This window comes from Paenibacillus oenotherae, from assembly GCF_019443105.1.
Classification (GTDB): domain Bacteria; phylum Bacillota; class Bacilli; order Paenibacillales; family Paenibacillaceae; genus Paenibacillus_Z; species Paenibacillus_Z oenotherae.
On sequence record NZ_JAHZIJ010000016.1, the window covers coordinates 57,672 to 114,758 of the forward strand.

The following is a 57,087-nucleotide window of genomic DNA, read 5'->3' on the forward strand; positions in this document are numbered from 1 at the left end:
TATTTCATGAGACATTGCCGAGCGGGATGAAAGGGCGGCATGAGTGGCAGCAAGGAGGCGGGCAGCCTCGCAAGCTGTACCACGTATGTGCAGGCAAGCATATCGGCATGCTTGCCCTCAGCAAGCAGCGCGGCTGGCCGCTTGACAGCTACTGGCAGCCGGATCATCCTCTTCAGCGCGAAGTGCTGCGCATAGTGAGCATCTTCGCAGGTCTGCCGCCAGAAGCCATCCGCCTTGCAATTGATGGCTGCGGCTTACCTGTGTTCGCGATGCCGCTATGGCGCATCGCGCTCGCCTATGCACGGCTGGCCGCCCAGCCAGAGGCATGGGCGGACACCGCCGTCAGAGCCGCGGCTGCGCGCATTGCCGCGGCCATGAACAGCCACCCCGCCCTCGTCGAGGGCTCCGGGCGGCTGGCCACAACGATGCTTGGCGACGGGAACGTCGTCGCCAAAAGCGGTGCGCAGGGCATCTTCGTCTTCGCCTTGCGCCAAGAGCAACTGGCCGTCGCCATCAAGATGGACGACGGCACTGAATCCGCTTGGCCGCAAGCTGCCTGCGCTGTGCTGGAGCAGCTGCGCATCGGCGGCGAGCTCGCCGAGCGCATCCGCAGCGGGTTCCCGCCGTCGATTATTAACGACGCGGGTCAAACGGTCGGGCGCCGCGAGCCATGCCTGCGGCTGCGCCTCCTGTAGCATCCGTGCAGCTTGCTTGTAGCATGGAGCGCCTCTTCCTGTATCTGGCATATCGTCCTGGCAAAGAACCTCCTGCCCCACATAGCTCATAGCTAGTGGGCGCAGAGGTTCTTTCTTCATATTTTGGCATGGCCTGAGCTGGACCCGCGCATATCCTAGACACATTATCCGCAACACGGGTTTTGTCCTACAGCGAGTAAGCCTGGGCCCGCTTCTGGCTGCCCTGCGCTTTCCTTCGCAGCGTTTCAGTCTTGCTGCCATTGGTGTATATGCAACATAGAACGATGCAAGACGAGTCCAAGTCCACTAAGAAAGGGTGAGCGTCTATGTTAGGATGGGCAGTACTATTTTTCATTGTTGCAATTGTCGCTGGAGTGATGGGATTTTTCACGCTGGCATCAGCGGCGGCGGGCATAGCCAAAATCTTGTTCTTCGTATTTCTGATCTTGTTCGTCGTCTCACTTATTTTCGGAAGAAGACGAGTCTGACCTAAGCTTCACAAGCATGGCAGAGATTCGAGCTTACAACAGACACAAAGCGGGTACGAAACCCGCACATTAAGAGGAGGAATTAAAAATGGCGATTACGACTAGAGTGACAAGTGTACATGCGGTGAGTACGATTCATGAGGCGAGAGAGCAGTTGGACAGCTATATCCGGCAGGGCTATACGAGAGACCAGCTGTTCGTTCTGACACATGAGAAGGATCGTACAGAGCGAATTGCCGAGCAGACCAATGCCGAGCAGATCGGCATAAGCGAAGAGGGAATCGGAACTTCGATTGCGAACATTTTCCGCTCTCGCGGTGCTGAACTGCGGGCCAAAATGAGATCGGTGGGCATTAGCGAGTCAGAAGCCCAGCGGCTGGAAGAAGAGATGGACCGTGACAAAATCGTAGTCATTGCCTGGGGCGGCAAGCCTTATGAGGATGATGAATACGATCCGGACATCATGTACTATCCGCCGATTATATAGCCATCAGCCACACATCACACATCATGCTGCTGCAGCAAGCGAGTAGACCGTTCATCTGTGAACGGTCTACTTTTTGTAGACAGGAAGAGGAGGGGGAGCCTTTGCCGCAAAGCCGGTTGTTTCGCACATGCATGACAATAACCGTGATGCTGCTCATTATTTTTTTGTTATCCAAAGTCAGCTTCTTGTTCCAGCCGATCAAGGCGATGTTCCACCTGCTAATTGTTCCTTTTATGCTGGCTGGCTTCTTCTATTATTTGATGCGCCCGATTGTCCAGTATCTCGTTCATCGCAAAGTGAACCGGATAGCGGCGATACTGCTTATTTATTTGGCGATGGCTGCTGTTGTAACCCTTTTTGCTATTGTCGTATGGCCTGCTTTAATGAAACAAATCCATACATTCGCAGAGGGGGCTCCTGCATTTATTGAGAGCTTCAGAGAGCAGATAGAGAGGCTGCAGCACAATCGTCTTGTCGCCATGTTCAGTCCCGATCAGTCTGATCTGTCAACCAAGCTGTCGGAGTATCTGGATCAGGCCATTACAGCAGCATCGGATTATGTGTCGAATTTCATTGCCGCCGTGACGAACTTCTTCATTGTAGTTGCCACAGCGCCGATTATTCTGTACTACATGCTCAAGGAAGGTGAATCGATACCGAGATCGGTGCTCCATCTCATTCCGCGGCGATACAACAAGGATGGGCAAGAGGTGCTGGAAGAGATTGACGGGGCATTAAGCGGCTTCATTATAGGCAGAGTTATCATTACATTTTTACTGGGCGTCATGATGTATGCGGGATTTATGCTGATCGGCCTGCCGTATGCGCTGCTGGTCACCGTGATTGCCACCGTACTGAACATTATCCCCTACATTGGGCCGATTCTGGGTGCTATTCCGTGTATTATCGTCGCTTTCATCGATTCGCCGGCGATGGTGATCTGGGTAATCATTGTCACCATTGTGACCCAGCAGATCGAAGGGAACCTGCTGTCGCCGCATATTTATGGCAAGCGGCTCGATATCCACCCGCTCACAACGATCCTATTGATGCTGATTGCAGGCGAGCTGTGGGGAATTGTTGGCGTTATCCTGGCGATACCGATCTACATGGTGCTCAAAATCATTATCGTACGCCTGTACACGCTGTTTCTCGCGGAGAAGGTGGAGGAGCTCGTCGAGTAGCGCCATAGAGGCGCCATTCAACAAAGCCGCCCGATCTACAGCTGTCTCATCGCCTCCCGATAGGCGCTTGGCGGCTGGCCATAGAACCTTCGGAATTGCTTGGAGAAATAGAGCGGGTCTTGAAAGCCGGCAGAAGAAGCGATCTGTTCAATCGTCAGCTCCGTTCTTTCCCGCAGCAGCAGACGTGCCTTGTCCAGCCGCAGCTTAAGCAGAAAGGTGACCGGTGTCATGCCGGTCTGCTGCTTGAACAGTCTGGATAAATAAGCGCGGTTGTAGCCGAGCGTATCCGCCATACTCTCCATTGACACCGGCTCGGCATACTGCGAGGAGAAGTAGCGGATGACTTGCCGGGACAACGCCTCTTCATCCTCGACCGCCGTCATTAAGCGATCCCCGTTGTCAGCCGCCAATGCAGCATATTCAGCGAACAGCAGCTGCAAATAGCCCGTGGAGCGCAGCAGCACAGAGGAGGGGGCCCCTCTCTTCCTGAATGTTCGCTCCATATTGCGGAAGAGAACAGCGATCCTCCGGTTGGTGCCGGTATCGACTATGGGCTGTGCCGCTGTCAGTCCCACTGATGCGGCAAGCTCCCCTGCATCTCGCCCCTCGAAGGCGATCCAGCGATAATGCCAAGGATTATCCCCATGGGATTCATAGCTGATGAGCTGCTCCGGCGGTATGAGAAAGGATTGCCCCGCACGCAGCTCATAGACTTCATCCCCGCATGTGAAGGTGCCCGAACCCGACAAAATATGATGCAGCAGGTAGAAACTATATACTTTTGGACCTATCCGGTGGTTCGGTCTCGTCTGGCTCTCACCTGTGAATAATACATATAAATTACCATGCAGCGCAGCTGCAGGATTCGATACGACGGTATATCCCGGCGGTCGCTCCATTCCCTGAATCCTCCTCATTATAAGCTGACAACAAATGCTGCTGTTATCCTATCATACGCCTTATCTGCATTTGATAAAAGTAACATTTGTCCATGTGCACCTACACATCGCACCATTTTCGTTATGGAGGGAATTAAGCTATACTATGGCTAGAAAATGAAACTACCCAAGGAGAGCGGGTATTACTATGGCGAACATCCAAGAGCTGACTGAACGATTTGAACAGCTGTATGGCAAGTCAACGGAAGAGATTAGCGTCTTTCACGCACCAGGCAGAGTCAATTTGATCGGAGAACATACAGATTACAATGGAGGCTACGTTTTTCCGGCTGCGCTTACCTTCGGAACGACATTGCTGATCCGCAAGCGGATGGACAGCTTGCTTGGACTTGCATCAACGAACTTCGCCGAGCACAAGCTGCTGCCGATTTCTCCTATTCGATATGAAGAAGGGGATCAGTGGATGAACTATCCCAAGGGGGTCGTCAGCGAGCTGCAGCAGAGCGGCTGCACCTTCGAGACCGGATTTGATCTGCTGTATCATGGCGAAATTCCCAATGGCGCAGGGTTGTCATCATCAGCATCGATTGAAGTTGTAACCGCCTATGCGCTGCTGACTCTGTGCGGATTGAAACCGGACAGGATAGAGATAGCGAAGCTTTGCCAGAAGGCGGAGAATGAATTCAACGGGGTCCAATGCGGCATTATGGATCAATTCGCAGTGGCGAACGGCAAGAAGGATCATGCCATCATGCTCCTGTGCGATACGCTGGAATACGAGCTGATTCCTTTCAATACCGGGGATTATCAGCTTGTTATCGGCAATACGAATAAACGCCGCGGTCTTCTGGACTCCAAGTACAACGAGCGGCGGAGCCAGTGCGAGCAGGCGGTAAAGGAGCTGCAAGCGGTCTTTCCGGATTTGGCGCTGCTTGGCCAGCTTTCGCTTGCGGAGTTCAGGAAGTATGAGCATCTCATCCGCGATCATACGGTTCGCAATCGCGCCAGACATGTGATGGAGGAGATCGACCGGGTCATCCAGTCCATTGAAGTGCTTGGGGCTGATGATCTTGCAGCTTTCGGCCGACTGATGAACGAGTCGCATGATTCATTGCGTGATCTGTACGAGGTAACAGGAACGGAGCTGGACGCTATGGTCAATGCGGCACGCCGCGTTCCTGGTGTATTAGGGTCGCGAATGACCGGAGCAGGCTTCGGCGGCTGCACCGTATCGCTTGTCCGCAAGGATCAGGTTGAAGCGTTCAAGCAAGCCGTATCAGATGAATATAGCGCAGCAACGGGCCTCCAAGCTGATTTCTACGTATGCACGATTGGCAACGGGGTGGAGCAGCTGCTGTAAATGATATAGAAGTGAATGCGGTGATGGATTCCTGTCACTAGCTGTTCCAGTAGAGGAGAGGTGCAAGATGGCGGTTCTAGTTACAGGAGGAGCGGGCTACATCGGCTCGCATACGGTTGCTGCGCTGCTCGAGCGCGGGGAAGAAATTGTTGTTGTGGACAATCTTCAGCAGGGGCATAAGGAAGCGGTGCTGGGTGGCAAATTGTATATAGGCGACCTGCGCGACAGTGAGCTGCTGGATACGGTTTTTCAAGAGAATGAGATTGAAGCGGTCATTCATTTTGCGGCCAGCTCGCTGGTCGGCGAGAGTATGGGGAATCCGGCCAAATATTATCATAACAACGTATACGGCACGCTCTGTCTGCTGGAGAAAATGAGCCAGTACAAGGTGGGCACAATCGTATTCTCCTCAACCGCCGCCACTTACGGCGAGCCTGTTCATTTGCCGCTCGACGAGCATGACCGCACACTTCCGACGAATACTTACGGCGAGACGAAGCTTGCAATGGAGCGGATGATGCATTGGTTCGACATTGCTCACGGCATCAAGTATGTGTCGTTGCGCTATTTCAACGCTGCAGGCGCCCATGACAGCGGCGCAATCGGCGAGGACCATGCGCCAGAGACGCATCTTATTCCGCTCGTGCTGCAGACAGCGCTCGGCAAGCGCCCGCATATCGCCATCTACGGCGAGGATTACCCGACAGAGGATGGCACATGCGTCCGTGATTATATCCATGTCAGCGATCTGGCTGATGCCCATCTGCTGGCTGTTGATCGGCTGAGGAAGGGCGGCGACAGCGCCGTGTACAATCTGGGCAATGGCCAAGGCTTCTCCGTCAAGCAGGTGATTGACATTGCGCGGCAAGTGACCGGTTGTGAGATTGCGGCTTCTGCTGAGCCCAGACGGGCAGGCGACCCGGCCGTGCTGATCGCTTCTTCCAGGCGCGCGCACGAGGAGCTTGGCTGGAACCCGACCCGCAGCAGCCTGGAGAACATCATCAGCAGCGCCTGGGCGTGGCATACTGCCAAGCCCGATGGCTACAGCAAGCGGTAGCTCGCCTTTGGCAGGTACGGATTGCCTGGGCAGCCAGGATTGCCTCACATCCCAAGATTCACGGACAATGTTCCAGCAGTGGAACCCGCACATTATGACAGCCTGATCCCGGGAGGAATAGTAGCATGACAGTACAGCAAAGGAATTACAGCAACAATGAGGCTCTTATTCTGATCGAGCGGCTTCTCCAGTTCGCCCTTCAACGGGGAATGATACAGCCATTGGACATCTATTCCTCGCGCAATGGGCTGCTGGATGTGTTCGGTTTTACCGAAAGGTATGAGGGAGAGGCAGCAGGCGAACAGCCAGAGAGTGTGACAGAGCTGCTTGAACCGCTGCTGGATTATGGGGCGGCGATTGGGCTGATCCCTGCGAATACGGCGACTTACCGCGACCTTCTTGACGCCCGGATAATGGGTCATCTTATCCCGCGTCCGTCTGAAGCTGCCGCGGGCTTCCTCCGTACGGCGGAGAGGGAAGGCATAGCCAGAGCGACAGATGAGTTCTATCAGCTCAGCATCGATTCCAATTATATCCGGATGGATCGCATCCGGAAGAACCTGTATTGGGAGCAGCCCACCGATTATGGCAATCTGGAGATTACAGTCAACCTGTCAAAGCCTGAGAAGGATCCGAAAGAGATCGCATTATTGCGAAATACAGCGCCCAGCAACTATCCCCAATGCCTGCTTTGTGCGGACAACATCGGGTATGCAGGACGCGCCGATCATCCCGCCCGCCAGAATCTGCGCGTCGTGCCGCTAGAGCTGCTTGACGAATTGTGGTATTTTCAATACTCGCCGTATGTCTACTATAACGAGCACAGCATCATATTCCGCAGTGAGCATACACCGATGCGTATTTCTGCCGACACCTTCGCGCGGCTGCTCCATTTTGTGGATCAGTTCCCCCACTACTTTATCGGCTCCAATGCGGACCTGCCGATTGTGGGCGGCTCGATACTTGGACATGATCATTTCCAGGCAGGACGGCATGTATTCCCGATGGAGAAAGCAGCTGTCGAGGCGGTCTATACCGATCCTTCTGAACCGGGGGTTAGCTTCGGTATCGTGGCCTGGCCCATGTCGGTGCTCCGCGTAAGCGGCGTGAGCAAATCTGCTGTGCTGAGAGCGGCAGGCCGCATATTGGAGGGCTGGAAGGAGTACAGTGATCCTCAGGCGGAGATCGTGGCTTATACTGAGCAAGGCGGAGAGCGGATTCCGCACAATACCATCACGCCCATTGCAAGACTGCGGGCAGATGGCCATTATGAACTGGATCTTGTTCTAAGGAATAATCGAACGAGCCGGGAGCATCCCGATGGCATCTTCCATCCACATGAGCATCTGCATCACATTAAGAAGGAAAATATCGGCTTGATCGAAGTCATGGGCCTTGCTGTACTTCCGGGGCGGCTTCAAGCTGAGCTTGAGGCGATTGCAGCGTTTCTTGCCGGCGAAGCCTCTGCGGAGAGATCGGAGCTGTTGAACGGCCCGCTTCACAAGCACGCAGACTGGATTGAGGCGATGGTTGGCACCCATGGGACGAATCTGACAACTGCCGAGGCCGTTGAAGTGCTGCGGGATGAAGTCGGGAAGAAATTTCTTGAGGTGCTGAAGGATTCCGGTGTTTACAAAAGAACATCAGCAGGCAGCCAGGCATTCGGGAGGCTGCTGCGGTCGCTTGGCTTGGAGGCAGGCAAAGCTGGGTAACATTATCGTTGCAAGATCGTCAAGAAAGTGGGAATACCCGCTCTCCTTGGCGTTTTTTTGTTGGTTTATACTATGGTATATCTCGCTATACCTCGCGTCAGGAGCAGTGCACGATCCGCAAGCCTGCAAAAGCGCAGTTATTTCAATGGAAAACTTTCAAAAAGACTGAAAAGCCTGCAACCGCGCATGTTTTTTAGCCATTTTCTCCTGAAACAGTGGCTCAGCCCTCAAAAAGATGCAGCATTGCAGGAATGTTGCTCTCAGAGCAACGAAACAGCTAAAAGGATGTATAATCGCAGGAATAGTAGTAGTCGGAGGAACAGCAGCAATCGGAGGAATCGCAGTAGTCGGAGGAATCGCAGCAATAATATAGGTGAAGGTACTCACAGCAATCGCAACAACAGTAGAAGTGGCGGTACTCACAGCAACCGCAGCAACAGTAGAGGTGGCGGTACTCACAGCAATCGCAGCAACAGTAGAGGTGGCGGCAGCAGTCCCAGTAACATTAGTGTAAGTAAAGCAGCAATCACAGCAATCGCAACAACAGTAGAAGTAGCGGCGCACTCACATTATTCACAGCAATCGCGGTACTTAGAGCAATTTGCGGCATTATCAGCAGTCGCGCCCACTTGCCCAGTCAAAAATAAAAACAGTAGTCCAAATAGCATGATTATTCATTGATATGCAGGACTATTTGATTAAGAATGCTACAAAATATCCGATAATTCAACAATATATTTGACTGGCTGCCCTGTTATTGTGCCTGGAATGTAGATTATTATCGATATTGCTGATTTGCGTATAATGATTGATTATGGTATTTTTTTATAAAAAGAAAGATTTATTTATTATGAATGGGGTAATTAACATTGGTATAGTAGTAAGAATTTTTAGGAGGAAAGAGCATGCCGTTAGCAATAACACCGCTTGACGAATTTTTGAAGCTTACAACTGATGAACAGGTAGAGAAATTGAAGCAGTGGAAGATGGATTACACTTTGAAGGATATTCGTGACGCTTGGGGATTCAAGCACTCCGCGCAGTATTATATGCTGCTGAAGAAGCTGCGTATCTATGAGCGTGTCGTCAATAAATCGGACAAGTTTTTCCCGGAACAACTGCTCTCTGCACGCAATGGCGCCGAAGCATATGGCATCCACAATTATGCCATGATTGAACGCAAGGCTCCGGCGGATCAATTCGGCTATGAGCTGAATGTTACGCTGAACGGTCCGGAATTAGCGGATAAGCTGGAAAGGCTCGCCCATTTCCTCAAGGGCGAGAACAAAAGTGTCACAATTAAGATGTCCATAACTGCAGCAGCGCCGAACTTGGAGCACTCCTCCAAGAGCGAGGATGAAATCGTCTAAGTGCAGCTTCCTATCCGGGCATCGCAGAAATAAGAAACCGGAGCATGCTGACATGCTCCGGTTTCTTATTAACAATGATTGTCGATAATTGTAACAACATGTAAGGAACTGTATTTAAATTTCATTTATTTCTCAACTTGCCGAGCTCGGATACGAGGGCCTCAACTTCGCTTATGCTAAACTTGTCTTTGCTTGATACAACCTCGTAGAGATCCTTGATGTCCTCATACTGATCCATATTAAAGTGAGTGGCCTGCATAGCTGCACCTGTAGCCATCCTCAGCTTGTTCTTGATTGCTTCTATCATAAATTCGACATTCTCCTGCGTCGCTTCATTCAAGTTTTTCATCCGTTATTCCTCCCTTTTCGCCTGAGCGCTGTTCGTATTGTATCATGACAGGCATACTGCCCGCTACCGCTCACCTGCCGATAAGCATTGATTGTGGCGGAGTCTTAATTTCGGTACAATTAGAGCTAGCTTCCGGCTAATGAACCGGAGCTTCAATCTGGATGAATGACAGAAGAAGCGGAAGGGAGCGTTTCTTAAAAGATGGGCAGCGGATCAAGAACGCGCAAATTCCCTGCTGATGAGCAAGGGGCCAATCGAAGATGGATCGACAGCGGAGGGCTTCACCGCTTTTTTGCAGATATTGCTGCTGCAGTGCCCCGAATAGAGGAGCTTGCTTTCGTCTGTATTGGCACGGACTGTTCTACAGGCGATTCATTCGGCCCCTGGATTGGCACACTGCTTCGCGAACGGGGGGTGCCTCATGTCATTGGCACGCTTCATAGTCCCTGTGATGCGGATCGTTATGAAGAAGCGATAGCAAGCATTCCTGATACTTTGACAATAGTCGCAATCGATGCCAGCTTAGGGCATCGTGATCGGTGTGGATTGTATCTCATAGATGAAGGCCCGTTATATCCGGCAAGAGCAACCGGACGGCGTTTGCCGCCAATTGGACATTATAGTGTGGCTGGTGTGGTCGGCCCGCTGAATGTGAAGCCCTACTGGAGCTTGCAGCGGGCATCGATATACAAGGTAGTGGGCATGGCCCGCGCAGTTGCTGATGCTGCATGCGCCGCTTGGGGCATTCCGGTTACAGATTCAGTAACGCTGCGCCTGGGTGAATAGTTGAATACAAACAATCAGGGAAGGGTGAAGGATTATGACTGTTCATTCATTAGCCAATCACAATTTAACGCTCTCTAGCGGACTGCAATTAGCGTACTATGATTCTGGTGAAGGCAGCGGTGTGCTTGCAGAGAATTCGGCCATTGTACTGCTGCACGGCTTCTGCGGCAGCTCCAGCTATTGGGAGAGCATCATTCCTCGAATCCAAGGGCTTGGGCGCATACTGATCCCGGATCTTCGTGGTCATGGGCGCAGCTCGGCTCCGGATGATGCCGTCTATGCGATGGAAGCTTTTGCTGATGACCTGCTGCAATTGGTTGATGCGCTGCATGTGCGGCATGTCTATTTGTTTGGCCATTCGTTAGGAGGCTATGTATCGCTCGCTTTCGCCGACAAGTACCCTGAGAAGGTGAGCTCGTTAAGCCTCGTTCATTCCACTGCGATGGCGGATACCGCCGAAGCAAAGCTTAACCGGGATAAGGCTGCGCAGGCGATTGCAACGGAAGGCATCGAGAAATTCGTCGAGGGACTTGTGCCCAAGCTGTTCGCTCCTGCCCACCTTGTGAAGATGGCTGATAAGGTACAGGAAGTCATTGCGATTGGATATGGAACATCGGCTGCGGGTGCTGCGGCGACAGCGCTCGGCATGAAGATCCGCGCGGATCGCAGAGATGTGCTTGATGAGCTGAATGTGCCAAGACTGCTCATTGCAGGCTCTGAGGATGGAGTTATTCCGGCGGAGAAAACTTTTACTGCAGAGGGTTCGAATGTGTCCCAGGTTGTATTGAACGATACGGGCCATATGGGCATGGTGGAGTCCCCGGCAGCTTTGGGAGAACGAATCGCTGCATTTATTCGTTTTTTATCGACGCTCAGGGAGTAGGGGAGATATGTTTCAAAGGGATTATTTCATGCGGATGATTCATCAAATGACGGAAATGGTCGCACAGGTTATGGCTTTGAAGCAGGAGAAGAAGAAGGAAGAAGCGCTGCAGGTGATTGATGAGATGCTGGATCGGCAGTTCAGGCTTAACGGCAAGCTGATTCGCTCCTTGTCGGATACGGACATCATCAGCATGATGACGGTTAGAGGCGTTGTAGAGACGGCCAACCTGCACGCGATCGCCCTGCTCATGAAGGAAGAGGCAGATCTGCTCGATGAGATGGATCAAGCTGAGCAGAGCTACTCCATCAGAGTGAAGGCGCTGCATTTATTCATCAGACTGGCGCTGCTGGAAGCCGAGCCTTTACTGCGCTCTCCCTCAGAGGAAGCGGCAGAACTGGCAGCGAAGCTGCGCGAATACGAATTGCCGAGGGCGACAAAGGAGCTGCTTCTGGAATGGCATGAAGCAGAGGGTCGCTTTGATCAGGCAGAGAATGTGCTGGACGAGCTGCTTACAGACGGATTGATGGGACAGGAGGCTGCGGATGCATTCTATCGCAGGCTTCTCCTCATGCCTGACGAGAGGCTGCTGGCCGGCGGACTGCCCCGAGATGAAGTTATTGATGGTCAGAGAAGATTATACGAAACTCCGGTCATAGAAAAAGCAGGAGGCGGAAGCGGTTCATGACGGCCGGTTCTGCCGATTGCTGCTGTCCTGTGGCTGGATAAAGTAAGTTACTAGGAGCTGAATGGATCAACATGGAGCAATGGCAAGCGGATTTACAGCAATGGGTGGAGAGCGGAGTGCTGCGGCAGGCGACATTCAGCCAGCTTCGCCGCAAGGATGAAGGGAGTCCGCTCAAGACGGCTATACGGGCAATTGAGCTGCGCGGCAGCCTCCATTACCAGTTCGAGTATCACAGCAAGACCAAAGTGACTCATGATAATGTTCCGCAGGCAGAAGCGGCGCAGCGAATGGCAGAGTGGCTGGAGCAGCATTATAGACAAGCGCTGTTCAAGACGGATGACGCGGATGTGCAGGTGCTGTTCAACAAGAAGGGCAAGGCGACAATGCTTCGCAAGCCGCCGACATCCAAAGCGGTTCAGGAGCCGCAGCAGCATAACCGGCAGAAGCAGCGGATCGTTCAAGAGGGTGAGGCTGCGCCGTTCATGGTGGAGCTTGGCATTATGACAAAGGATGGCGCGGTCATCGCCAAGAAACAGGATAAATTCAGACAGATTAACCGGTTCCTTGAGATGGTTGCGGATGTGCTGCCGAGTCTGCCGACCCATCGTGAGATCCGGATTGTGGATTTTGGCTGCGGCAAATCTTATTTGACATTTGCGCTCTATCATTTGCTCGCAATCAAGCAGAACATGAATATCACGATTGTGGGGCTTGATCTGAAGGAGGATGTTATCGCCTTCTGCTCTGAGCTTGCGCACAAGCTCGGTTACGACCGGCTGAGCTTTCAGGTTGGTGATATTGCCCATTACAAGGAGCAATCGGCTGTCGATATGGTCGTGACGCTGCATGCTTGCGATACAGCAACAGATGCCGCGCTGGTCAAGGCGGTGGATTGGGGAGCTTCCGTTATTCTGTCTGTACCATGCTGCCAGCATGAGTTTTTTCGGCAGATCGCCAATGAGAATTTGAAGCCGCTTTTGTCGCATGGCTTGCTGAAGGAGCGGTTCTCGGCTCTTGCTACGGATGCGGTGCGTGCCCAGCTGTTGGAGGTTATTGGCTATAAAGTGCAAATGCTTGAGTTTATAGATCCTGATCATACGCCCAAAAATATGCTCATTCGCGCTACGATTGGCCCGGCAAACGAAAGTGAGCGTAAATGGAAGGAATATGAAGCCTTTCGCGATAGCTTGCAATTAACGCCCTATTTGGAAGGCGCATTGGCCGACCAGTTGGCCGCTGCGAGGGCGCAAGGGCTTGTCAAATAAGATGACACTAGTCGTTGTCGAATAAATACGTGCTGTGATAGAATGGGAGTGTGGTAAGTCCCATGAAGTGTAGCACATGAATATGGTTGATTGGGTGGGTAGTTTTGGGACTGTTGACATGGCTTGATCCCAGTATCTTTTTCGTTCTTTTGGCTTTGTTTATGTATGTTTTTGTTTATAACACAGTCACAATGCTGCACAGGATCTATTTGATCTTCCACTTCCTGATTATGATCTGGCCGCTCGGCCAATTCGCAGTCAATATGACAGACAATCCCCACTTCCAGTTGATTTACAACAATGTTTCGTTTGTCGTTTTATCTGTTGTCGGATTTGGATGGCAACTGGTATTGAGATTTCTGATAAATCCGGCTTATGTGCTTAGTGCGAGAGCGGTTATGAGGATGTTTCTTCCCGCTCTTGTTATTGTGATCGGGATTGCTGTCAATCCCGGAGGTGTTTATTTAACCGAGAATGATGGTGGCCCCTACCATTCGTACGGTCCGCTCTTCTGGATTCTCGCTCTTACTTTAATGGCGTATTTCATATATTCGGCTGTCCTTCTTATCCGGGCTTACCGTTCGGGCAGCAATCCTCATTACCGGCCGCAGATTGCTTACGCCTTGACGGGTGTTACAGTGCTGGTTCTGTTCGGATTGGCGGAATTGATCTTGAATATATTGCTGTCGAACGTGCTGCCAGCTGTTCCCGGCATATTTACGATTGGGATCGCCGTTGCGTCGATCTGCTTTGTAGCGGCACTTCACAAGCAGCGTTCTTTCGATATTGTGAGAATTGCCCAGCAGGATGTTATTGATACGATTGCGGCTGGGATTATCGTATTGGACAGGCATGAGCAAGTTGTCGAGATGAACCGGATGTCAAGCCCCCGGCTTGGCATTCACATTGGAAGCCGGCTCGATATGGAGCGGCTTATCCATTCCGCTAAGGGCGTGAAAGCAGCGGAACCATTCCTTCGAGCCTATCGAAGCAATCCTCCCGCGCGCGCCGAGATGGAGATCTCGATCAAGCAGGATGGACGCATTATTCATCTTTCTATGAGTGCAGCGCCCATTATGGGTGATCACAATCGCGTACTCGGGCGCGTAATCACCTTCCAGGACATAACCGAGCTTAGGCGGCTGATCGACGATTCGAATAAGCAGAATGAGGTGCAGCAAGAGCGCAACCGCGAGCTTCTCAGGATGCAGGATGAGCTGTTTCAAGCCAACGGAAAGCTGGAGATGATGGCCATTACGGACAGCTTGACCGGCTGCTACAATAGGCGTTATCTGATGCAGCAGCTAGAGCATGAAGTGAAGAAAAACGTGAGATATCGGGTACCGTTCGCGATTATTCTGTTTGACATCGATCTGTTCAAATCTGTTAATGATACCTATGGCCACCTGGTAGGAGATGATGTCATTCGCCTGACAGCTGAGGTCGTGCGGAGATCGCTCAGACAGACCGATATACTGGCCAGATATGGCGGGGAGGAATTTACCGTCTATTTGCCCCATACGAACGGGGAGCAAGCCGCAATGCTGGCGAAGCGGATATGCGAAGCAGTCGAAGCTAATGCTGTGCCTGTCGGAAGGGATGACGAAACGGTATCGGTCACGATTAGTGTTGGTGTGCTGTCCGTATCCGGCCCAGTTGTTGAAAGCGGCAACGATGCCAAATCATATTTGCGTGAGTTGTTTGCCAGAGCTGATGCGGCGCTGTATGAGGCTAAGGAAGGCGGACGCAACCGGATCATTCATTACCAGGAGTAAATGGAGGATGGCATCATGACTTTCACAGGACGTATTGCAGCCGGGGCGATTGCGGCTGGCTCCATATCCTTTACGACAGCGTTCGGATTCTGGGCAGGCGGCAGCAATGGATGGCTGACAGCGTTAACCGGCATGGCAGCCAGCTCGCTTCTGTCCCTTCCTCTGGCCTGGATTCTGGGCGGCAAATATGATCGGCTCAAGGCGGATTCTACACGGGACTGCTTGACGGGCGTTCATAATCGCGGCTTTATAGAATCGAGCTTTCCCAAGCTGCTTCAGCAAGCACAGCGCAAACAGAAGAAAATCTCGATCCTTATGATAGATGTGAATGATTTCAAGGATGTCAATGACCGGTTCGGCCATGAGCAAGGAGACCGGGCGTTGAAGCTCATTGCACAATCACTGGCAGCATGTTCACTGAAAGGCGAAATCGTTGCGCGATGGGGCGGCGATGAGTTCGTCATCGTCTGCCCCTACGGGGATGATAAGGGGATAGATGCATGGATCAGGGAGCAGCATCAGCATCTTCTCAGGCTTACCCAACGAATGGGCTTCAATCTGTCTGTATCAGTCGGCAGTGCTTGTTATCCTGAACATGGGAGCGATCTATTCCAGTTGGTTCGTTCTGCGGACAAGAAGATGTATGCGAACAAAAACCTGCGCCGGATACATAACGGTCCTCATGAGGCGTTGCAAGCATAACCAATTAGCAAATAGTTATGAAGGCGGGATCAGACAGAATGAGAAAAGTAAATATTCTCTCGGTAAAGCCGGGAGAGAAATTGGCTCGCCCTATACTTCAAGAGAACGGCAACATTCTGTTAGGTGCCGGAGTGGAGCTTAGTGAAAGGTTTATCGATCGGCTGAAGAATCTGGGCATAGATATGGTGTTTATCGATGATCCGCTGACAGAGGGCCTCGAGCCCACCACACCGATTAGAGATGCTACGCAGAAGAAGGCGACAGATACAATCTTCAAGACGATGAACACGCTAATGGATCAACCGAATATTAAAGGCCGTGCCATTGCGCCTGAGATGGGACGGGAGTTCCGCAAAGTGTTCGGTGAGATTATGCAGGATCTGATCGTTCGTGAAGAGGTCATGGTGAATCTCACCAGCATACAAGTGGCGGACGCTTATTTGTTCCAGCACTCGCTTAATGTTGCTATTCTCGCAGGCATCATGGGCTTGGCGAAGGGATATAACCGGAACCAGCTGGAGGAGCTGGGGATGGGGGCGCTGCTGTTCGATGTCGGAATGTCCAGGCTGCCTAAGGAGTTGCTGAATAAAGCAACACCGCTCACCGTTGAGGAACGGCTTGTCATGGAGAAGCATACGGAGGAAGGCTTCAACATTATCCGCGCCCAGCATGATATATCGCTGCTCTCCGCACATTGTGCGTTTCAGCATCATGAGCGATACGACGGGTCCGGCTATCCGCGAAGATTGCGCGGGAATGAGATTCATGAGTATGCTCAGATCGTTGCTCTTGCAGATGTGTATGATGCGCTGACCTCGCCGCGGCCGCATCGCAGAAGGTATACCCCTACGGAAGCGATCGAATATTTATTCGCAGCGGGAAATACCGTCTTTGATCTGGATCTGATCAAAACCTTCTGCAAGCATATCTCGATTTATCCGGTATCGACTACTGTACTTCTAAGCTCTGGCCAGATCGGCGTGGTTGCTGAGAACAATCCGCTTGCTGTACATAGGCCGACAGTTCGGATCATACGCGAGGCGGATGGCTCTGCGCCGGCCATGGCTTATCAGATCGATCTGAAGAATGAGCATAATGTAATGATTATCAAAGAGATGTAACGATCAACCTCATTATGACAACAGCATAATCATCGAAATGGCAAACTTGCCGAAAGGCAAGGACGCAAAGCTAAAGGGTCTAATGTTCATTGTTGCAATGAACGAAATGACAGCCTGGCTGCCGACGTGACATCCAATCTTGGGTGGTAGGAGCGGCTTTGTGGCATGGGAAGCGGCTTTTTCTTATTTTGACACCTGGGAGTGGATGCTGTAATGGTTGATAATAGAAGTTCGAACAAGGATGCCTATGGAGCAGACAAGGGGATGACCTCCACTAAAGTGCTGGTTCATAGCCGTACCGTTGTTGAGAAAGAAGGATATGTGTCTACAGGCGTTCTGTCCCATGTAGAGGGAGAGATGATTGAGATCGAGATGTCCGAATATAAGTCATTCGATCTTGGCGATCCGGTCAGCTTGACCATTTATTCTCCTGTTGGCATACATAGAATGCAATCGACAATTATCGGCAAAGCGGAGGGCTCTCTTGCCGTTATTTTTCCGCCAAGATCGTTGATCGGCCTGGAGGAGAAGCGGGAGATGCCGCGAATTGAAGTCTATCATGACGGGCTGTTCAGGCCTGTGACGGGCGATAGGAGCGGGGCTGAGGCCCAAGGGGAAGCTGCGGATGAAGAGGAGCTGGTTGAATCGGCACTGGATTTCGAGCTGACAGTTCGTAATATCAGCTTCTCTGGCATTGGTTTTCAAGTATTCGGGCAATCGGCGCTGGAGCCGGATGATAGAGTGAAGGCGACAATCAAGATTGGTTTTGAGCTATCCTGCACACTGGAAATCGTCCGCAAAGAATATGATGGCGAACAGTCCTTCTATGGCGCAAGGTTCCAAAATCTTGATGAGCTGCAACAGCGAGCATTAAGAGCCTTCCTGCTTCGTGAGCAGGTTGCAACTTACTATAAGAAGAAGCAAGAGAAGTCTGCCAAGCCGCGCTCATTCTAGCGGCATGTGAAGAGAGGGCTGTCCGAAAAGCCCCTTTTGGAAATCTCAGCTCCCACTCGATCATCAGACTATTGACGTACTCCTCGCCAGAGAACGATCCGTGATTCTAACGCCGCAATAAGCGAGAGCTACGAGATGCGAGATGCGAGCTAGGCGAAACATGCGAGATGTGAGATGCACGGTGCAAGGTGCGAGCTAGGTGAAACATGCAAGATGCGAGCTAGGTGAAACTTGCGAGTTACGAGATGCGAGATGCGAGCTAGGTGTAACATGCAAGATGCGTGCTAGCGAAACAAGCGAGATGTAAGGCGTAAGATGCAAGATGCAATGTGCAAGCTAGGCGAAAAACATGCAAGATGCAGGTGCACGATGTAAGATGCGAGGTGCAAGGGTGCAATGTGCAAGCTAGGCGAAAAACATGCGAAACGGCATGTATTTTTTCGTTTCTGGCCTGATAAAGGTGAAATGCCTGCCAGAGGGCAGGTATTTCACCTTCATTTCCCCTTAATGGCCGATTTTTGCTCAAATTCATGCATGATCGCAGGAATTTTACAATTAGGGCCTCTTGTAACCGAAATTCATGCACATTCGCAGGCTTCTTACTCTTACTCTTACTCTTACTCTTACTCTTACTCTTACTCCGCCACTCTGCCTTCGAACCAAACTTGGAGTGGGAGAGGCAACGCCGGGGATTCTCCCCCAGCCGATGCAAGTTATGGCGGCGGCGAAAACCAAGGATGGGCTGTTAAGCCCCCTGTATATAATGAAAAAGATGCCTCGAATCCCGCTTTCTAGCGGTTTTGGAGGCATCTTTTGACTTCATTGGGACTGGCTCATTGAATATTGGCTTTTTCGGACAGCCCCTGGTCGTGGTTAAATATCGCGGCGCAATGCACGGAGCACATCTATGCGTGTTGCTCTGGCTGCTGGCCGCATGCCGGACAGGACGGCTACTCCCAGGCTTATGCCTGCACTGACTAGTGTCAGTGTAATCGGAATGGAGGAGAACATGAAGTCATCCGGCGGATTGCCATCCAGTACAGACGACAGAATTGGCGGTACGGCAGCGTTGATCAGCGCGCTTAAGGCATAGGATACGATTGTGCCAATGAGCACGCCAAGCAATCCAATGCCGAAGCTCTCAAGCAGGAATATGCTGCGGATCGTGCGCGGATTGGCGCCGATGGCCTTCATGATGCCGATATCTTGAGCGCGCTCGGTAACGGCCATCGTCATTGTATTATAGATGCCGATGGAGGCGATCAGAACCGCGATCGTACCGACGAACAGGAGACCGATCTTCATGACAAGGAAGACAAGGTCCATCTCTTTGATACTGTCGGCAACGGAGTAGACCGAGTAATTATTGCTCCGCAGCTCGCTAGACACATCAGTAACATTTTCCGCATGATCAACAATCAGTTTAACACTAGGCGGAGGCAGAGAGTCGCCGGGGAACAGTATTTCGTTATAGCGGTCTGACAGATAGATGGTCGAATTCTCTGTCCACTCCCGATCAGGCTTCTCCAATATGCCGACAATTGTAAGGCTGAATTCACCGAGTGATACTTCTGCATTCGTTTCCGGATCGAATCCCTTTGCCTTGAAAGTAATGGTTGCGCCCAGTACATTTCCGTTGTAAATCTCGTTCTCAAGGATTTCATTGTTAGCATCACGTTTGGCCAGATTTTTGGCGAAATGATAGCCGACAACCGTTTCTTGATCATTGGCGGGAGCACGGCCCTCTGACAACTCAAGTCCAGCCTTCATTTCCTGCTCGAAATTGGAGACGACAGCGCGGGTTCCGTTCATGCTGACATAATCCCCTATGCTGGTCTCGCCTTGCGCTATTCGCTGAACACTCATTGCTTTCACATGCTCTACGTTCTTTAAGGCATCAAGATCACTCTGCTGCAAGTTCTCATACGATTCGCCCTTCTTCAAAGCGTGTACCTGAATTTCGGTAATAGAGCGATCCTGCAGCAGATCGTTGATAAGGCTCTGCTGCAGTCCGAATGCTACGGAAGCGATCATGATGAGAAAGGAGCAGCCCATTGCGGTAGCAAGGACGGTCATGAAGATCCGCGACTTGTTTTTGTTCATATTTTGCTTTACGAATTTAAGCTTGTCATTGAATTTCATTGCTTGGGCACCTCCAGCCTGTGCGGGTCGGACGGATGGATAAGCTGGCCGTCTTCAATACGCAATGTTCGATTGCCGATGGAGGCAACCTTGTCGTCATGGGTAATAATGAGCAATGTAATGCTGCGCTCACGGTTGAGTGATTGGAGCAGCTCCAGAAACTGCGCTTCGTTCTCGCTGTCCAGGCTGCCTGTCGGTTCGTCGGCAAGCAGAATAGGCGGGTTCAGAATAAGCGACCGTGCAATGCCGACCCGCTGCTGCTGTCCGCCGGAGAGCTCGCTTGGATAATGGTCGGCATACGAGGCGATGCCTAGCTGATCAAGCAGCTGGAGCGTTTGACGGCGGCGTTCATTAGGTGCAACGCCCTGCAGAACAAGCGGCAGCTCGGTATTCTCGTAAGCGGTCATGCTCGGAATCAGCTGAAAGTTTTGAAACACGACCCCCATATGGATTCTGCGGAAATCTGCCCATTGCGTCTCGCTGTAGGCGGTCACATCCTGATCGGCGATATGCACTTTGCCGCTGGTAGGTCGGAGAAAGCCGCCCACAATATGAAGCAGCGTTGACTTGCCTGACCCGCTCCGTCCGATAAGGGTGACAATCTCGCCTTTGTTAACCGTGAGGTTGATGTCTTGCAATACGGGGACATGCCGCTCATTTCCCTTGCGGCCAAGTTTGAATGCATGTTGAATTTGCTGCAATTGAATCATGTGACTGGCAACCTCCTCAAGTTCTTGCTTATTAGCTGTAATGAAGCTCGTTAACTGTGCATCTAACGAGTGGGGGCAGAAAAAAGTTTTGACGGGATCAGAAGCTGGATATGCTGGCCCTGCGATGCATGTAGATGCGAGGTGCTGTATGATACAATCTTGGAATAGAAGCGGTGTTCGTTGAGAGAAGCGCTGCTGCATTGAAATGGGGTTATGGAATGCCTGCTGCCATTGTCGGCATCGCTGCTTTGCTGTTAGCGGTTCTGCTGGCTTATTCGACTTATCAATATGGAATGTTCTTCGATGTAAATTTCTACAGATGGGAATGGATCATCATTGCCGCTGCTCTGTCGAGCGCTGCCTGGTGGGGGCTTGTCCATAGAGGCAGGACGAGCCGTTCACCCGGATCAGGCGGCAGCTATGACCTGTCAGGAATGAGCCCGCTGTTCTCTTCTGGCGGAGGAGGGCTGAGGGCTGTACCGCTTGCGGCATATGGCCCGCTGCTGATTGCTGTCATGTACGGCTTGTCGCTGGCTAATGATCCGGCATCCATTCTGGGCACGCTGGAGCAGGCGCTTCGCTGGTCGGCATATGGCGCATTCCTGATTGCTGCTTATATGTGGTTTGGTGAAGAGCGCAGCCGGGTGTGGCTGTCTGCGGCTATACAGGCTGCCGGAGTTTTCATCGTATGGGGAGCATTAGCCTGCTGGATGGGCTGGATGGCATTCCCGGAGATGATCCTGACAACGGGGGATGCCAGACTGTCTGCTGTTGGCGCGAGGCTTGCGGGATTCATGCAGTACCCGAATGCCTTCGCAGCAGTTGCAGCCGCTTATCTGATCTGGAGCTGGGGGCTGCTTATTCGTGCCCGGACCCGGATTTGCTACTTGTTGGCTGCTATTCAAGGGGTGCCGCTGGCGCTTGTGCTGCTGCTGACAGAATCAAGAGCGGCGTGGCTTGCAGCCGGGCTTGGCTGGCTTGGAGGGCTGGCTGCTGCACGGCGCACGGAGCGTGTACACTGGCTGCTGTACAGCGGCTGGACGCTAGTTGCTGCAGGCGCAGCTTACCGTTTCGTCTATGGTGCAGGATTGCGCAACGGAGGCCATGCTGCTGCAGGTGCGGCTCCGGAAGCTGTTGTCGCCGAAGGGGCGCTGCTGCTTGCGTGCGTATTGGCTGGAGCAGGAGGGTATTATCTCATCCGGTCGCTGGCTCCCCGCAGCAGCGGCAGATGGAGAGTGTGGGCGGCATGGGGCGGCTGGATTGCCGGCATCGGGGCGATGGCGCTGCTGCTGCCGGCGGTCATCCAGGGCAGATTGGGCGGATATTTTGACACATTGGGCGCGCGCTCAATGTTCTACAAGGACGCGATTATTCTTATTCGTGAAGCGCCGCTGCTTGGGCGCGGCGGCGATACGTGGCGAATGCTTTTCACGCAAATCCAGACCTATCCCTATATCGGCAGCGAGGTGCATAGCGGTTATCTGGATATCGCGCTGGATCTTGGCCTTGTTGGTCTTGTTCTGTTTGGTCTGGTCATCGGAGGCCTGCTGCGGAACGTATTCTTGTTCGACCGGATGGGCCTGGTGCCGATTGGGGTGCTGCTGCTGCATGCAGCAGTTGACTTTGATATGGCGTATGGCTGTTATTGGCTGCTGCTCTTTGGCTGGATCGCGCTCTACAGCAAGCCGGCGGAAGCAGGGGGCGGGACAGCTGCGGGCAGATGGCGGAGGCGCGCCGCGGTCAGAGGCGCGGCTGCGGCTTCTGCGGCCGTTATTGCGGTAACGGCCGCCCTCTGCAGCTGGCGGTTCGACGCAGCGGTGGCGCACCGCGAGGCCGCGGTATACGCCTCCGGCGCCGGGCAGGCCGCCGCGCTGCGCGCTGCGCTCGGTGCGAATCCGTATTGGACACGGATTCGCATCGAGCTGGCAGAGCTCGCGCCGCCGCAGGAGCAGGCGGCGCTGCTGGCGGCCGGACTGCGATATGAGCCGCAGTCCGTGCCGCTTCTGCGGGCGCTCGGGCGCGTATACGCCGAGCGCGGGGATGTGCCGCAGGCGACGGCGCATCTGCGCCTCGCACTGCGGTATGACCGGTACGACCGCGACAATCAGACGGATGCGGTCGTGCACATGGCGCGGCTCGCGCAGCATATGCGCGCGATCGGCAAGGCGAGCGAGGCGCGTCAAGCTGCGCAGACAGCGCTGAGCTTCTTCGAGGCGTTCGAGGCGCAGGGGATCGACGCCGAGGCGGCGGGACGCGACTTCGAGGTGACGCCGGAGTCGCTGGAAGCGGCGAATGCAGCCGGGCTGCTCCTTCGGCAGCTGGGTGCCGGTCCCGGGTATTGAATGGCTGCCATAAATAGGTGATGGACATGCAGGTTTGTCCAATCCTCTCCGTGATCATCAGCATATGCTGAAATAAACAGGAGAGGAGTGATAATGATGGCATACACACGCATCAAGCCTAAGCTGTATTCGACCAGCAGCTCGGGAAAAGTCATTCGCACCACCAAGCCACAAGGGCTGTACCAGCAGTCTGGGCCGATTCTTAATCGGCTGACGGTTCTCTGGGTTCAACGGAACGGTGTACCGTTCAATACGACAGGATTTTTTGCCCTGTTGATACGCAACGGTCTAGTCGTTTCGTCAGCCAGCTTTGACCGCTTCGGTGTCGTTCGCTTCAACAACATCGGCACGCCGACGAATGTTTCGTACACCATTCGCACATTTTCTTCCAGCGGCGTACTATTCCGCAGCAGAACGATACCAGCCGGCGTAGAGGCCTTTGCAATTATTGGTTGATGTCCAAGCCTGCGGCAGCAGCAAAGGGAAACGCGCTTTGACAACACAGGGAGCTGTCCCGAAAGTCCTTTCGGGAAATCTCAGCTCCCGCTTTATGAAGCTGTACGGTGTGGAATGCCTGCGATCATGGGACTGCCCACGTACTTCTCGCCAGAGGCCGATACGTCATTCAAACGCCGAGACAAGCGAGATGCGAGCAGGCGAAACATGCGAAACGGCAGTAATTTTCTCGTTTCTAACTCCATGAAGGTGAAATGCCTGCCAGTGTGCAGGTATTTCACCTTCGTTTCCTCTTATCGGCCGATTTTGTCTCACATTCATGCACGATCGCAGCAATTTCATCATTAAGGCGTCTTGTAACCAAAATTCATGCACATTCGCAGGCTTCCTACTCCGTCACTGCCTTCAAACCACATTGGGGGAAGGTGAAAGGCTGTGAAAAAGATGCTTCCAGTCCCACTTTTTCGTGGTTTTGGCGGCATCTTTTCATATCAATTGAAACTGGCTCCTTGGATATTGGACTTTTCGGACAGCCTCATCACCGTTCGGCCCGCTTGCAGTATTCTTTCTAATCAGTCTTCAGCCAGCTGCAAAAGAAAGGAGCTGCCCATGCTGCGGCAAGCCCCTTCCAAATGCCTCGCTCCGCCGCTAACCGCCAAAAGCTTCACGGAACGCCGTGCTCAGCCTGTTCTGGTCAACCTCCCAAAGCGCTGCAATTTCTTCGCTGACGTTCTCGTCCCACCAGTCGGCAAGCTTCTTGCGGTTGCTGGCGTTCTCCGTCACCCACTGGATATTCAGGATGACCTTCCGTACATACAGCTGCTCGGCCTCTTTGACTTTCTCCTTCGGAATCCAGACGCCGAGTCGTTTGATTGCGCGATACAGCTCATTCTCGCAGGCGCGTCTGATTTTGCGGGCGTTAGGGTAGGCAGCATGATGTTTCTGGGAAGAAGATTTCATCGTAAACGACTCCTCTCTACCCCTATATATGCGTCCCGATGCCCCGCCGTCACAGCCTTATTGAATGACGATATAGCCTACCATCGGCCCGCTGTTCTCCATCTTGTCATGGGTGAGGCAGACGATTGGAAAAGTCCCTTTGCGCTCCGCTGTGAAGCGGACCACGGTCGTCTTTCCTTTGACCACCTCGCCCTTAATATTCAATCCCTCGATGACAAAAGGATGCGATTGTCCGTTCACCCCGGCTATCCGCAGCTCGACAGAATCCCCTACATTCGCGATGACCGTGCCGGGATCCCAGCGGTATACTTCAAGTTTCTTGCCATCGCTGGTCGTTGTCCTGAATTCGCCAGTAACGAGCTGGATGACCCGCTGCTCCTGTGATGAGCCCATTGCGGCCTTGGATTGATTCCACTTCAGGCATGCTGCGGCAATAAGCACGACGAGAATGACGACAGCGAATAAGCGGATCTGTTTTTTCGTTACGACAAAAATTTTGGACATGAAACATTCCCCCTCTTCATTACGTATGAATTACAGCTAGTCTATGCGGGAGCTTGTCAGGGCATGACATCTATGGAGGCATCTATAGAAATATGCTAGAATACCGTAGAGAGACGAGCAGTACAATTATGTATAGGAAGCTGACAACGCTACTCCGTACTCCGTGCCAGCATGCTGCGAAGGCGGACAAAGGTTGCAGTGAAAGGAGAGAATGATGGATTGGTTGCGTGATGTATTGCATGAACTTCTGTTATGGGTAGAAAGCTTGGGTTACTATGGTATATTAATAGGTCTGTTAATTGAGGTTATTCCGAGTGAAATTGTGCTCTCCTTCGGCGGGTATTTGGTACATAAGGGAGAGATTACTTTCACAGGCGCGGTCGTATTCGGCACCTTGGGCGCGGTCGGCCAGCAGTGGATTCTGTATGCCATCGGCCGCTTTGCAGGCAGACCGTTCTTCGATAAGTACGGCAAATTTATCAAGCTGAAGCCAAAGCATCTGGATCTCTCCGAGCAATGGTTCCGCAAGTATGGAGCAGGTATTGTATTTACTGCCAGATTCGTCCCCGTGATGCGGCAAGCGATTTCGATCCCGGCAGGCATCGCGAAGATGAATTTCTGGCTGTTTACGCTGCTGACGGCAATCGCCTCTGTGCCTTGGTCTTTATTATTCGTTTATTTAGGCTGGAAGCTGGGCGACCAGTGGGAAAGCATTGATGAGAAGGCGGCTCCTTACGTGCAGCCAGCTATTCTGATCGCAATCGCCCTGCTTATTATTTATGTTCTGATCAAATATTTGCGGAGCCGCGGCAGATCGGTCTAATTTGTCGGAGTGCGCATTCGTTTGGTACAATAGCAAGGATAGGATTTATCCAAAATCAAGGAGGCCGTACATATGAGCAGCAGTATCGCGACAAAGCTTAATAAGGGAATTAGCCCGCAGCAATTTATAGATTCCATTGAGAAAAACAAGGAAGCATTCCTGAACTTTTACAATGCGTTCCAATGGGCAAGCGAGGACGACCGTGAATTTTTCGAATCGATGAACAATCGTGATGATTTGCGCTGCCTCATTCTGGCCGCGGAATGGTGCGGCGATGTCGTGCGCAACGTACCGGTAGTGCTGAAGGCGCTGGAAGTGACAGGAATTCCGACGGAAATTCTAGTGATGGAAGAGCATCTTGAGACGATGGACCAGTTTCTGACGATGGGCGGACGGGCGATTCCGATCGTTATTATCGCGGATACGGGCGGACATGTGCTTGGACAATGGGGACCTCGCCCTGCGCATGTGCAGGAAGCGATGATTGCCTTCAAGCAGGCGAATCCGGACCGCGAAGCAGCTGATTATCAAGAGAAGCTGGGAGAGGCAAGACAAGAGATGGGACGCCGCTACGGCGAAGGCACGGAATACCAGCAAGTTATTCTGCAAGAGCTGCGCAAGCTGCTGTCCTCCTTCTAACTCGTATGCTGAAGATAGAGACATTTACGCTAGGTCCCTTGCAGACGAATGCTTATTTGATTACAGAGGAAACAGGCCGCCGCGGCATCATTATTGATCCCGGAGTGAACCCCAAGCGGCTGATTGAGCGAATCCGCGATCTTACGATCGAAGCGATCGTGCTGACGCATGCTCACTTCGACCATATGGGCGGCGTGGATGAGGTGCGCAAAGCGGCCGGCTGTCCGGTCTACGTTCATGATCTGGAGGCGGATTGGCTGACTGATGCGGGCAAGAACGGCTCGCTGCGCTGGTCCGAAGTAACCGCTCCGCTATCGACCGCTCCGGCTGAATATGCGCTGGATGAAGGACAGAAGCTGGAGCTGATCGGGCATACGTTCAACGTGATGCACACGCCCGGTCATTCCCCGGGAAGTGTAAGCTTGCACTGCGACGGGCATCTGATCAGCGGAGACGTGCTGTTCCGCATGTCCGTGGGCCGCTCGGACCTGCCGGGCGGGCGCGAGCGGGATCTGTACGATTCCATACGCAACAAGCTGTACAAGCTGGATCCAGGCTGCCGTGTCTATCCTGGACACGGGCCTCAGACGACAATCGGATTTGAAATGGCGAACAACCCTTACGTACCGGCCTAGGCCGGGGGTAAGGGTTGTTACCTCGTTAAAGAGATGGAGGAATAGATATGGCTGAGACGACACAGCAGGCAAGGGAAGAGGAGCTGGAAGCCGGAGCGGGCGGCAAGGCTGAGCTGACTCCCGAGGAGCAGAAGGCGGAGCAGGAGCGCATCATTAAGCGAATCAGCGCCGAGCTCAGTATTCCGCTGACGAAAGTGAAATCGGCGGTTGGCCTGCTTGATGAGGGGAATACGATTCCGTTCATCGCCCGTTACCGCAAAGAGATGACAGGCGAGCTGGACGAGAACGATCTGCGCGGCATTGAGGACAAGCTTCAATATATGCGGGGATTGGAGACGCGCAAGCGCGAGGTTATCCGGCTCATCGATGAGCAGGGCAAGCTGACGGCTGAGTTGAAAGGAGCTATTGAAGCTTCCGTCAAGCTGCAGGAAGTTGAGGACCTGTACCGGCCTTACCGCCAGAAGCGGAAGACACGCGCCAGCGTTGCGAAGGAACGGGGACTTGAGCCGCTTGCAGACTGGCTGCTGTCCCAGCCGCGGCAAGGTGAGCCGCTGCGCGAGGCAGCGCGGTACATTGATGCCGACAAGGGCGTAGCGACAGCTGAAGAGGCGATTCAGGGAGCGATGGATATTATCGCCGAAGGAATTGCGGATGATGCCAAAATCCGCACATGGGTGCGCAGACATACTTTCGAGCAGGGGATTATCCGGACGGAAGCGAAGGATGCCGCGCAGGAGAGTGTCTATGAGATGTATTATGCTTATCAGGAGCCTGTCAAGCGCCTGCCGCCGCACCGGACACTTGCGATCAACCGTGCGGAGCGCGAGGAGGTGCTTCGCGTATCGCTGGATGTGCCGAATGAGCGGATTCACGATTATATCGACCGTCAAATTATTCGCGGCGGAACAACCTCGCCGATTCGCGAACTGCTTGTCGGCACGATAGAGGATGCCTACAAACGGTTAATCGCTCCGTCAATTGAGCGTGAGGTGCGTGGCGAGCTGACGGAGAAGGCTGAAGAGCACGCGATTAGCATCTTCTCGGCGAATCTGCGCAACCTGCTGCTTCAGCCGCCTGTGAGAGGCCATGTCGTGCTTGGCGTCGATCCGGCGTTCCGTACAGGCTGCAAGCTGGCGGTTGTCGATGAGACCGGCAAGCTGCTGGAGGTCGCGGTCTGCTACCCGACGGCCCCGCATAACAAGGTAGACGCGGCAGAGAAGATGATTAGCGGACTGATCGACAAGCATGGAGCCGAGCTTATAGTTATCGGGAACGGGACGGCCTCCCGTGAGACGGAGCAGTTTATTGCCGCACTGATCAACAAGAGAAAATCTGCGGGCGCTGACAGGGGACGCGAGCTCAAGTACATTATCGTCAATGAAGCGGGTGCGAGCGTTTATTCCGCCTCGAAGCTTGCACAGAGCGAGTTTCCGTCACTGGACGTGGCGGAGCGCAGCGCTGTATCCATCGCACGCCGGCTGCAAGACCCGCTTGCCGAGCTCGTGAAGATCGAGCCCAAAGCAATTGGTGTCGGCCAGTATCAGCATGATGTCAGCCAGAAGCGTCTGGAGGAGAGTCTTGGAGGGGTTGTAGAGTCGGCGGTGAACCATGTCGGCGTAGATGTGAATACCGCTTCGCCGTCACTGCTCTCCTATGTAGCTGGCATCAATGCCACGATCTCCAAAAACATCGTAAAATATCGCGAGGAGAACGGCAAATTCAGCGACCGCAAAGCGCTGCAGAGCGTCCCGAGGCTGGGAGCCAAAACCTACGAGCAGTGCATCGGCTTTATTCGCGTGCCGGAGAGTCCCAACCCGCTTGATCGCACGCCGATCCATCCGGAGTCATACGCGGTCGTGGACAAGCTGTGCAAGGAGCTGGGGTTGAAGCTTGATGATCTAGGCACAGAGGCGTTTAAAGCGGCTCTGGCGGCTGTGGGAACCGAGGAGGTCGCTGCAAGGCTCGGCGTTGGTGTGCCGACGTTAAGGGACATTTTGGACAGCCTGCTCCGTCCTGGACGCGATCCGCGCGAGGAGCTGCCGCCGCCGATATTCCACACGGAGGTGCTGGATATCGAGGATCTGAAGGCTGGCATGGAGCTGCATGGGACAGTACGCAATGTCATTGATTTCGGCGCGTTCGTCGATATCGGAATCAAGAATGACGGGCTTGTCCATATTTCACAGATGAGCACGAAGTTTATCAAGCATCCCATGGATGTGGTGTCCGTCGGCGACACTGTAACCGTCTGGGTACTAAGCGTGGATACGAAGAAAGGCCGTGTCAGCTTGACGATGCGAAAGCCGGATTAAATAAAGAGGGTGTTATCTGGGAGCAGCACGGCTGCTGCCAACAGATAACACCCTTTTATCGTACACGACATGCTCATTATGCTTATGCGTTGCAAGCATCCGTTATAAGCTCGCAGAATCTTCGTCGGGACGCTTCCTGGTGCGATAGAAATACCAGCAATCGTTAAGCAGACGAATCTGCCGGCGGTCCTTCTTCAAGAAAGCGCGCATCAGTTGATTGCACAGCCATTGCGGCACAGTCATCGCCCTCCTTCCGGCTGTCACTTGTTGTAGCAGTAACTAGCTTATGGAGATAGGCGAATGTCCGTGCAGGTCCACTCCAGCTTTTGCCTGAGCAGCGTCAGCCGTCTTGGCTGCAATGCCGTCCAGAGACTGAAGGATAGAGCATGGCTTATGCGTCCATTTCCTCTTCGTACCACTGCTCCAGCTGCGCTTGCAAGGCGCGGATCTCGGTCAGCAGCGAGATGAGGGGATAGGCTTTCTCTTGAATGGAGGAGAATTGCTTCTCCAGTTCATTCATATAATCGAGGCCGGATTGGATGGGGAGCGCCTTGTCATGAAGCTCCAGATCCGCACATTCCGCTACAGCGTATGGAAGTGAGGGGACGTTGCTCGCCGTCAGCTTGTCGATTTCTTTATGCAGACGCAGATTGAGCGCGCTGAGCTGGTAGGCATGTGATTCCGGCATCTCCACGAACGAAAGGCCTTGCTCATCCTTCATTACAATATAACGCATCAGTGCCATTATTCATTACACTCTCCCTTGGAATCGAGCAGGTAAATACTACTTGACAGTGTAGCGTATTCATCCTTTAAAATTCAAGTAGGCAGTCCAATTCTGCGGGAGCATTTATTGGAGAGCATGAATGGGACTGGCAAAAACATTTAGGAGAATGATGATGCAGGATGAGATGCTGCAAGCATGGATAGAGCGGATATCGCTTCATTATTTCGGGCTGCCGTTCCGTCACAAGGCGAGCTTCAACAGCCGGCTGACCGCGACGGGCGGGCGGTATTTTACCAAATCGCATAATATCGAGATATCACCGCATCAGCTCGCGAACTATGGACCGGAAGAGACGGAGAAAATCATCAAGCATGAGCTGTGCCATTATCATTTGCATATCATGAACCGGGGATACCGGCACCGCGATGCCGACTTCAAGCAGTTATTGGCAAAGGTCGGAGGCACACGCTTCTGCAAATCGCTTCCCGGACGCGAGAAGCGCCAATCACAGCCTTATAAATACAAGCTGGTATGCCGAAGCTGTAATTCAGAATATTTGCGCAAAAGAAGGATTGATCCTGAACGATTCGCCTGTGGAAAGTGCCGCGGAAATTTATTGATTTATAAGCTTGACTTCAAAGTTGAATCATGATATATTCTTTCTTGTCACTAAATTATATTCCCTGATAGCTCAGTTGGTAGAGCACTCGACTGTTAATCGAGTTGTCACAGGTTCGAGTCCTGTTCGGGGAGCCATTTCTGGAGAGATACCCAAGTGGCTCAAGGGGACCCTCTGCTAAGGGGTTAGACTGCGCAAGTGGTGCGAGGGTTCGAATCCCTCTCTCTCCGCCACATAAAGTTTGAACAAGTGGGCCGATAAGCTTGGTCCTTTTTGTTTGCCTGAATGAGGCCTGTCTCAAAAAGCTTTGAAAAAAAAGCTTGCACTTGTTAGCGTAATTGGTTATAATCATACCTGTCGTCTTAAAGCATGATGGCTAATTACATTCATTTCGGCCCGTTGGTCAAGGGGTTAAGACACCTCCCTTTCACGGAGGTAACAGGGGTTCGAATCCCCTACGGGTCACCATCATTTGAGCCATTAGCTCAGTTGGTAGAGCACCTGACTTTTAATCAGGGTGTCGTAGGTTCGAGTCCTACATGGCTCACCATTTGCTTTACCTCAAGAGCAAATGTATACTTTAGAAGCAACAATTGAATATGCGGTCGTGGTGGAACGGCAGACACACCATCTTGAGGGGGTGGCGTCCTATGGACGTGAGGGTTCAAATCCCTCCGACCGCATCCTAGAAAAGAACTTGGAATTCCTTGTTATAAGGGATTTCAGGTTTTTTTTGTTTTTAAACGCATAAGTGTGGAGTTACAGGCAAGAGTTTTAAAGAAATGATAAAAATTTACATTCGAATTCATATTGTAATAAATATTATGCTATTGTAGGTTTAGCGCGATGAGAAATAGGGTATCGAACAAGTGGCGAACTATGCGCAGCACAGATAAAGATGTCTTTACTATAAGTGGGGATTGAATGGAGAGTGTGGGAGGGAAATCAAGTGTCAGCATTTATTTTTGTAGCAACAGCAGCAATTATTTTTTTTCTAGTCGCAGCATGCCTAAAAGATAGAAAAAGAAAGCCGTATCAGTTGATTATATTTAATCTGATCGTAGCTTTCGTTGGTGCACTATTAGGAATGATCATTCCTAATGAGATGGATTTGAACGGATTTTTGATTTTCATCTTATACATTTTTGTAACGTTCGGTTACATTTTTCTATACTGTTTGAAAATTAATATTCCGGTTAGAAGTTAAGCTTGCTAGAAGCATACAAATATATGGAACTTGCCCATCAATTAGGCGTATAAATGAAGGGTTTGTAAAAACGGTATTGGATAAAGGAGTTTGATTGATGAAAAAGGTTAGCGCACTATTCATGTCTTTTGTATTATTGTTGGTAATCTCGACAGCTGCATATGCTGAAACAAAGCCTGCTGGCAAGCCGATTTCCGTTTGGCTGGGAGATCAGCAGGTTCAACTGGGCAGCCAGGCTCCGATCATTGAACGCAGCACGACGCTAGTGCCAGCAGAGCCATTGCTGAAGGGACTTGGCTTCACTGTAACTTTGGATCAACAAGGCAAGGTTATATCAGCCACGAAGGACGATTTAACGATTACCCTGCAGGCTGGCAAACATGCCGCTTCTGTGAATGGTAAAGAAATTACGCTGCTTGTTGCTCCGAAAGCAGTTGGCAAAATTACATATGCGCCTGTCCGGTTTATTGCCGAAGCTGCAGGCTACAAAGTCACTTGGAATGGTGAACTGCGAGCGATAGCGCTTAAGGTCAAGCAGGACAGTAAAGGCTTCCTATGGAAGGTAGAGAACAACGGCAATACAGTTTATTTGCTGGGCTCGATCCATCTGGCCAATAAGGACATGTATCCGCTGAGCCGGCCTATTGAGCAAGCTTTTGCGGAATCCGATTATTTGGTGGTAGAGGCGGATATTACGAAGCCGATTGACGAAGAGATGGAAGGCAAGATTACGGAGCTGAGTACTTATACGGATGGTACGAAGCTGCAGGATCATGTATCGGCGGATACGTATAAGAAGGTAGGCGAATTTTTGACTGGAATCGGTCAGAGCCCAGATGCGTTTGATCCATTTAAACCATGGAACATCTCGCTTGCTCTTAGCCAGATCAAATGGATGCAAGCAGGATACGATGGTTCGCTTGGCATCGATGCCTATTTTCTGACTAAAGCAAATGAAAGCAGTCTGCCTATTCTGGAGCTGGAATCGATTGAGTTCCAACTCAAGATGTTTGACAGCTTTTCTCCTGAGCTTCAGGAGAAGCAGCTGATTGCCTCGCTTGAGTCCTTAGCGAGCGAAGAGTCGGAAATCGACAAGTTGTCTCAAGCATGGGTTGATGGTGATGACAATGCATTGCTCGGCGTTATTAATTCTGCGGCAGGGGAAGAGGAATACAATCAAATTATTCTTACTGACCGCAACAAGTCGATGATCGAGCTTATCAACGGTTACTTGGATAAAGGAGACAACAAGACATATTTCGTCGTTGTTGGGGCTGCTCATTTAGTCGGTGAGTCGGGGATCGTCCCAGCGCTTGAAGGGAAAGGCTACACTGCTGTAAGACAGTAGTTAACGTTATTACATCAGTCGCTTTCGACGATAATGCACGGGTTGAAACGTACTGAACTGAACGACACGAAGAAGCTAAGTTATGAGAGACCTCCATTAATGTGGGGGTCTTTTTTTTTCAGGATGTTGAGAAAGTCCAGCGGAATTTTTACTTTTAAGGGGGGAGCCAACCATTCCAATCGATAGCCGGTGATGACTTCAACTAACTTCAACTCAACAGGTAGAGAAAGAAGCCTGCGCAAGTGCAGGAATTTTTGGCTGAATAAGCTTTAATTGAAAAAAACCTGCGATAACGCAGGAATATCAGGGGAAATTGACAGATAGAGAGGAAATGCAGGGAAATTCCTGCCCTTTGGCAGGCATTCGGTCTTCAAGAGACCAGAGCTCGGAAATTCCTGTCCTCTGAAAGTACCTCTATTACTAATGCTATAGATCTTTGCCCTTTTCAAAAGCCGGCTATTGAGTTCCCTGCGTAGATGCGTAGTGGGCGCCGACTGTATATCGAATTCAGACTTCATGTTTATTCCTTGGCTGATTGGCTGGAATCTGTTCCCCCGGGAGTTTTCTTGTCTTTCTGATACGCGACGAGGACGATTGTATCTCCATTCTCCTGGGATAGTTCATGCTCCATTCGATTGAGCTGCTGGATGGTTTCCACTGACAAATTCGCTGGAATGTAACTCATCATTTCTCCTCCATCATTTTCATTTTAACAGCATGAGACAGCGGAATGGGTTCTGGAGCGTCAGCGTTCGTAAGCGCATTCCCCTGCCAAGCGAGCAGCGTGGTTGTCTATTCAATCGATAGTATGGCCTGATCAACGTTGCATTAATCCCGGTTTGTGAATTGGAACAAATAACATAGACTATTAGTGAATATATGCTATGATTACAGGAAGGCTCCGTGAAGGAGCCTATTTTGTTATAGGGAGGAAACTATGTGGGCAGATGTATCGCGTATCTTATGCCGGGAGAGAGAACACGTATCGGAGGTGAATCGTTCTATGAACCGTAGTCTCGATGCTTCTATTGCAACAAGCTTGATCGAGCAGCTGGTGTTCTTCGATGAGCAGCGGCAGTCCTTGCTGGAGAGATTTTATCCGGATCATCACAGAGACCGCAGACGAATCGAACAGTTGATGAACAGGTACAGGAACCGTTTAGAACAAATCATTGCAGGCAACAATACGAATACACTGGAGCATACGGTGCTGATTGGCAGTTATGTGAAGGTGAGGAATGAAGAGGACGGCACGATGGAGTCCTACTGCCTTGTACTGCCGGATGATGCCAATATGGAGGAGCATTGCATTTCCTTCCTGTCCCCGATCGGTCAGGAGCTACTTCTATCCGATAAAGGCCAGACGATTACCGTCCAAACACCGGCAGGCAGCTATCAGCTTATAGTAGCGGAGATAGACTTTCATCTACCGGCATGAAATAAGAGGAATAATAAAACGGTCAATATAGAAAGCAACGATAATTTATGAGTAAAGGATGATCACTTTGATCCAGATTAAAGAGTTTATTGATTCCGATATTTATTATGCCGAGAAGAAAGCGAATGAGTTTCTGGCGACTATATCTGAAGAGCAGTTCGTGGACATCCGCTACGGCACGATGGTAAAGACGAATCCGCAAAGAACGGAGTATCAGAGAAGCACGATACTGGTCATATATAAAACCGGCAGCTAGGATGCTATTGCTCCCAATGTTCCAATGAGGAGGGATATAGATGAAGCTGGAAAAGACCGATCAAGAGCGCCAGGGTGATCGCTTATACAAGGTTTTTCTCGGGATTTCTATATCGTCGGCAATTGTATTGATCCTTATTGCTGCAGGCTGCATGATCTACAAATATATGTAGGCGGACAATCCTGTGGTAAAAAATAGTTGACACTTTTAATAATTATGTCATAATGATAATATCGTTATGACATAATTATTTTTTTGTTTTTTCATATCGCTTTAATCGGTTGTATTGGAAGGTGGTTACTGTGGTGATGGAGGATGAACACAATTATTCGGCAAGCAATTACCGAACGCCTGATGGAGCGCCTACCGATATTGTTATCTTCACAATAACATCACGGGAACGTGAATCAGGGAAGAAGTCGCTGCCCATTCGGGAGCTGCAGCTGCTGCTCATTCAGCGGAAGGTATGGCCTTTTATAGGGAAGTGGGCCTTGCCCGGAGGATTTACGAGAGAGTCTGAGACGGTTCAGGAGTGCGCCGAACGCGAGCTGTTGGAGGAGACGGGAGTAAGTGATGTGCACATTGAATATTTCAATGTCTACAGCATGCCGGGACGTGATCCCAGAGGCTGGATGATCTCGCATGCTTTTCTCGCACTGGTGAAGGAGGATGTGCTGCTGGATCGCCGGGCTTCGGTCGATGCGGCGGATGTACGACTGCTGCGGGTAAGCGAGGCTTTGTCTCTGGAGCTTGCTTTTGACCATGGCATTATTATTGGAGATGCACTGCACAAGATTCGCGAGAAAATGCTGACAACGACGATTGCCAAGGAATTTCTCCCGGAGGAGTTTACGATTGGCGAGCTATATCAGGTTATCCAGACGGTGATTCCGGAGTTCGAGGAGAAGAATTTTATCCGCAAGGTGACGTCCACCCAGATCAGGAAAGGTATTATTGAAGAGGTCCGGGAAGAGACGGGAGAATTGAAATCTTCGAACAAATATTCACAGCGGGCAGCCCAGCTGTACCGGTTCACAGACTATGAGCCGCAGCTGTCCATTTATAGCTAGTTCGCTGCAGCAAGCAAGGCATCTGCTCTAACTGACAGGCTGGCAGTGTGAGGTATAGAAACTTCGAGGAGTGTGGTTGGTGTGATGAAGCTGAATGAGACGGAGCTGGAGGAGAATATTTTCCCCAATGGCGAAACGTTAGTGAACGGGGAACAAATACTGGCTGCTGCGACCGAGGGTGTCAATACGATCCTGTTCAAATATGGACATGACGGCGATCTGATCAAGCTGATGTTTCTGAAAAATTTCATGGATGATCACGGCCTGGCTGCACGCCTTGTCATTACTTATATGCCCTACAGCCGGATGGACCGGGTGGAAGGCGCCTCTGTCTTCACATTGAAGTATGCCGCTAATTTCATCAATGCGCTGCAGTTCCAATCGGTCACGGTTGTTGAGCCTCATTCAGATGTGACACTGGCTCTGCTGAACAAGAGCAACGCCGTCTATCCGTCGGTCGAACTGCTGGGCAAGGTTGCTGCGGAAGTGAACTTCAATGTGGAGGAGGATTATTTGTTCTTCCCCGACGCCGGTGCGCAGAAGCGGTACAGCAAGGTCAAGGGCTACAGGCAGTTGGTTGGCTTCAAGGTACGGGATTTCCAGACCGGGCAGATCAAGCAGCTGGATGTCGTCGGCCATGTGGACAATGGCGGCAAGGGCTTCAAGGCGATTATTGTCGATGATCTGTGCTCGTATGGCGGAACCTTCATGATGAGCGCCGAGAAGCTCAAGGAGATTGGAGCAGCCGAAATCTATTTGCTGGTCGGGCATTGCGAGACTTCCATCTATAAAGGAAAAATACCGGATTCTGATATCATTACGAGAGTGTTTACGACTGACACGATACTAGGGCAATCCGAGCATGACAAAATACAGGTGTACCCATTAGGAGGCCAATAATATGACAAGCAATTATACCTATCCAGCTACACTGCTCTGTGATTTCTACAAGGTCAGCCATAAGAATCAATATCCCAAGGGAACGGAGCTTGTCTACTCGACATGGACGGCAAGAACGAGCAGGCTTGAAGATATTCATGAGGTGGTGGCGTTTGGATTCCAGGCTTTCATTAAGGAGTATTTGATCGACTACTTTAATGAGCATTTCTTCGCTAGAACGAAAGAGGAGGTTGCCGATGAATATCGCAGAGTCCTGAAGTACGCGCTAGGCGTGCAATCGCCTGATGCCTCGCATATTGAAGAGCTGCATGACCTGGGCTATTTGCCGATCAAGATCAAAGCGGTCAAGGAAGGGACGCTTGTACCTGTCAAGGTGCCCATGCTGACAATTGAGAATACGGCGCCGCAGTTCTTCTGGCTGACGAATTATCTGGAGACGTTAATGTCGTGCCAGCTGTGGATGCCGGCTACCAGCGCGACTTTGGCGCTTGAATACCGCAAAATTCTGGAGAAGTATGGAAGAGAGACGAATGGCGATACATCGGGCGTTCCGTTCCAGGGACATGATTTCTCGATGCGGGGCATGAGCTCGCTGGAAGCGGCCAAGAGCAGCGGCGGAGGCCACCTGCTGTCGTTCACGGGCACGGATACCATTCCGGCTATTCTTTATCTGGAGAACTATTACGGGGCGGATATGGAGAAGGAGCTGGTCGGAACTTCGATTCCTGCTACAGAGCATAGTGTGATGTGCGCGCACGGCAAGGACGAGATGGCATCGTACCGATATTTGATCAATGAGGTCTATCCTGCCGGGTTCGTATCGATTGTGTCGGATACATGGGATTTGTGGAGTGTTCTGAACGTTGTGATCCGGGGGCTTAAAGAGGACATTCTCGCCCGTGACGGAAGAGTGGTCATTCGCCCCGATAGCGGTGATCCTGTCAGAATCATCTGCGGCGATCCGGAATCGGACAATGAATTTGCCCGCAAAGGCGTGATCGAGATCCTGTGGGAAATTTTTGGAGGGACGATTACGGAGAAGGGCTACAAGCAGCTCGACAGCCATATCGGCGCGATCTACGGGGATGCCATTACGATCAGCCGCTGCCGGGAAATCTGTGAGAAGCTGGCGGCCAAAGGCTTCGCATCGACCAATATGGTCTACGGCATCGGCTCGTATACGTACCAGTACAACACGCGGGATACGTTCGGCTTTGCGCTGAAATCGACCTTCACGATTGTGAACGGGGAAGAGCGCAAGATCTTCAAGGATCCTGTTACGGACAGCGGCAACTTCAAGAAGTCGCAGACCGGCCTCGTACTGGTCACCGAGCAGAACGGCAGGCTCGACTATACCGATAATCTCAGTGTGGCGGAATTCAAAAGCAAGGAAGCGGAGGACCTGCTGGAGGTGGTATTCGAGAACGGCAAGTTGATTCGTGATCAATCGCTGGCTGAAATCCGTGCAAATGTGCTGGGCAATCTGTAGCATGATGTGAAAAGATGCTTCCAAACCACTAAAAAGTGGGACTGGAAGCATCTTTTCTTGTATATGGGGACTCTGAAATCATCAGGCAACTTTCTGGACAACCCCTCCTCCAAGTGTGGTGTGAAGGCAGCGTGGCGGAGTAAGAAGCCTGCGAATGTGCATGAATTTCGGTTGCAAGAAGCCATAATGGTGAAATGCCTGCAATCATGCATGAATTTTTGGGGAAATTGGCCGGTATGGAGAAACTGAGATGAAATACCTGCCCTCTGGCAGGCATTTCACCTTTATCAGGCCAGAAACGAAAAAATACATGCCGTTTCGCATGTTTTACCTTTTTTTTGTTATCGCTGTGTCTCCCGGTAGGTGGCCGGTGACATGTCGTATTTGCTCCTGAAGATTCGGTAGAAGTAGGAATAGCTGCCGAAGCCGCATGTCTCCGCGATCTGCTCCAGCGACATTGTGCTGTATTTCATTCGTTCAATTGCCATTGATAATCGGACATTTTGGGTATATTGAATAATGGTTGCCCCGAAGCATTCCTTAAACAGGTGAACCGTCCGGGAGACGCTGAGCCCGACATGGTCGGCGATATCCTGCAGGGAGAACGACATGCTTGCCTGCTCATCGATAAAGTTCTTCATGCGCGTTGCGACGAAGGATTTGCCCTTTAGAGCAGATTGCGTAGTGATGGAGCGGTCCAGTCCAAGGCACAGCGAACGGAGCAAATAATCGGCCAGCTCGGGATCCTGCTCCTCGAAACGCCTTTTCTCGAGTATAAGCGCCCGCCAGATGGAGAGCAGCCGCTCATCAGGGACGACCTTGACCTTCTGAGGCCGCTCCTGGCGGCTCCACCATTCATCAAGCCATGGCCCATTGCAAAGTACATAATAGTCGCCGCTGGATACATGGTCAGGCTCTTCTTCATTGTCACTGGCGACATTGAGATGATAAGAGTCTCCAGGCTTATACAGCAGCAGATCGCCTGTCTCGATACGCGTCATCTGCCCGTTAACAAGCGCTTGACAGGTTCCCTCTGTCTGCAGACGAAACAAGTAAGTGGGTAATGCTTCCTCATATCCAATCTGGAAGGGAGTGGAGTGATACGAAAAGCTGCAGTTCATAATTTCGGTTGTCAAAGCTCTTCCTCCAGTATTCATAGCAATATTGTTCATGTCGTTATTATATCCTACATCCACTTAAATGGATATATATATTATAATCGGTATCAGATCGGTAAAGTTAATATGAAGGGATGATCAGGATGAAACTCGGGCTGCAAATGTATACGCTGCGCGACGATACGGAACGGGATTTTGCTGGAACGCTTAGACAGGTTGCTGAGATGGGTTATGAGGGCATTGAATTTGCCGGTTATGGCGATCTGTCAGCAGAAGAGATGCGCGATTTGCTTCAGGAGCTGGGATTGGAGGCTTTTGGCAGTCATGTGAGCTATCAGCGTCTTCAAGAAAATATGGATGAAGAAATCGCCTATTTGACAACAGTTGGAGCCCGTTACGTCGTCTGTCCGTATTTCACGGAGGAGCAGCACAGCGGCGGCGAACCATTCTGGCGTGGCGTGTTCAAGGATTTTGCCGAATTCGGAGCGAGGCTTCGGAAGGAAGGACTCCAATTCGCTTATCATAATCATGATTTTGAATTTGCGGGCAGGATCGATGGTGAATATATTTTGGATGCGATGTACAGTACGGTGAGCGAGGATTTGCTGAAGGTTGAGATGGATATCGGCTGGGTGCAATATTCGGGCTTAGATCCGCTTGCTTATATCGCCAAGTACAAAGGGCGGCTGCCGCTGCTTCATCTGAAGGATTTCCGCAAGGGTGAGCCGGGAGCGGAGATTGATACGGTAGAGCTGGGCCAGGGAGATCTTGCGCTCAATGCTATTATCGGGGCGGCTCGGGAAGCGGGTGTGGAGTGGTTGATTGTGGAGCAGGACCGCTGTGCGAATCCTCCTCTCGCTTCTGTAAAAACAAGCATGGAATGGTTGAAAGCAAACGGCCATAGAGGTTAATATAGGTACTATAGTAATTAAACCATCATACAAGAGGAGCCATATTGTACAATGAACAAGATTAGAGTGGCAGTAATCGGCTGTGGAGCTATCGCCGAAAGAAGACACATTCCGGAGCATGCAGCCAATCCGAATGTCGAATTAGTCGCTTTCTGCGATCCGAAACTGGAACGCGCCCAGAAGTACGCAGATCAATTCGGTGCCCAGGCGTTTGCTAATTATGAGGATTTGCTGAATCAGATCAAGCCGGATGCGGTCAGCGTATGTACGCCGAACTACCTGCATGCTCCAGTTTCCATTGCTGCGGCAAAAGGGGGCGCGCACGTACTGGTTGAGAAGCCGATGGCTGTAACGGATGCTGAAGCGGCTGCGATGATCGAAGCGGCTGCGAGTAATGGGGTCAAGCTGATGGTTGGCCATAACCAGCGTATGATGCCGCCTCACGTGAAGGCCAAAGAAATTTTGCAAAGCGGCGTATTGGGCCGGGTACTGACCTTCCGCACGACCTTCGGACACCCGGGGCCAGAGGGATGGAGTCTTGACGGTGCAAACAGCTGGTTCTTCCGCAAGGAAGAGGCCATTATGGGCGCTATGGGCGACCTCGGCGTTCACAAGTCCGATCTGATCCGCTATCTGCTTGACGATGAAGTCGCTCAAGTAACCGGATTCATCGGTACCCTGGATAAAAAGGATACGCAAGTGGATGACAACTCCTCTTGTCTTCTCCGGATGAAGAGCGGCGCAATCGGCACGCTCGTAGCAAGCTGGACCTATTACAAAGGTGAAGATAACAGCACTGTTCTCTGGTGTGAGAACGGCGTCATGAAGATCGGAACAGATCCGCATGACCAGATTATCGTTGAGCTTCGCAATGGCGAGATCAACCGCTACAATGTAGGTGCGATCGCCACCAATGAGAAGCAGGAGACCAGCGGAATCATCGATGCCTTTGTTGAGAGCATTGTGACGAATACAACGCCAAGCATCCCCGGTGAAGAAGGGCGCAAATCGCTGGCTGTTATTCTGGCCGCATTCGAATCACAGGAAACGGGCCGCATCATTAATCTGTAGCTTAATGTTGCAACGGTGTCCTTAGGGATACAGTTATCGCATAGCCATTTCCATGCAAGCCCGGTACCCGTTCGTCGGGGCCGGGCTTGCTGCTTTGTTCCTGGCTGCGTCCACACCGCACCGGCGCGATGTGGTGCTGCATGACGGTGGTCGACCACATTGATTGGCTGCTGCTGGAATGGTACAATTTGAGCAAATGAGGGGGTGCGGTATGAAGGCGATATACGCGGGAAGTTTCGATCCGATTACACTCGGTCATGTTTCTGTTATCGAGCGGGCTTTCAAGCTGTTCGACCAAGTCCATATCGTAGTAGCCAACAATCGTTCGAAAAGCCATCTGTTCACGTTGAAGCAGCGGACAGAGCTGGTGGAGCGTTCGATTCCGAGCCAATATGCGGGGCGTACGGTCATCACTCCTTTTGAAGGCATTGTTGCTGACTATATTAATCAGTATGGGATCGACGCCGTTATTCGGGGCATACGCAATGCGACGGATCTGGAATATGAGCTTCAACTGGAGCAGTATATACGCAATACAACCTCCGCGGAGACGGTGTATCTGTCACCTTATACGCAGCATATGCAGACAAACAGCTCGCTTGTACGGATGTTTTTCCAGTCGGGCAAGCATGAGCTGGCCAGTCACTATATGAGCCCGGACGCCTATCAATTGGCGCTGCTCTACGAATTGGGGGCGCGATGAGATGAGATTGACGCTATTAGGCCCGTGGGGCGCTTATCCCAAGGCAGGTGAAGCGACTGCGGGGTATTTGATCGAGCATGGGGGCCGCAATATACTGATTGACTGCGGCAGCGGCGTTCTGGCGAAGCTCCAGCAATATAAGCGTCTGGATGAGCTGGATGCCGTCTATATATCGCATGGGCATTATGATCATGTCGCCGATCTTGGCTGCTTGCAGTATGCGTGCCTGATCGACACGGATTTGGGCAGGCGCAGCAGCGTTCTGCCGATCCATTTCGCTAGCGAGCGTGATGGGCGGATACCGTTCCAGTCGATGAGCGGCTCGGAAATCCGGCGAATCGAAGCGGGACAGACTGCCACCGACAGCAGCGGACTAAGCATAACCTTCTTCAAGACTTTCCACGGCGCTTATTGCCTGGGAATGGATATACGTGTAGATGGCCGCAAGATCGTCTACACGGCGGATACTTACTATGATGAATCGCTTATCAAGCATTGTGCTGATGCGGAAGTGCTCATTGCGGAGACTTCCTTCTATAAGGAGATAAGGGACGCCAAGAAATATGGTCACATGAATACGGAAGATGTAGGTGTTCTGGCGCGCGAAGCGGGTGTGGGCAAGGTCGTTCTGACGCATTTGCCGCACTTCGGCAACATCGAGCAGCTTGCGGCGGAGGTTGGCGATATCTACAGCGGCAAGATTGAGACGGCTTACTGCGGGATGGTCATCGAGTTGTCATAAAAAACGGTGCAGTGGAATAGACTGTTCTTATGAGGTAGCGGATACTACTTCAGGAGTGCAGTCTTTTTTGTGATTTGAAGCCGGATTTAATTGACATTGATAATCATTATCAATTACAATGAAGTTATGCTGCTTAGGCATGCAAATTAATATAAATCGGGAAGTGATTCGTAGTGGGTGTTTTGTATGAGATCGTGACAGGCTCAAGAGAAGATACGGCTAGAATAGTGAATGACTCGATGGAATATATACTTGATGACGACAATCGGGATGCGGATATGAAGCAAGAAGCGATCCATGAATCTGTGTCTCTTGATGATAAGGAAGAATCGGCTTTTCCCTGAGAAAGTACAGGAGCGGTGTTAGTAATAGAATGGATGGATTCGGCCTGACGGCATGCTGCTGTCAGGTTTTTTATTATTGAATATAAATAGGTGTAACGATTTATCATTATTGGTATTGACAACATAAAAGTTCAGCTTTATAGTATGGTTATGTAGGTGAAACGTTACATCAAAAAAACTGGTCGACAATAGACACAATGCATGTACTTCAAGCGCAAAGTTTGTTATTATCGTAATAGTTTTGCGGCTTGGTTGGTGAAACGTTAAATCATACATGGATGGGTGGATAATTGTGGGAAAAGTTACAATTAAAGATGTAGCGAAAAAAGCAAATGTCTCGGTAACAACAGTCTCCAATGTGATTAACAACTCAGGCAGAACCTCACCCGATACAATTAGAAAAGTGAAGCAAGTAATCGAGGAGCTTCAATTCTCGCCAAGTGCTTCAGCCCGCAACCTGCGGGATAAGAGCTCGCATTTGATTGCTGTAGTGGTGCCCTTTCTGGAGAAGGGTCGCCTGCAGGATAATCCGTTTTACTGGCAGCTTGTTCTTGGTATTGAAGAGGGTGCGCGCAACCATCAATTCCATGTCATTTTGCTTGGTGTGGATGAGGAAGAGAATTTCTCCTTCGTTAGTGAACGGCATCTTGATGGTTTGATCGTCGTAGGGACGTTCGAGGGAACTCCGATTCTGAAGCAGATTCAAGCGCTTGATGTTCCTTGTGTGTTCATGGACAGCTACATGTCGGAATTCAATCTATATCAAGTGCTGCTGGATGATGAAATGGGCGGTTATCTGGGAACGAAACATCTGATCGGTCTTGGGCATCAGCGAATTGCGCTTCTCTCGGGAAAGCTGCAGCAGAATGGCGTTAATTACAAGCGTTGGCTGGGATACCGCAGAGCATTGGAGGAAGCGGGGCTGCCTTATGATCCGGAACTGGTTAGAGAAGAGCCGGTATCGACGGCTGGAGGTTATCAGGCCTCACAGTACATTACGGATCCTCGAATGAATATTACAGCAGTATTCGTGTTCTCTGACGTTGGGGCGATGGGATTGATTAAAGGGCTTCATGAACTGGGCGTTCATGTGCCGCGCGACATATCAATTGTAGGGTTCGATGATTTGTTCTATACCGATTACATGATTCCATCTTTAACGACTGTCAACCAGGATGTCATCGAGAGAGGCAATATTGCAGTAAGACTGCTGCTTGACCAGATTGTTGGGGAGAGCAGGGATGATGCAAGAAAGGTGGTGTTGCCGGTTAGCTTGAAGGTTCGAAAAAGTACAGGACCAGCGCCTAATGTTCAATCTGCTCCATAATAATAAACGTTGGGGAAGTTAAAGTGAGCCTGTATGGACAGCGCTTGCTGAGCTGACCCTGATAGAAATGAAAACGCTTACATTTTTAATTGTTCCACACTTATATTCAGGAGGGTGTCTATCATGATGAAAAAAGGCTTCATCTTACTGCTCGTATTAACTGTTGCTATCGCTGTATCCGCTTGTGGCGCCGGCAGCAGCTCGAATTCAGAGAACAAGCCAGCTGTAAATAACAACAAGGATAAGAATGAGCCGGTGTCGTCGGCTGACGAGGATATTGTGCCGGAGGAGGGCGCCAAGCTGCTGGTATGGGACGGCAAGGACGGGGTGCCTTTCTTGAAAGAGATAGCGAAGGAGTTCACGGCGAAATATGGTATTCCTGTTGAGGTTGAAGATCAAGGGGGGCCCGAGCAGCTTGAAAAAATGAAGACAGACGGCCCGGCTGAGTTGGCTGCTGACATCATTACACAGCCGCATAATGACCTCGGCAATGCGGTGAAGAGCGGTTTTGTGCTGCCGAATGATTTTTATGAAGAACAGACGAAAGCAGAATTTTTGCCGGCGGCTGTGGAAGCGGTTACGTTCGACGGAATGCTGTACGGTTATCCGCGCAATATGGAAACCTACGCCCTGTTTATCAACCAGGATCTTGTTGGAGATGCGCCTATCCATTCCTGGGAGGATATCATTGCCTTCTCCAAAACGTTCAATGATGTGAAGAACAATAAATATGGCTTCATGAGCCAGTTGACGAGCCTTTACTGGACTTATCCCTACTTCTCCGGATATGGCGGCTATATTTTTGGCAATAAGGAAACCGACCCGGCGGATATTGGACTGAACAACGAGGGTTCTGTTCAAGGAATGAAATTTTTCCAAAGCCTGAGAGAAATTTTGCCTATGGCCTCTGCTGATGCAACGGACGATATCAAGAGATCCTTGTTCCAGGATGGAAAGCTGGCGATCAACCTTGATGGTGTGTGGAATATCGGCGAATATTCCAAATTGAAATACAAGGTAACGATGATTCCACTTCCGGCAATGCCAGGCAGCGATAAGGAGCCCGTTACTTTGGCAGGCGTGAAGGCTTACTATGTGAGCGCGTATTCCAAATACCCGAATGCGGCGAAGCTGTTTGCCCGTTATGCAACGACTAAGGAAGCGCTTCTGAAGAACTTTGAAATCTCAGGCTTCATTCCTGCGCGTTTAGGTATGGAAAGCGAAGCTGCGATCCAAAGCAACGAGATGGTCAAAGCGGCGCTCAAGCAGTTGGAGAACTCACAGCCAATGCCTACCATTATCGAGATGGGCCAGGTATGGACGCCGGTTGAGCAGGCGCTCGAGCTGATCTGGAATGGCGAGGATGTGAAGCAATCGCTGGATAAGGCGGTGGAGGATATTAAGACTGGTATCCTCACACAAGACCAGTAATATAACCGTACCGCAAACATATAGAGTGGGGGTGATCGGCAAGTGGCTCAGCACCGCAAACTGGCAATGAGCTTATCCGTCCTTTGTATGGGATTGGGTCAGATGTACAACCGTCAGTATTTCAAAGGGATCGTTATGCTTTTGTTTTACTTGACCGGAATTTATTTCATCATCACTGTGCTTCCCTTCGGCATGTGGGCACTGACGACGCTCGGTGAGCAATCCGACCATCTGGAGAAGGTAGGAAGAGTATATGTCAACGTAAGGGGCGATCATTCGATCTTCCTGCTGGTGCAGGGAATTATTATTCTGCTGGCCAGTGTTGTAGTTGTTGTGCTCTATACCCTTAACATTCGGGATGCGTACGTCGTCGGACGGCTTCGGGAGAAGGGTGTTCATGCGAATCGTATCGGACAGACGCTGAGGAGAATTACGACGGAGAGATTCCCTCAGCTCGTGCTGAGCGTACCGCTGCTGCTGGTTGTCTTTTTCACGGTGATGCCGATTCTGTTCATGATTCTGCTGGCCTTTACGAATTTCTCCTTCCCGAACTTTCTCCCGCCAGCGAAGCTGGTCGATTGGACGGGGTTCAAGTCCTTCCAGGATATGTTCAATGTGAAGGCATGGAGCAGTACATTCTACGGGGTGACGCTCTGGACGTTAATATGGACGGTCTGCGCGACGGTAACGATCTTCGTAAGCGGCTTTGCGGTTGCACTGCTGGTACAGATGCAGGGGATCCGCTTCAAAGCATTCTGGCGGACTCTATTCATCATTCCTTATGCTATCCCACAGTTTATATCGCTGCTCATTATGAAGAATATGTTCAATGGCCAATTCGGGCCGATCAATCAATATTTGAAGTATTTTGGGCTCAGCGGCCTGCCCTGGCTGACAGATCCTTTCTGGGCGAAGGTTACCGTTATTATCGTGAATATGTGGATCGGATTCCCTATTACGATGCTGATGATTATCGGATTGCTCTCCACCATTCCGAAGGATCTGTATGAGGCTTCGGAGATTGACGGCGCAAGCGGATGGCAGCAGTTCAAGGCGATTACATTCCCCTCCATCATGTTTGCTTTCGGTCCGCTGCTCGTCATGTCATTCGCTGGCAATATTAACAACTTCAATCTGATTTATTTGCTTACGAACGGGACTCCGGCCAATGCCAATTATAAATTCGCCGGGGACACGGACATTCTGATCACATGGCTGTACAACCTTACACTAACGAATGGAAAATACAATTTTGCCTCCGTTATCGGACTGTTTATCTTTGTTCTCATTGCATCATTTGCGATCTGGAATTTGAGAAGAACGAAAGCCTTCAAAGAGGAGGATGGCATGTAATGAGGAGCAAGAGAGTAAGAAACATCACGAAGCTGACGCTGGGATATCTGGGCTTGATCATAATCGCCATCGGCTGCATCTATCCGGCTTTATGGGTTATTATGTCATCTTTTCGTCCGGGAACTGCGCTCTACAGTAATTCGCTCATTCCAAGCGCATTTACACTGGAGCACTACCGTGAATTGTTTGAGAAGTATCCCTACGGCCAATGGTTTCTGAATACGGTGAAAATATCGGTCTTTACGATGATCTTCACCACCATCATCGTTACGCTTACCGGCTATGTGTTCTCCAAATTCCGCTTCTACGGCCGGAGGCAGTTGATGCTTGGCTTGCTTGTGATCGGGATGTTTCCCGGATTCATGAGCATGATCGCAATCTATATTCTGCTCCTTCAGTTGAAGCTGCTGGATACGCATCTGGCTCTCATCATCGTCTATTCGTCGGGCGCTTCAATGGGATTTCTGTATGTCAAAAGCTTCTTCGACACGATCCCGAACAGCTTGCTGGAAGCAGCGAAGATCGATGGCGCGAGCCACTGGATCGTATTCTCGCGGATTATGCTTCCGCTCTCCAAGCCGATGCTCGTATTCGTTGCCTTGACCTCATTCAGCGGCGGGTTTGTTGATTTTATCTTCGCGAATATGGTTCTGAGCGACAGCAGCAAGCTTACCCTTGCCGTAGGTTTGTTTAAGATGGTCAAAATCAAATTCGCTACCGAGTTTACGGTATTCGCCGCAGGCTGCGTGCTTGTAGCGATCCCGATTACAGCATTGTTTATTTTCCTGCAGCGTTACTTGATTGTAGGACTGACTGCCGGAGCGGAAAAAGGGTAACAGGACGGGACAAATTGTGAACATGCAGAGATAAAAGTCATAAGGAGAGATTGGATCATGCTGAAGGAAGCGATCTTCCACCGCCCCAAGCAGAACTGGGCATATGGATATGATGATGAGACGGTTCATCTGCGCATTCGCACGAAACGCGGCGATGTTGACCATGTGGACGTTATATACGGTGATAAATGCACGCCCTGGAGCGCTATTATGACAGAGCCCATGACCGTCATGGGCTCCGACGAGTTGTTCGATTACTGGGAGGCTGCTGTCCGGCCGCCTTACAGGCGCCTGAGCTACGGCTTTGTTATTCATGATGGTGAGCAGCAGCTGTGGTATACGGAGAAAGGGTTTAGCGCTGTTCCGCCCTCGGTCCATCTGGGCTTGTTCGAATATCCCTGCCTGAACCCCATCGATATTCTCAAGCCGCCGGCATGGGTGAAGGATGCGGTGTTCTATCAGCTGTTCACGGAGCGGTTCGCCAATGGCGATTCTTCCATTGATCCGAGCAATGTGCTGCCTTGGGGAGGCAAGCCGGAGTATGATAATTTCTTTGGCGGGGATCTTCAAGGAGTTAGAGATCATCTGGATTATCTGTCCGAGCTGGGCGTTAACGCGATCTATTTCAATCCGATCTTCGAGGCGCCTGCCAATCACAAATATGATACTCAGGACTATATGAAGGTGGACCCGCATTTCGGTTCCAATGAGACGCTCAAACGACTGGTGCAGGCCTGTCATGAGCGGGGAATACGGGTGATGCTGGATGCTGTCTTCAACCATTGCGGAATTACCTTTGCTCCTTTTGTTGATGTGCGCGAGAAGGGAATCGATTCCGTGTATAAGGACTGGTTCCATATCCGAAAGTGGCCGCTGGAAATCGAGCAGGGGATTCCGACTTACGAGACATTCGCCTTCGAAGCGACGATGCCTAAGTTCAATACTGCGAATGCGCAGGTGAAGGAATATTTGCTCGGGGTGGCGGAATATTGGATCAAGGAGATTGGAATTGACGGCTGGCGCCTCGATGTGGCGAATGAGGTCGATCACCAGTTCTGGCGCGAGTTCCGCCAAGTGGTGAAACGCGCCAATCCCGAGGCTTACATACTGGGCGAAGTATGGCATGATTCACTGATGTGGTTGCAGGGCGACCAGTTTGATGGTGTTATGAATTATCCGCTTACGAATGCGGCGCTTGATTTCTTCGTGTTCGGTCATTCTGATGCGCGTAAGTTTGCCGATACGGTGAGCGGACTGCTGGCCTGGTACCCTAAGCAAGCGAATGAAGCGTGCTTCAACCTTCTCGGCAGCCATGATACAGTACGGCTGCTCACGCTGTGCAAGAACGACAAGCGCATGATGAAGCTGGCTGTCCTGTTCCAGTTTACCATCGCGGGCGCACCTTGTATTTATTACGGGGATGAAATCGGCTTGGACGGAGAGTTCGATCCTGACAACCGAAAATGTATGGAGTGGGACACCTCCAAGCAGGATCGGGAGCTGTTTGCTTTTCATCAGCATGTTATTGCGCTTCGGAAGCAACATGAGGTGCTGCGGACCGGGGCATTCCGTGTACTGCTGGCAGAGGAGGACGACAGCCGGTTCGCCTATGAGCGCAGCGATGGGAAGGAACGGCTTGTTGTGCTGATGAATCCCGCTGAACAGTCAAGCGTGGTTGTGGTTTCTCTTGCAGAAGGGGAATGGAAGGACGCATTCACCGGAGCATCAATCACCGCTTCTGGAGGCCAATACTCAGAAGAGTTGGCTGCATACGGCTATCGTGTTCTTGTATCTGCAAGCTAGTATTCGGATTCCGCACGGACTGCTGTAGTTATAAACAACTAAACCTTCAAAACTATCTCCCTTAAGCAGAGATAGTTTTGAAGGTTTATTTTCGTTATTCTACAATTCGAGTTAATCCTCCAAAATACCTGTAAAAAACATAATCAGACGACAAAAGCATACATTTTTAGCGATAGATTTAACAGAATTGGTTCTATTATACTATTGATGGAATTACTAATCTATTCCAAAACCTAGAGAAAAAAACGAGAGAAAAGAGGAATCAGACGTATGAAAAGGGTGTTACTGTGGCTGCTTGTAAGTGCCATGCTGGCGTCGTTGACGCCAAGTGTATTCGATGGGAAGGCGTATGCCGCTCCCAGCCAGGTGAAGCTTCTGCTGGCCAAGGTAGAGAAGGGCTGCCCTTCAGGCTGTTATGAATTCAGCGGCGGTATCGAGGTAGACAATATTGGCTACCAGAAGGAGGTCTATGTCCATTACACGACCGGCAATGGCCAGTGGTATGATATTCCGGCCTCCTATGCGGGCAAGACCGAAGCCAATCTGGAAGGATGGGTCTTCAATGCGATCGTGAGCGATACGAACAATCCGATTCGGTTCGCGATCAAATATAATGTGAACGGACAGACTTATTGGGATAACAATAACAATCAGGATTACCAGATCGGGGGGAGCGCGCCTGACCGTGTTCTGGCAAAGTCATTTTTGTCGCTGGATACGGCTGATTTTGGAAGCGCGAATGCTTTTTCTGGCCGGATTTATTTGAAGAATATAACGCATCACAAGAAGGTAACGATCCGTTATACAACCGATAATTGGGCGTCCTATAAGGAAAAGGATGCCGTCTACGGAAGTCCGCTCCCGAAGAGCAACAACAGTCTTGAATTCTGGGACTTTAATGTTGATGTAGCGCCTAATGTGAGAGAGGTCAGATATATTATCGCCTATGTCGCTAACGGTGTGACGTATTGGGACAATAATTATAAAAGAGATCATGTGGTAACAGCGAAGCAAGCGGTACCCGCAGTGCTGACGCTGACGCCGCAGTCACAATCGGCTGCTGCCGGAACGAATGCGGCTATCCGCGTTCGTCTGACAGACAGTGCTAATAATCCGGTCAAGCAGCAGACGATCAGCTTGACGGCAGCGGGGAACGCTACACTCCCGTCCTCGGTCACGACGGATAATAACGGCGAGGCCGATGTGCTGGTGACGAGCCAGCAGGCGGGAACAGTTACGGTGACCGGTTCAGTCAACGGCTATTCCATCACCGGAACGGCACAGATTACATTCGTACCGGAGAACAGCTCCTACGTTCTGACGCTGACGCCGCAGACGCAATCCGCTGCAGCCGGAACGAATGCAGTTGTGCGTCTTCGCTTGACGGACAGGTTCAACAATGCGGTGAAGCAGCAGGCGATCAGCTTGACGGCAACGGGAAATGCGACACTTCCGTCCACTGTCACGACGAACAGCAGCGGCGAGGCTGACGTATCGGTGACGAGCCAGCAGGCGGGGACGGTTACGGTGACTGGCAAGGTGCCGGGTTCAACCGTAAGCGGAACAGCACAAATTACGTTTACGCCGGACAATACGGTAACGCTGAAGCTGACGCCGCAAAGCGCTACCGCTGTCGTCGGAACAAGACCTACGGTACGCGTCCGTCTGACAGACAAGTACAACAATCCGGTTCGGCAAGCGGCTATTACGATGTCGGCAACGGGAAGCGGGTTTGTCCCTGCATCCTTGACGACGGATAATAATGGCGAAGGCGCTTTTCTGGTTGGCGGTGTACAGACGGGAACGGTCTATATCTCAGCGACCGCGACCGGTTACTCTGTAACGGCGGCGACGCAAATTGTTTTCACACCTGATCTGGGGTCCGCAGTATTGACGCTGATACCGGAAGAGGATTCGGCAACCGCCGGAACGGGCACAACAGTCCGCATCCGCCTGACGGATCAATACAACAATCCGATCCGGCAAACGTCAGTGCAGCTAAGCGGATCAGGGGGAGTGGTACTGCCTGCATCCGTAACAACGAACAGCAATGGCGAAGCTGTACTGACCGTAACGAGCGAGAAGGCGGGCAATGCTACTGTTACGGCCTCATTCAACGGTATTACGGCATCGGCACAGCTGAAGATTATTCCGGATGTGCCAGCCTCATTGACGGCTGAGCCGGATACAACGTCCTCTTTTGCAGGGGCTGGTGTGAATATCCGCTATACGTTGAAGGACCGTTTCGGAAATTCAATTCCTAATGCCACCATCAGCTTGAGTGCAACCGGCAATGCTGTACTGCCTGCATCGATCACGACAGATGCCAGCGGCAGAGCCGAATTATCGGTCATGAGCGAGAAGGCAGGAACAGTTGTTGTAACGGCAACAGTAGACCGGACTGAGGTTGCGGCAGCAACGACGATCCAGTTGGCGCCTGATCAACCGGCATCCGTATCGTTCGTGGCGCAGCATTCGTCTGTTGTAGTCGGAACGAGCAACAGTATTCAAGCCATTGTGACGGACAGATTCAATAACCCTGTGCCGAATGTCTCAATTAATTTGTCAGCGACCGGAGGAGCGGACTTGCCTGCGGTTATCAAAACAGATCATGAGGGCAAGGCCAGCGCAGCCGTAACGAGCCAGCAGGCGGGTAACGTGGCAATCACCGGAACCGTCAACGATTCTTCTGTATCCGGTACGATCCAAATCGGTTTCACGCCGGATGATCAATCCGTCAATCTGACATTGACGCCGCAGAACATCACAGCGGTCGTCGGGATGAGTACAGCGGTTGGCATTCGTCTCACTGATAAATTGAACAACCCGCTTGCGAACACTGCCGTTCAACTGGCAGTTACCGGCAATCCGCTTGCAGTTCCTTCGTCCTTGGTGACGAATGCCAATGGTGAAGCCGTTATTATTGTAACAAGCCAGCAGATGGGGACCTCAGAGATCAAGGCTACCTTCAATGAAGCTATTGCAACGGCACGGGTTATACTGGTTGCGGATGATCCGTCCCAAATTATTCTGACGCCTGCCTCGGATTCAGCTGTTGTCGGCACGAACGCCGGAATGAAATTCCGTCTGACAGACAGATATGGCAATCCGGTAAGCAATCGGACGCTTCAGCTTCAAGCAACAGGTGAAGCCGATATTCCTTCAACGGTTGCAACAGATGAGAATGGCGAGGCAGTTGTAAACGTGACGAGCCAAAAGGTAGGCAATGTTGTCGTAACCGCCGCTGTAGAGGGTTCCACAGTGACAGGAACGGCGAGTGTCAGCTTTACGGTGGGCGAGCCGGCTCTGTTGACGCTGACGCCTCCTTCTTCGACGGCCGTCGTCGGCAAGAGCAAAGAGATTCGGCTGCGCTTGACGGATCGCTTCGGCAATATTATTCCTAATGCATCGGTCGGCCTGACGGCAACGGGCACCGCTTCTCTCCCCGCCTCTGTTACAACGGATCATAGCGGAGAGGCCGTATTCGCAGTGTCGAGCGTGAAGGCAGGATCGACTTATGTAGCCGCAGCTGTGACGGGAACGGCAGCGGAAGGAACAGCGCGCATTCAATTTACGCCGGAAGCGCCGGCCAAAATCATTTTCCAATTGCCGCTGCCGCAATTGATTGTCGATGAAGTCGGCATTCTGCGGGCCACGCTGGTCGATAAGTACGGCAATGGAATCCCGAATCAAACGCTTAATCTGACAGCGACGAAGAGTCTTGCTGTGCAGCTTACGACAGTAACGAATGCCAATGGAGAAGCCATCATTATATTAGGCAATCCTGTAGCAGAGACCGCAACGGTCACCGCTAAGGCAGCCAACGGTGTTACAGGCAGTGCGACGATTACAAGTCGTCGGTAGGACATTTTGGAGAGAGGGCCTGACGGTTATGCGTCAGGTTCTTTTTTTGTGCCACGCATGTCGGCTAAGTAGGCGGTGAAGTCCCCTGTGGGGGGTGGTGAGGTGCGGAACGAGCGCTCGGTGTAAATTTGGCCCCTGGGGAGGCTTTAATTATTTCAATATGCGAATGCCAGATAAAGATTTCATAAAATTACGAATATTCGCTATTAACCGACGGAAACAGACAATAAATCCTAAAGATAATAATTATTGTATGCATTAAAATGTTCACGAATCTAAATAGTCTTTTATGTTTCCGATAGTGGAACTAGATCAGGGAGCAAGAAAGGAGATGAACGATGGTTTTAATTTAATGGTGCAACAGAGCAGGTCGATCAATCGCAAAAATTAACAATGGGGAGACAGGTCATGGGAAAAGAAAAGTATATTCGAATCGTACTTATTGTCATCAGTTTGATGTTGGTGTTTCCTGAGAGCGTTCTAGGTGAATCTATGGATAATACTGAAGCAATTATAAACGTAAATAGTGCGGACAGATCCACTAAAAAAGAGGCTGAGCCCAAAGTACGGAGAGAGTTGAAGGAAAAAAGAACCTTCAATACCAAACATTATTTGCTGGAAGACGGAACAATGAAAGCGGAAGTATATCAAGGCAATCTTCATTACCTGGATGAGGCTGACCATTGGGAGGACATCGACACCTCATTGATAGATGAAGCTGACATTGACACCTCTGTGACGAAGGTATCGAAGGACATTGCGGCTGAAGCCAAAGCAATAACCAACAATAATAAAGCAAAGGCCAAGGCCAAGAAGACAATCGATAGAACCGGGACTAATTTTCGGTCGTTGAAGGTTCCATTTGATACGATCATCCCGAAGGATTACAGCAAGGGATATTCGGTCGGAAAAGGGGCGGACACGCTGAGCTTTAAACCAATAAAGGCGAATCGATCAATTGGAACGATCGATACAAAGGAAAAGAATCGCATTCATTACAAGAATGTTTGGAATCAGACGAATGTCGATCTGATTGTTACCAATGGAGGTGTCAAAGAGTTTATCTATCTCTTGAATGAGAAGGCACCCCGAAAGTTTTCATTCGAGATCAATACCAAGCTCAATAGTGAGCTGAAGCTGGGTCAATTATACATCGAGCAGCTCTGGATGGAGGACAGCAAAGGCAAGATAAAGTACATTACCCCGACAATGACTACGGAAGGTAAAAAGAACCTGTTTCATATCGAGATTGATACTAAAGATATGACCTATCCCATAACAGTTGATCCTAGTATTGGTGTTTATATAGCGGGAAATGATGATGTCAGTGTTGCATCGGATACTCCCTCCACAAATTTATCTGCAGGTCCATTGTGGGTCGGCGAAAGCAATACATCTGGTGGTATAACGAGTTCTTATCTTGCCTATTTCAGGTTTCCGCTTACGGGGATACCCGCAAATGCAGAGATTATTAGTAGTACACTTGCTACGCGAGTGAACAGCATTGAAATCGACCCATCATCTTATTTAGACGTCATACCTTATTGGGTTACGGGGTCATGGAACGCTCAAACGGTAATATATACCACACGCCCTACGCATACAACGGTAAGCAGCGGTCTCGTGAAGCATATCATAAAGGAGCCCACCAAACCTGATTATCTATATTGGGATGTTACTAATATGACCCGAAGCGCATTCAAAAAAGAATTCGGTTGGACCTCAGGACAAGATGTGTCTATCCTTCTGTCACCTGTTCAATCAGGCGGGAGTATTTCGACTAAACGATTATGGTTAGCATCTAACAGTTCTATTTATAATTGCCCCTGTGTCTTGAATAATCTAACAGTCAACTATAAGACAACTTCAACTAATTCTCCACCCACTGTATATTTCGAAAATAGCCATCTTCCTATATATAGGTCACAACCAGCAGCTGTAGTTACTTGGCGGTATAGTGATCCTGATTCGGATGCTCAAGTGAAGTATAAGGTTTACGGAATTAAAAATGATGGAACTCAAACATATGAGTCAGGAGAAATATACAATAGCGGGAATTTTGCAAATAATCATTATATAGACCGGCTGCTTTCTCCAGGAGCATGGACGTTTAAAGTTACTGCATTTGATGGAACACATTGGAGTAACGAGGCTTATAGGGAAGATGTGATTGTAGATCAAGTGGATGCTCCTGATACTGCAGCAGGTGTCCAAATGAGTGAGATGAATAAGATCTACTATGGTGGGTTTATGTCGACACAAGATAAAGTGGATTTTTTCAAATTTACTGCCCTAGCTACTGGGGGAAACCACTTGTCTTTAAAAAATCTTAATGCCGTATATAATTACACAAGTATTAATCTGCAAATATTTAACTCAAGTATGCAGGAAATCACTCCATTATCTACAACGATAAGTCCAGGTGCAAGTGTCGAGATTGATTTTAATACTCAAGCAGGGAGCAGTTACTTCATCAAAATTGTTAACAATACCAATAACGATGGAGGGCCTTACAAATGGGCAGTCACCCCTTCAAAGGACACTCCAACCAATAGTAACTACACTTACAAATACGATGCTTTGGGACGCTTGGTGTCTATTACCTACCAATGGGGTTTCTACAGCATGGGGACTGCTTATGTGTACGATCAGAACGGCAATGTAATCAAAAGGACGAGTATTCAAACTGAGCTAAAATAGCACCGTGATCAGAACATCTTTTTTTGGTAGATTTAAACAACCATACAAGGAGAATCATAAATGAGAAAATTATTGAGTCTGATTCTGATCCTCTCGCTAGTGTTGTCGAGCGTGAACATCGCCAGTGCGCGATCGAATCCCGTGCAGCCGGGCGTAGAGAAGACAAAGGCCTATCCAGTCGTCCCCTTTGAAAATGAGCCGCTGCAAGAGATAGATGACCGGATCCTAATCGATCAGCAACTTCCGCCAAAAAGCGGGGATGGCATTGTGCTGAACGAGCTTCCGCAGGTTGTGGACGGGGTATATCGAAGCACGGTAACAGATTCCGTCTATGGCAGAAGCGCTCGCATGATGACGGCGGCTATGTCCGACCCCACTCCTTCACCGAGCATTCTGTCTGCCATCAACAATCTGAATCTCAAAAACATGCAATCCCCCTTCCGAATCAACAAAGGGGCGGAGAGCATCTCGCCCGTAAGCGGCAGCTTATCGCTGCAGGAAGCGGATCTGTCCCTGCCTGGGCGCAATGGCT

The 57,087-nt window shown here is 50.8% G+C and carries 54 protein-coding genes, 5 tRNA genes and 1 riboswitch (1 of these 60 cut by a window edge); of the genes, 49 read left to right on the top strand and 10 right to left on the bottom strand.

The window, feature by feature from the left end:
• The 4 genes from K0T92_RS18725 to K0T92_RS18740 all read left to right on the top strand — a co-directional run.
• Positions 1 to 695 carry the end of an asparaginase gene (locus K0T92_RS18725; protein ID WP_219874007.1) on the top strand. It extends 718 nt beyond the left edge of the window, so only the last 695 of its 1,413 coding nucleotides appear in the window; its start codon lies beyond the left edge, outside the window; it ends in the stop codon at positions 693 to 695.
• A gap of 326 nt (positions 696 to 1,021) precedes the next feature.
• On the top strand, positions 1,022 to 1,183 hold the full coding sequence (locus K0T92_RS18730; RefSeq protein ID WP_219874008.1) for a DUF1328 domain-containing protein: 162 nt from the start codon (positions 1,022 to 1,024) through the stop codon (positions 1,181 to 1,183).
• Between the two features lie 88 nt (positions 1,184 to 1,271).
• Entirely contained in the window at positions 1,272 to 1,670 is a 399-nt protein-coding gene (locus tag K0T92_RS18735; protein WP_219874009.1) for a YflT domain-containing protein, read from the top strand.
• 101 nt (positions 1,671 to 1,771) lie between these two features.
• Entirely contained in the window at positions 1,772 to 2,854 is a 1,083-nt protein-coding gene (locus K0T92_RS18740; protein ID WP_246628264.1) for an AI-2E family transporter, read from the top strand.
• A gap of 35 nt (positions 2,855 to 2,889) precedes the next feature.
• Here the strand turns inward: K0T92_RS18740 and K0T92_RS18745 are convergent, their stop codons facing one another.
• A complete protein-coding gene (locus K0T92_RS18745) occupies positions 2,890 to 3,753 on the bottom strand; it encodes an AraC family transcriptional regulator (RefSeq protein ID WP_219874011.1) in 864 nt (287 codons plus the stop codon).
• A 187-nt stretch (positions 3,754 to 3,940) separates the two neighbouring features.
• Here K0T92_RS18745 and K0T92_RS18750 point away from each other — a divergent pair, with 187 nt between their 5' ends.
• The 5 genes from K0T92_RS18750 to K0T92_RS18770 all read left to right on the top strand — a co-directional run bounded on the left by K0T92_RS18750 (position 3,941) and on the right by K0T92_RS18770 (position 9,252).
• Positions 3,941 to 5,113: a galactokinase gene (locus tag K0T92_RS18750; protein WP_219874012.1), complete on the top strand. Its 1,173-nt coding sequence runs from the start codon at positions 3,941 to 3,943 to the stop codon at positions 5,111 to 5,113.
• A 67-nt stretch (positions 5,114 to 5,180) separates the two neighbouring features.
• A complete protein-coding gene (galE, locus tag K0T92_RS18755; protein WP_219874013.1) occupies positions 5,181 to 6,170 on the top strand; it encodes a UDP-glucose 4-epimerase GalE in 990 nt (329 codons plus the stop codon).
• Positions 6,171 to 6,295: 125 nt separating this feature from the next.
• Positions 6,296 to 7,882, top strand: a complete 1,587-nt coding sequence (locus tag K0T92_RS18760) for a UDP-glucose--hexose-1-phosphate uridylyltransferase (protein WP_219874014.1) — start codon at positions 6,296 to 6,298, stop codon at positions 7,880 to 7,882.
• 373 nt (positions 7,883 to 8,255) lie between these two features.
• Positions 8,256 to 8,396: a hypothetical protein gene (locus tag K0T92_RS18765; RefSeq protein WP_219874015.1), complete on the top strand. Its 141-nt coding sequence runs from the start codon at positions 8,256 to 8,258 to the stop codon at positions 8,394 to 8,396.
• A 391-nt stretch (positions 8,397 to 8,787) separates the two neighbouring features.
• Positions 8,788 to 9,252, top strand: coding sequence for a hypothetical protein (locus tag K0T92_RS18770; protein ID WP_219874016.1), 465 nt, complete (start codon positions 8,788 to 8,790; stop codon positions 9,250 to 9,252).
• 121 nt (positions 9,253 to 9,373) lie between these two features.
• Here K0T92_RS18770 and K0T92_RS18775 read toward each other — a convergent pair whose 3' ends face one another.
• The gene (locus K0T92_RS18775; protein WP_219874017.1) at positions 9,374 to 9,601 is read right to left on the bottom strand and encodes a DUF1128 domain-containing protein; all 228 of its coding nucleotides are present in this window, start codon (positions 9,599 to 9,601) and stop codon (positions 9,374 to 9,376) included.
• A 201-nt stretch (positions 9,602 to 9,802) separates the two neighbouring features.
• Between K0T92_RS18775 and yyaC the strand changes: the two genes are divergently transcribed.
• The 8 genes from yyaC (at position 9,803) to K0T92_RS18815 (ending at position 17,775) form a co-directional block, all read left to right on the top strand.
• The gene (gene yyaC, locus K0T92_RS18780) at positions 9,803 to 10,387 is read left to right on the top strand and encodes a spore protease YyaC (protein ID WP_219874018.1); all 585 of its coding nucleotides are present in this window, start codon (positions 9,803 to 9,805) and stop codon (positions 10,385 to 10,387) included.
• A gap of 34 nt (positions 10,388 to 10,421) precedes the next feature.
• The gene (locus K0T92_RS18785; protein WP_219874019.1) at positions 10,422 to 11,270 is read left to right on the top strand and encodes an alpha/beta fold hydrolase; all 849 of its coding nucleotides are present in this window, start codon (positions 10,422 to 10,424) and stop codon (positions 11,268 to 11,270) included.
• 7 nt (positions 11,271 to 11,277) lie between these two features.
• Positions 11,278 to 11,958 (top strand): DUF6483 family protein, encoded by a 681-nt coding sequence (locus tag K0T92_RS18790; RefSeq protein ID WP_219874020.1) that lies wholly within the window; start codon positions 11,278 to 11,280, stop codon positions 11,956 to 11,958.
• Between the two features lie 71 nt (positions 11,959 to 12,029).
• On the top strand, positions 12,030 to 13,223 hold the full coding sequence (locus K0T92_RS18795) for a class I SAM-dependent methyltransferase (RefSeq protein ID WP_219874021.1): 1,194 nt from the start codon (positions 12,030 to 12,032) through the stop codon (positions 13,221 to 13,223).
• Positions 13,224 to 13,327: 104 nt separating this feature from the next.
• Positions 13,328 to 14,998 (top strand): diguanylate cyclase, encoded by a 1,671-nt coding sequence (locus K0T92_RS18800; protein WP_219874022.1) that lies wholly within the window; start codon positions 13,328 to 13,330, stop codon positions 14,996 to 14,998.
• Between the two features lie 15 nt (positions 14,999 to 15,013).
• A complete protein-coding gene (locus K0T92_RS18805) occupies positions 15,014 to 15,700 on the top strand; it encodes a GGDEF domain-containing protein (protein WP_219874023.1) in 687 nt (228 codons plus the stop codon).
• A 38-nt stretch (positions 15,701 to 15,738) separates the two neighbouring features.
• The gene (locus K0T92_RS18810; RefSeq protein WP_219874024.1) at positions 15,739 to 16,821 is read left to right on the top strand and encodes an HD-GYP domain-containing protein; all 1,083 of its coding nucleotides are present in this window, start codon (positions 15,739 to 15,741) and stop codon (positions 16,819 to 16,821) included.
• 29 nt (positions 16,822 to 16,850) lie between these two features.
• Positions 16,851 to 16,947: riboswitch (cyclic di-GMP riboswitch) on the top strand.
• 87 nt (positions 16,948 to 17,034) lie between these two features.
• A complete protein-coding gene (locus K0T92_RS18815; RefSeq protein WP_219874025.1) occupies positions 17,035 to 17,775 on the top strand; it encodes a PilZ domain-containing protein in 741 nt (246 codons plus the stop codon).
• A gap of 873 nt (positions 17,776 to 18,648) precedes the next feature.
• On the opposite strand, the gene K0T92_RS18820 is transcribed toward K0T92_RS18815, so the two are convergent.
• Both K0T92_RS18820 and K0T92_RS18825 read right to left on the bottom strand, forming a co-directional pair.
• The gene (locus K0T92_RS18820) at positions 18,649 to 19,917 is read right to left on the bottom strand and encodes an ABC transporter permease (RefSeq protein WP_219874026.1); all 1,269 of its coding nucleotides are present in this window, start codon (positions 19,915 to 19,917) and stop codon (positions 18,649 to 18,651) included.
• Positions 19,914 to 20,627 (bottom strand): ABC transporter ATP-binding protein, encoded by a 714-nt coding sequence (locus K0T92_RS18825; RefSeq protein WP_219874027.1) that lies wholly within the window; start codon positions 20,625 to 20,627, stop codon positions 19,914 to 19,916. The genes K0T92_RS18820 and K0T92_RS18825 overlap by 4 nt, the downstream gene beginning before the upstream one ends.
• Before the next feature lie 173 nt (positions 20,628 to 20,800).
• Between K0T92_RS18825 and K0T92_RS18830 the strand changes: the two genes are divergently transcribed.
• Both K0T92_RS18830 and K0T92_RS18835 read left to right on the top strand, forming a co-directional pair.
• Positions 20,801 to 22,969 carry an O-antigen ligase family protein gene (locus tag K0T92_RS18830; protein ID WP_219874028.1) on the top strand — a complete coding sequence of 723 codons (2,169 nt, stop codon included), beginning with the start codon at positions 20,801 to 20,803 and terminating at the stop codon, positions 22,967 to 22,969.
• A 93-nt stretch (positions 22,970 to 23,062) separates the two neighbouring features.
• Complete coding sequence (locus K0T92_RS18835) at positions 23,063 to 23,425, top strand: hypothetical protein (protein WP_246628265.1); 363 nt, start codon at positions 23,063 to 23,065, stop codon at positions 23,423 to 23,425.
• A gap of 648 nt (positions 23,426 to 24,073) precedes the next feature.
• Here K0T92_RS18835 and K0T92_RS18840 read toward each other — a convergent pair.
• On the bottom strand, positions 24,074 to 24,385 hold the full coding sequence (locus K0T92_RS18840; RefSeq protein ID WP_219874029.1) for a dehydrogenase: 312 nt from the start codon (positions 24,383 to 24,385) through the stop codon (positions 24,074 to 24,076).
• Positions 24,386 to 24,442: 57 nt separating this feature from the next.
• Positions 24,443 to 24,889 (bottom strand): cupredoxin domain-containing protein, encoded by a 447-nt coding sequence (locus K0T92_RS18845; RefSeq protein ID WP_219874030.1) that lies wholly within the window; start codon positions 24,887 to 24,889, stop codon positions 24,443 to 24,445.
• A gap of 214 nt (positions 24,890 to 25,103) precedes the next feature.
• Between K0T92_RS18845 and uptA the strand changes: the two genes are divergently transcribed.
• The 4 genes from uptA to K0T92_RS18865 all read left to right on the top strand — a co-directional run bounded on the left by uptA (position 25,104) and on the right by K0T92_RS18865 (position 29,298).
• On the top strand, positions 25,104 to 25,712 hold the full coding sequence (gene uptA / locus K0T92_RS18850; protein WP_219874060.1) for an undecaprenyl phosphate transporter UptA: 609 nt from the start codon (positions 25,104 to 25,106) through the stop codon (positions 25,710 to 25,712).
• A 72-nt stretch (positions 25,713 to 25,784) separates the two neighbouring features.
• Positions 25,785 to 26,351: a thioredoxin family protein gene (locus tag K0T92_RS18855; protein ID WP_219874031.1), complete on the top strand. Its 567-nt coding sequence runs from the start codon at positions 25,785 to 25,787 to the stop codon at positions 26,349 to 26,351.
• Between the two features lie 5 nt (positions 26,352 to 26,356).
• Complete coding sequence (locus K0T92_RS18860) at positions 26,357 to 26,986, top strand: MBL fold metallo-hydrolase (RefSeq protein ID WP_219874032.1); 630 nt, start codon at positions 26,357 to 26,359, stop codon at positions 26,984 to 26,986.
• Positions 26,987 to 27,033: 47 nt separating this feature from the next.
• A complete protein-coding gene (locus tag K0T92_RS18865) occupies positions 27,034 to 29,298 on the top strand; it encodes a Tex family protein (protein ID WP_219874033.1) in 2,265 nt (754 codons plus the stop codon).
• A 102-nt stretch (positions 29,299 to 29,400) separates the two neighbouring features.
• On the opposite strand, the gene cmpA is transcribed toward K0T92_RS18865, so the two are convergent.
• Positions 29,401 to 29,535, bottom strand: coding sequence for a cortex morphogenetic protein CmpA (cmpA, locus tag K0T92_RS18870; protein WP_219874061.1), 135 nt, complete (start codon positions 29,533 to 29,535; stop codon positions 29,401 to 29,403).
• A 154-nt stretch (positions 29,536 to 29,689) separates the two neighbouring features.
• A complete protein-coding gene (locus tag K0T92_RS18875; protein ID WP_219874034.1) occupies positions 29,690 to 30,043 on the bottom strand; it encodes a hydrolase/acyltransferase in 354 nt (117 codons plus the stop codon).
• 154 nt (positions 30,044 to 30,197) lie between these two features.
• Here K0T92_RS18875 and K0T92_RS18880 point away from each other — a divergent pair, with 154 nt between their 5' ends.
• The 7 genes from K0T92_RS18880 to K0T92_RS18910 all read left to right on the top strand — a co-directional run bounded on the left by K0T92_RS18880 (position 30,198) and on the right by K0T92_RS18910 (position 33,199).
• On the top strand, positions 30,198 to 30,677 hold the full coding sequence (locus K0T92_RS18880) for a SprT family protein (RefSeq protein WP_219874062.1): 480 nt from the start codon (positions 30,198 to 30,200) through the stop codon (positions 30,675 to 30,677).
• 28 nt (positions 30,678 to 30,705) lie between these two features.
• A tRNA-Asn gene (locus K0T92_RS18885) sits at positions 30,706 to 30,781 on the top strand.
• Between the two features lie 5 nt (positions 30,782 to 30,786).
• A tRNA-Ser gene (locus tag K0T92_RS18890) sits at positions 30,787 to 30,877 on the top strand.
• Between the two features lie 160 nt (positions 30,878 to 31,037).
• Positions 31,038 to 31,112: transfer RNA gene (locus tag K0T92_RS18895), tRNA-Glu, on the top strand.
• Between the two features lie 6 nt (positions 31,113 to 31,118).
• A tRNA-Lys gene (locus tag K0T92_RS18900) sits at positions 31,119 to 31,194 on the top strand.
• 51 nt (positions 31,195 to 31,245) lie between these two features.
• A tRNA-Leu gene (locus K0T92_RS18905) sits at positions 31,246 to 31,327 on the top strand.
• A 621-nt stretch (positions 31,328 to 31,948) separates the two neighbouring features.
• A complete protein-coding gene (locus tag K0T92_RS18910) occupies positions 31,949 to 33,199 on the top strand; it encodes a TraB/GumN family protein (protein ID WP_219874035.1) in 1,251 nt (416 codons plus the stop codon).
• A 520-nt stretch (positions 33,200 to 33,719) separates the two neighbouring features.
• On the opposite strand, the gene K0T92_RS18915 is transcribed toward K0T92_RS18910, so the two are convergent.
• Positions 33,720 to 33,887, bottom strand: coding sequence for a hypothetical protein (locus K0T92_RS18915; protein ID WP_219874036.1), 168 nt, complete (start codon positions 33,885 to 33,887; stop codon positions 33,720 to 33,722).
• A gap of 315 nt (positions 33,888 to 34,202) precedes the next feature.
• Between K0T92_RS18915 and K0T92_RS18920 the strand changes: the two genes are divergently transcribed.
• The 6 genes from K0T92_RS18920 (at position 34,203) to K0T92_RS18940 (ending at position 38,352) form a co-directional block, all read left to right on the top strand.
• Entirely contained in the window at positions 34,203 to 34,637 is a 435-nt protein-coding gene (locus K0T92_RS18920) for a GreA/GreB family elongation factor (RefSeq protein WP_219874037.1), read from the top strand.
• 67 nt (positions 34,638 to 34,704) lie between these two features.
• On the top strand, positions 34,705 to 34,893 hold the full coding sequence (locus K0T92_RS18925) for a sporulation protein Cse60 (protein ID WP_219874038.1): 189 nt from the start codon (positions 34,705 to 34,707) through the stop codon (positions 34,891 to 34,893).
• A 40-nt stretch (positions 34,894 to 34,933) separates the two neighbouring features.
• Complete coding sequence (locus tag K0T92_RS25330; RefSeq protein ID WP_281423165.1) at positions 34,934 to 35,065, top strand: hypothetical protein; 132 nt, start codon at positions 34,934 to 34,936, stop codon at positions 35,063 to 35,065.
• Between the two features lie 136 nt (positions 35,066 to 35,201).
• A complete protein-coding gene (locus K0T92_RS18930; protein ID WP_219874063.1) occupies positions 35,202 to 35,963 on the top strand; it encodes an NUDIX hydrolase in 762 nt (253 codons plus the stop codon).
• An 84-nt stretch (positions 35,964 to 36,047) separates the two neighbouring features.
• Complete coding sequence (locus K0T92_RS18935) at positions 36,048 to 36,863, top strand: ribose-phosphate diphosphokinase (RefSeq protein WP_246628275.1); 816 nt, start codon at positions 36,048 to 36,050, stop codon at positions 36,861 to 36,863.
• 1 nt (position 36,864) lies between these two features.
• The gene (locus K0T92_RS18940; RefSeq protein ID WP_219874040.1) at positions 36,865 to 38,352 is read left to right on the top strand and encodes a nicotinate phosphoribosyltransferase; all 1,488 of its coding nucleotides are present in this window, start codon (positions 36,865 to 36,867) and stop codon (positions 38,350 to 38,352) included.
• A gap of 341 nt (positions 38,353 to 38,693) precedes the next feature.
• Here K0T92_RS18940 and K0T92_RS18945 read toward each other — a convergent pair whose 3' ends face one another.
• The gene (locus K0T92_RS18945) at positions 38,694 to 39,488 is read right to left on the bottom strand and encodes an AraC family transcriptional regulator (RefSeq protein ID WP_219874041.1); all 795 of its coding nucleotides are present in this window, start codon (positions 39,486 to 39,488) and stop codon (positions 38,694 to 38,696) included.
• 116 nt (positions 39,489 to 39,604) lie between these two features.
• On the opposite strand from K0T92_RS18945, the gene K0T92_RS18950 reads away from it, so the two are divergent.
• From K0T92_RS18950 to K0T92_RS19010, 13 genes are all read left to right on the top strand, one after another.
• Positions 39,605 to 40,381: a sugar phosphate isomerase/epimerase family protein gene (locus K0T92_RS18950; RefSeq protein ID WP_219874042.1), complete on the top strand. Its 777-nt coding sequence runs from the start codon at positions 39,605 to 39,607 to the stop codon at positions 40,379 to 40,381.
• Positions 40,382 to 40,432: 51 nt separating this feature from the next.
• On the top strand, positions 40,433 to 41,452 hold the full coding sequence (locus tag K0T92_RS18955) for a Gfo/Idh/MocA family protein (protein WP_219874043.1): 1,020 nt from the start codon (positions 40,433 to 40,435) through the stop codon (positions 41,450 to 41,452).
• Positions 41,453 to 41,663: 211 nt separating this feature from the next.
• Complete coding sequence (gene coaD, locus K0T92_RS18960; RefSeq protein ID WP_219874044.1) at positions 41,664 to 42,155, top strand: pantetheine-phosphate adenylyltransferase; 492 nt, start codon at positions 41,664 to 41,666, stop codon at positions 42,153 to 42,155.
• Between the two features lies 1 nt (position 42,156).
• Positions 42,157 to 42,897, top strand: coding sequence for an MBL fold metallo-hydrolase (locus K0T92_RS18965; RefSeq protein ID WP_219874045.1), 741 nt, complete (start codon positions 42,157 to 42,159; stop codon positions 42,895 to 42,897).
• 173 nt (positions 42,898 to 43,070) lie between these two features.
• Positions 43,071 to 43,241, top strand: coding sequence for a hypothetical protein (locus K0T92_RS18970; protein WP_219874046.1), 171 nt, complete (start codon positions 43,071 to 43,073; stop codon positions 43,239 to 43,241).
• A gap of 292 nt (positions 43,242 to 43,533) precedes the next feature.
• Positions 43,534 to 44,568, top strand: a complete 1,035-nt coding sequence (locus tag K0T92_RS18975; protein WP_219874047.1) for a LacI family DNA-binding transcriptional regulator — start codon at positions 43,534 to 43,536, stop codon at positions 44,566 to 44,568.
• A gap of 123 nt (positions 44,569 to 44,691) precedes the next feature.
• Positions 44,692 to 45,999, top strand: coding sequence for a sugar ABC transporter substrate-binding protein (locus K0T92_RS18980; protein WP_219874048.1), 1,308 nt, complete (start codon positions 44,692 to 44,694; stop codon positions 45,997 to 45,999).
• Positions 46,000 to 46,041: 42 nt separating this feature from the next.
• The gene (locus tag K0T92_RS18985) at positions 46,042 to 47,352 is read left to right on the top strand and encodes a carbohydrate ABC transporter permease (RefSeq protein WP_219874049.1); all 1,311 of its coding nucleotides are present in this window, start codon (positions 46,042 to 46,044) and stop codon (positions 47,350 to 47,352) included.
• Positions 47,352 to 48,188 (top strand): sugar ABC transporter permease, encoded by an 837-nt coding sequence (locus K0T92_RS18990; RefSeq protein ID WP_219874050.1) that lies wholly within the window; start codon positions 47,352 to 47,354, stop codon positions 48,186 to 48,188. Before K0T92_RS18985 ends, K0T92_RS18990 begins: the two co-directional genes overlap by 1 nt.
• A 57-nt stretch (positions 48,189 to 48,245) precedes the next feature.
• Complete coding sequence (locus tag K0T92_RS18995) at positions 48,246 to 49,991, top strand: alpha-glycosidase (protein ID WP_219874051.1); 1,746 nt, start codon at positions 48,246 to 48,248, stop codon at positions 49,989 to 49,991.
• A gap of 270 nt (positions 49,992 to 50,261) precedes the next feature.
• Positions 50,262 to 53,855, top strand: coding sequence for an Ig-like domain-containing protein (locus tag K0T92_RS19000; RefSeq protein WP_219874052.1), 3,594 nt, complete (start codon positions 50,262 to 50,264; stop codon positions 53,853 to 53,855).
• A gap of 408 nt (positions 53,856 to 54,263) precedes the next feature.
• On the top strand, positions 54,264 to 56,555 hold the full coding sequence (locus K0T92_RS19005; RefSeq protein ID WP_219874053.1) for a DNRLRE domain-containing protein: 2,292 nt from the start codon (positions 54,264 to 54,266) through the stop codon (positions 56,553 to 56,555).
• A 60-nt stretch (positions 56,556 to 56,615) separates the two neighbouring features.
• The coding region (locus tag K0T92_RS19010; RefSeq protein ID WP_219874054.1) for a hypothetical protein at positions 56,616 to 57,087 on the top strand (472 nt) is incomplete at its 3' end.

What these genes read in the sequence shown, in the direction of transcription:
- K0T92_RS18730 (WP_219874008.1), top strand. Translation starts at nt 1,022, where the DNA reads ATGTTAGGATGGGCAGTACTATTTTTCATTGTTGCAATTGTCGCTGGA.
- K0T92_RS18735 (WP_219874009.1), top strand. Translation starts at nt 1,272, where the DNA reads ATGGCGATTACGACTAGAGTGACAAGTGTACATGCGGTGAGTACGATT.
- K0T92_RS18745 (WP_219874011.1), bottom strand. Translation starts at nt 3,753, where the DNA reads ATGGAGCGACCGCCGGGATATACCGTCGTATCGAATCCTGCAGCTGCG.
- K0T92_RS18750 (WP_219874012.1), top strand. Translation starts at nt 3,941, where the DNA reads ATGGCGAACATCCAAGAGCTGACTGAACGATTTGAACAGCTGTATGGC.
- galE (WP_219874013.1), top strand. Translation starts at nt 5,181, where the DNA reads ATGGCGGTTCTAGTTACAGGAGGAGCGGGCTACATCGGCTCGCATACG.
- K0T92_RS18760 (WP_219874014.1), top strand. Translation starts at nt 6,296, where the DNA reads ATGACAGTACAGCAAAGGAATTACAGCAACAATGAGGCTCTTATTCTG.
- K0T92_RS18770 (WP_219874016.1), top strand. Translation starts at nt 8,788, where the DNA reads ATGCCGTTAGCAATAACACCGCTTGACGAATTTTTGAAGCTTACAACT.
- K0T92_RS18775 (WP_219874017.1), bottom strand. Translation starts at nt 9,601, where the DNA reads ATGAAAAACTTGAATGAAGCGACGCAGGAGAATGTCGAATTTATGATA.
- yyaC (WP_219874018.1), top strand. Translation starts at nt 9,803, where the DNA reads ATGGGCAGCGGATCAAGAACGCGCAAATTCCCTGCTGATGAGCAAGGG.
- K0T92_RS18785 (WP_219874019.1), top strand. Translation starts at nt 10,422, where the DNA reads ATGACTGTTCATTCATTAGCCAATCACAATTTAACGCTCTCTAGCGGA.
- K0T92_RS18790 (WP_219874020.1), top strand. Translation starts at nt 11,278, where the DNA reads ATGTTTCAAAGGGATTATTTCATGCGGATGATTCATCAAATGACGGAA.
- K0T92_RS18795 (WP_219874021.1), top strand. Translation starts at nt 12,030, where the DNA reads ATGGAGCAATGGCAAGCGGATTTACAGCAATGGGTGGAGAGCGGAGTG.
- K0T92_RS18805 (WP_219874023.1), top strand. Translation starts at nt 15,014, where the DNA reads ATGACTTTCACAGGACGTATTGCAGCCGGGGCGATTGCGGCTGGCTCC.
- K0T92_RS18810 (WP_219874024.1), top strand. Translation starts at nt 15,739, where the DNA reads ATGAGAAAAGTAAATATTCTCTCGGTAAAGCCGGGAGAGAAATTGGCT.
- K0T92_RS18815 (WP_219874025.1), top strand. Translation starts at nt 17,035, where the DNA reads ATGGTTGATAATAGAAGTTCGAACAAGGATGCCTATGGAGCAGACAAG.
- K0T92_RS18820 (WP_219874026.1), bottom strand. Translation starts at nt 19,917, where the DNA reads ATGAAATTCAATGACAAGCTTAAATTCGTAAAGCAAAATATGAACAAA.
- K0T92_RS18825 (WP_219874027.1), bottom strand. Translation starts at nt 20,627, where the DNA reads ATGATTCAATTGCAGCAAATTCAACATGCATTCAAACTTGGCCGCAAG.
- K0T92_RS18835 (WP_246628265.1), top strand. Translation starts at nt 23,063, where the DNA reads ATGATGGCATACACACGCATCAAGCCTAAGCTGTATTCGACCAGCAGC.
- K0T92_RS18840 (WP_219874029.1), bottom strand. Translation starts at nt 24,385, where the DNA reads ATGAAATCTTCTTCCCAGAAACATCATGCTGCCTACCCTAACGCCCGC.
- K0T92_RS18845 (WP_219874030.1), bottom strand. Translation starts at nt 24,889, where the DNA reads ATGTCCAAAATTTTTGTCGTAACGAAAAAACAGATCCGCTTATTCGCT.
- uptA (WP_219874060.1), top strand. Translation starts at nt 25,104, where the DNA reads ATGGATTGGTTGCGTGATGTATTGCATGAACTTCTGTTATGGGTAGAA.
- K0T92_RS18855 (WP_219874031.1), top strand. Translation starts at nt 25,785, where the DNA reads ATGAGCAGCAGTATCGCGACAAAGCTTAATAAGGGAATTAGCCCGCAG.
- K0T92_RS18860 (WP_219874032.1), top strand. Translation starts at nt 26,357, where the DNA reads ATGCTGAAGATAGAGACATTTACGCTAGGTCCCTTGCAGACGAATGCT.
- K0T92_RS18865 (WP_219874033.1), top strand. Translation starts at nt 27,034, where the DNA reads ATGGCTGAGACGACACAGCAGGCAAGGGAAGAGGAGCTGGAAGCCGGA.
- K0T92_RS18875 (WP_219874034.1), bottom strand. Translation starts at nt 30,043, where the DNA reads ATGGCACTGATGCGTTATATTGTAATGAAGGATGAGCAAGGCCTTTCG.
- K0T92_RS18880 (WP_219874062.1), top strand. Translation starts at nt 30,198, where the DNA reads ATGCAGGATGAGATGCTGCAAGCATGGATAGAGCGGATATCGCTTCAT.
- K0T92_RS18910 (WP_219874035.1), top strand. Translation starts at nt 31,949, where the DNA reads ATGAAAAAGGTTAGCGCACTATTCATGTCTTTTGTATTATTGTTGGTA.
- K0T92_RS18915 (WP_219874036.1), bottom strand. Translation starts at nt 33,887, where the DNA reads ATGATGAGTTACATTCCAGCGAATTTGTCAGTGGAAACCATCCAGCAG.
- K0T92_RS18920 (WP_219874037.1), top strand. Translation starts at nt 34,203, where the DNA reads ATGAACCGTAGTCTCGATGCTTCTATTGCAACAAGCTTGATCGAGCAG.
- K0T92_RS25330 (WP_281423165.1), top strand. Translation starts at nt 34,934, where the DNA reads ATGAAGCTGGAAAAGACCGATCAAGAGCGCCAGGGTGATCGCTTATAC.
- K0T92_RS18930 (WP_219874063.1), top strand. Translation starts at nt 35,202, where the DNA reads ATGGAGGATGAACACAATTATTCGGCAAGCAATTACCGAACGCCTGAT.
- K0T92_RS18935 (WP_246628275.1), top strand. Translation starts at nt 36,048, where the DNA reads ATGAAGCTGAATGAGACGGAGCTGGAGGAGAATATTTTCCCCAATGGC.
- K0T92_RS18940 (WP_219874040.1), top strand. Translation starts at nt 36,865, where the DNA reads ATGACAAGCAATTATACCTATCCAGCTACACTGCTCTGTGATTTCTAC.
- K0T92_RS18950 (WP_219874042.1), top strand. Translation starts at nt 39,605, where the DNA reads ATGATCAGGATGAAACTCGGGCTGCAAATGTATACGCTGCGCGACGAT.
- K0T92_RS18955 (WP_219874043.1), top strand. Translation starts at nt 40,433, where the DNA reads ATGAACAAGATTAGAGTGGCAGTAATCGGCTGTGGAGCTATCGCCGAA.
- coaD (WP_219874044.1), top strand. Translation starts at nt 41,664, where the DNA reads ATGAAGGCGATATACGCGGGAAGTTTCGATCCGATTACACTCGGTCAT.
- K0T92_RS18965 (WP_219874045.1), top strand. Translation starts at nt 42,157, where the DNA reads ATGAGATTGACGCTATTAGGCCCGTGGGGCGCTTATCCCAAGGCAGGT.
- K0T92_RS18980 (WP_219874048.1), top strand. Translation starts at nt 44,692, where the DNA reads ATGATGAAAAAAGGCTTCATCTTACTGCTCGTATTAACTGTTGCTATC.
- K0T92_RS18990 (WP_219874050.1), top strand. Translation starts at nt 47,352, where the DNA reads ATGAGGAGCAAGAGAGTAAGAAACATCACGAAGCTGACGCTGGGATAT.
- K0T92_RS18995 (WP_219874051.1), top strand. Translation starts at nt 48,246, where the DNA reads ATGCTGAAGGAAGCGATCTTCCACCGCCCCAAGCAGAACTGGGCATAT.
- K0T92_RS19000 (WP_219874052.1), top strand. Translation starts at nt 50,262, where the DNA reads ATGAAAAGGGTGTTACTGTGGCTGCTTGTAAGTGCCATGCTGGCGTCG.
- K0T92_RS19005 (WP_219874053.1), top strand. Translation starts at nt 54,264, where the DNA reads ATGGGAAAAGAAAAGTATATTCGAATCGTACTTATTGTCATCAGTTTG.